At 54.9% G+C, this 40,392-nt stretch carries 37 protein-coding genes and 1 pseudogene; 20 read left to right on the top strand and 18 right to left on the bottom strand.

Going from position 1 to position 40,392, the window contains the following annotated elements; all coding sequences use genetic code 11:
- Positions 1-233 precede the first annotated feature (233 nt).
- The 6 genes from H096_RS11840 (at position 234) to H096_RS11815 (ending at position 6,128) form a co-directional block, all read left to right on the top strand.
- On the top strand, positions 234-890 hold the full coding sequence (locus H096_RS11840) for a DedA family protein (protein ID WP_033898377.1): 657 nt from the start codon (positions 234-236) through the stop codon (positions 888-890).
- A gap of 6 nt (positions 891-896) precedes the next feature.
- Positions 897-1,712: a M90 family metallopeptidase gene (locus H096_RS11835; RefSeq protein ID WP_033898376.1), complete on the top strand. Its 816-nt coding sequence runs from the start codon at positions 897-899 to the stop codon at positions 1,710-1,712.
- Between the two features lie 109 nt (positions 1,713-1,821).
- Positions 1,822-2,349, top strand: coding sequence for an inorganic diphosphatase (ppa, locus tag H096_RS11830; RefSeq protein WP_003219382.1), 528 nt, complete (start codon positions 1,822-1,824; stop codon positions 2,347-2,349).
- Positions 2,350-2,563: 214 nt separating this feature from the next.
- Positions 2,564-3,340 (top strand): S24 family peptidase, encoded by a 777-nt coding sequence (locus H096_RS11825; protein WP_033898375.1) that lies wholly within the window; start codon positions 2,564-2,566, stop codon positions 3,338-3,340.
- Positions 3,341-3,709: 369 nt separating this feature from the next.
- A complete protein-coding gene (locus tag H096_RS11820) occupies positions 3,710-4,951 on the top strand; it encodes an integrase arm-type DNA-binding domain-containing protein (protein ID WP_033898381.1) in 1,242 nt (413 codons plus the stop codon).
- A 229-nt stretch (positions 4,952-5,180) separates the two neighbouring features.
- Complete coding sequence (locus H096_RS11815; RefSeq protein WP_033898374.1) at positions 5,181-6,128, top strand: hypothetical protein; 948 nt, start codon at positions 5,181-5,183, stop codon at positions 6,126-6,128.
- Between the two features lie 186 nt (positions 6,129-6,314).
- Here H096_RS11815 and H096_RS11810 read toward each other — a convergent pair whose 3' ends face one another.
- From H096_RS11810 to H096_RS11805, 4 genes are all read right to left on the bottom strand, one after another.
- The gene (locus H096_RS11810; protein ID WP_033898373.1) at positions 6,315-7,793 is read right to left on the bottom strand and encodes a YfjI family protein; all 1,479 of its coding nucleotides are present in this window, start codon (positions 7,791-7,793) and stop codon (positions 6,315-6,317) included.
- A gap of 12 nt (positions 7,794-7,805) precedes the next feature.
- Complete coding sequence (locus H096_RS33100; protein ID WP_228389621.1) at positions 7,806-8,009, bottom strand: AlpA family phage regulatory protein; 204 nt, start codon at positions 8,007-8,009, stop codon at positions 7,806-7,808.
- Between the two features lie 311 nt (positions 8,010-8,320).
- Positions 8,321-8,530 (bottom strand): helix-turn-helix domain-containing protein, encoded by a 210-nt coding sequence (locus H096_RS33095; RefSeq protein ID WP_082461533.1) that lies wholly within the window; start codon positions 8,528-8,530, stop codon positions 8,321-8,323.
- Between the two features lie 284 nt (positions 8,531-8,814).
- Positions 8,815-9,507 (bottom strand): inovirus-type Gp2 protein, encoded by a 693-nt coding sequence (locus H096_RS11805; RefSeq protein ID WP_033898371.1) that lies wholly within the window; start codon positions 9,505-9,507, stop codon positions 8,815-8,817.
- A gap of 703 nt (positions 9,508-10,210) precedes the next feature.
- On the opposite strand from H096_RS11805, the gene H096_RS11800 reads away from it, so the two are divergent.
- From H096_RS11800 to radC, 5 genes are all read left to right on the top strand, one after another.
- A complete protein-coding gene (locus H096_RS11800; protein ID WP_033898370.1) occupies positions 10,211-10,540 on the top strand; it encodes a hypothetical protein in 330 nt (109 codons plus the stop codon).
- A 71-nt stretch (positions 10,541-10,611) separates the two neighbouring features.
- Entirely contained in the window at positions 10,612-11,580 is a 969-nt protein-coding gene (locus H096_RS11795; RefSeq protein ID WP_033898369.1) for a DUF932 domain-containing protein, read from the top strand.
- Between the two features lie 81 nt (positions 11,581-11,661).
- Positions 11,662-12,666 (top strand): lambda-exonuclease family protein, encoded by a 1,005-nt coding sequence (locus H096_RS11790; protein WP_033898368.1) that lies wholly within the window; start codon positions 11,662-11,664, stop codon positions 12,664-12,666.
- A gap of 106 nt (positions 12,667-12,772) precedes the next feature.
- A complete protein-coding gene (locus H096_RS11785) occupies positions 12,773-13,690 on the top strand; it encodes a hypothetical protein (protein ID WP_033898366.1) in 918 nt (305 codons plus the stop codon).
- Positions 13,691-13,732: 42 nt separating this feature from the next.
- Positions 13,733-14,230: a DNA repair protein RadC gene (gene radC / locus H096_RS11780; protein WP_033898365.1), complete on the top strand. Its 498-nt coding sequence runs from the start codon at positions 13,733-13,735 to the stop codon at positions 14,228-14,230.
- Between the two features lie 232 nt (positions 14,231-14,462).
- Here the strand turns inward: radC and brxL are convergent, their stop codons facing one another.
- Genes brxL through pglX (H096_RS33090) form a run of 5 tightly spaced genes read right to left on the bottom strand, consistent with a single transcriptional unit; the run spans position 14,463 to position 22,776 of the window.
- Entirely contained in the window at positions 14,463-16,565 is a 2,103-nt protein-coding gene (gene brxL / locus H096_RS11775; protein WP_033898363.1) for a BREX system Lon protease-like protein BrxL, read from the bottom strand.
- Between the two features lie 12 nt (positions 16,566-16,577).
- Entirely contained in the window at positions 16,578-19,085 is a 2,508-nt protein-coding gene (gene pglZ, locus H096_RS11770; RefSeq protein WP_033898361.1) for a BREX-1 system phosphatase PglZ type A, read from the bottom strand.
- A complete protein-coding gene (locus H096_RS11765; RefSeq protein WP_033898359.1) occupies positions 19,082-19,729 on the bottom strand; it encodes a retron system putative HNH endonuclease in 648 nt (215 codons plus the stop codon). Before H096_RS11765 ends, pglZ begins: the two co-directional genes overlap by 4 nt.
- Positions 19,726-21,000 carry an AAA family ATPase gene (locus tag H096_RS11760; protein WP_033898358.1) on the bottom strand — a complete coding sequence of 425 codons (1,275 nt, stop codon included), beginning with the start codon at positions 20,998-21,000 and terminating at the stop codon, positions 19,726-19,728. The genes H096_RS11765 and H096_RS11760 overlap by 4 nt, the downstream gene beginning before the upstream one ends.
- A gap of 3 nt (positions 21,001-21,003) precedes the next feature.
- Positions 21,004-22,776: a BREX-1 system adenine-specific DNA-methyltransferase PglX gene (gene pglX / locus H096_RS33090; protein WP_126644777.1), complete on the bottom strand. Its 1,773-nt coding sequence runs from the start codon at positions 22,774-22,776 to the stop codon at positions 21,004-21,006.
- A gap of 770 nt (positions 22,777-23,546) precedes the next feature.
- On the opposite strand from pglX (H096_RS33090), the gene suhB reads away from it, so the two are divergent.
- A complete protein-coding gene (gene suhB / locus H096_RS11745; protein ID WP_033898354.1) occupies positions 23,547-24,362 on the top strand; it encodes an inositol-phosphate phosphatase in 816 nt (271 codons plus the stop codon).
- Positions 24,363-24,481: 119 nt separating this feature from the next.
- Here suhB and H096_RS33880 read toward each other — a convergent pair whose 3' ends face one another.
- The 8 genes from H096_RS33880 to H096_RS11705 form a co-directional block, all read right to left on the bottom strand.
- A complete protein-coding gene (locus H096_RS33880) occupies positions 24,482-24,823 on the bottom strand; it encodes a hypothetical protein (RefSeq protein ID WP_126644778.1) in 342 nt (113 codons plus the stop codon).
- A 9-nt stretch (positions 24,824-24,832) separates the two neighbouring features.
- A complete protein-coding gene (pglX, locus tag H096_RS11735; RefSeq protein ID WP_033898351.1) occupies positions 24,833-26,629 on the bottom strand; it encodes a BREX-1 system adenine-specific DNA-methyltransferase PglX in 1,797 nt (598 codons plus the stop codon).
- Positions 26,630-26,700: 71 nt separating this feature from the next.
- Positions 26,701-30,258, bottom strand: coding sequence for a BREX system P-loop protein BrxC (gene brxC, locus H096_RS11730; protein ID WP_033898350.1), 3,558 nt, complete (start codon positions 30,256-30,258; stop codon positions 26,701-26,703).
- Positions 30,259-30,269: 11 nt separating this feature from the next.
- Positions 30,270-30,926, bottom strand: coding sequence for a DUF1788 domain-containing protein (locus H096_RS11725; protein WP_033898346.1), 657 nt, complete (start codon positions 30,924-30,926; stop codon positions 30,270-30,272).
- Positions 30,923-31,534 carry a DUF1819 family protein gene (locus H096_RS11720; protein WP_033898345.1) on the bottom strand — a complete coding sequence of 204 codons (612 nt, stop codon included), beginning with the start codon at positions 31,532-31,534 and terminating at the stop codon, positions 30,923-30,925. The genes H096_RS11725 and H096_RS11720 overlap by 4 nt, the downstream gene beginning before the upstream one ends.
- Positions 31,527-31,730 (bottom strand): helix-turn-helix domain-containing protein, encoded by a 204-nt coding sequence (locus H096_RS11715; protein WP_033898344.1) that lies wholly within the window; start codon positions 31,728-31,730, stop codon positions 31,527-31,529. The genes H096_RS11720 and H096_RS11715 overlap by 8 nt, the downstream gene beginning before the upstream one ends.
- 208 nt (positions 31,731-31,938) lie before the next feature.
- The gene (locus H096_RS11710) at positions 31,939-32,991 is read right to left on the bottom strand and encodes an ADP-ribosylglycohydrolase family protein (protein WP_033898343.1); all 1,053 of its coding nucleotides are present in this window, start codon (positions 32,989-32,991) and stop codon (positions 31,939-31,941) included.
- Between the two features lie 10 nt (positions 32,992-33,001).
- Positions 33,002-33,259 carry a hypothetical protein gene (locus H096_RS11705; protein ID WP_033898341.1) on the bottom strand — a complete coding sequence of 86 codons (258 nt, stop codon included), beginning with the start codon at positions 33,257-33,259 and terminating at the stop codon, positions 33,002-33,004.
- A 119-nt stretch (positions 33,260-33,378) separates the two neighbouring features.
- On the opposite strand from H096_RS11705, the gene H096_RS11700 reads away from it, so the two are divergent.
- The 7 genes from H096_RS11700 to chrA all read left to right on the top strand — a co-directional run bounded on the left by H096_RS11700 (position 33,379) and on the right by chrA (position 39,531).
- A complete protein-coding gene (locus tag H096_RS11700) occupies positions 33,379-34,251 on the top strand; it encodes a WYL domain-containing protein (protein ID WP_033898336.1) in 873 nt (290 codons plus the stop codon).
- 750 nt (positions 34,252-35,001) lie between these two features.
- Positions 35,002-35,343, top strand: coding sequence for a hypothetical protein (locus H096_RS11695; RefSeq protein ID WP_051422008.1), 342 nt, complete (start codon positions 35,002-35,004; stop codon positions 35,341-35,343).
- 205 nt (positions 35,344-35,548) lie between these two features.
- On the top strand, positions 35,549-36,229 hold the full coding sequence (locus H096_RS11690; protein ID WP_033898335.1) for a competence protein CoiA family protein: 681 nt from the start codon (positions 35,549-35,551) through the stop codon (positions 36,227-36,229).
- A gap of 191 nt (positions 36,230-36,420) precedes the next feature.
- Positions 36,421-36,630, top strand: coding sequence for a hypothetical protein (locus tag H096_RS11685; protein ID WP_033898334.1), 210 nt, complete (start codon positions 36,421-36,423; stop codon positions 36,628-36,630).
- Positions 36,627-37,103 (top strand): hypothetical protein, encoded by a 477-nt coding sequence (locus tag H096_RS11680; protein WP_032894812.1) that lies wholly within the window; start codon positions 36,627-36,629, stop codon positions 37,101-37,103. The genes H096_RS11685 and H096_RS11680 overlap by 4 nt, the downstream gene beginning before the upstream one ends.
- A gap of 132 nt (positions 37,104-37,235) precedes the next feature.
- Complete coding sequence (locus tag H096_RS11675; protein WP_033898333.1) at positions 37,236-38,180, top strand: chromate resistance protein ChrB domain-containing protein; 945 nt, start codon at positions 37,236-37,238, stop codon at positions 38,178-38,180.
- A complete protein-coding gene (gene chrA / locus H096_RS11670; protein ID WP_033898332.1) occupies positions 38,173-39,531 on the top strand; it encodes a chromate efflux transporter in 1,359 nt (452 codons plus the stop codon). The genes H096_RS11675 and chrA overlap by 8 nt, the downstream gene beginning before the upstream one ends.
- A gap of 104 nt (positions 39,532-39,635) precedes the next feature.
- Here chrA and H096_RS33875 read toward each other — a convergent pair whose 3' ends face one another.
- Positions 39,636-39,767 (bottom strand): YHYH domain-containing protein, encoded by a 132-nt coding sequence (locus H096_RS33875; protein ID WP_099169014.1) that lies wholly within the window; start codon positions 39,765-39,767, stop codon positions 39,636-39,638.
- A gap of 285 nt (positions 39,768-40,052) precedes the next feature.
- Here H096_RS33875 and H096_RS11665 point away from each other — a divergent pair.
- Positions 40,053-40,392, top strand: a pseudogene (locus H096_RS11665) (MFS transporter); the annotation flags it as partial.

The raw sequence follows: 40,392 nt of genomic DNA, 5'->3' as shown, positions 1-40,392 counted from the left end.
CCTCTATTGTGGCGAGCGGGCTTGCCACAACAAGCCCGCTCGCCACAGAAAGCTCGTTCCCCTATCCTGCTAGCCACGACATCCCCCGCTACAAAACCAACACGCTTTTCACCTCTCAATCCGTATAATGCGGACCTTTCAGGGTTGTAAGAAAAGCGGCATACACTTGTAGCCTTATTACCCGAGCTTCCGCACAGGCCTGCTGAGCCGGGCCATTCACACAGGTGCCATCCATGGATTTCAACCCGCTTGACCTTATCCTGCATCTCGACGTCTACCTCGACCTGCTGGTAACCAACTACGGTCCGTGGATCTACGCCATTCTGTTTCTGGTCATCTTTTGCGAAACCGGCCTGGTGGTCATGCCGTTCCTGCCGGGTGACTCGTTGCTGTTCATTGCCGGCGCCGTGGCCGCAGGCGGCGGCATGGACCCGGTGCTGCTCGGCGGCCTGTTGATGCTGGCGGCGATCCTGGGCGACAGCACCAACTACGTCATCGGGCGAACGGTCGGCGAACGCTTGTTCAACAACCCGAACTCGAAGATCTTCCGCCGCGACTACCTGCAAAAAACCCACGATTTCTACGACAAGCACGGCGGCAAAACCGTGACCCTGGCGCGTTTCCTGCCGATCCTGCGCACCTTCGCACCATTCGTAGCCGGTATCGCCAAGATGCCTTACCCACGCTTCTTCGGCTTCAGCGTATTCGGCACCATCCTATGGGTTGGCGGCCTGGTGACCCTGGGTTACTTCTTCGGCAACGTGCCCTTTATCAAGAAAAACCTGTCGCTGCTGGTGGTGTTCATCATCCTGCTGTCCCTGGTGCCGATGATCATTGGTGTGTTCCGCAGCCGCTTTGGCCGCGCATCCTCCGAAGCCAAGCCGCAGTAACCGGATATGTGGTCCCTCAGCGCCTGGCGTCGCCGGCGCTTGCTGGCCAAGCACCCGATTGCCGATGACACCTGGCAGCGGGTGCGCCATCACCTGACCTTCCTCGACGGCATCAGCGCCGAGCAGGACCAGTGGCTGCGCGAAGCCTGCGTGATGTTCCTCGCCGAAAAGCACCTGACCGCCCTGCCCGGCGTCGAGCTGCACCAGGAACAACGCCTGCTGCTCGCCGCGCAGGCGCAATTGCCGCTGATGAACCTGGGCGACCTCGACTGGTACCAGGGCTTCCATGAAATCGTGCTGTACCCCGACGACTTCGTCAGCCCTCAGCGCCATCGCGACAGCAGCGGCATCGAGCACGAATGGGACGGCGAACACAGCGGAGAAGCCTGGCAACAGGGCCCGGTGATCCTCGCCTGGCCCGGCGTGCTGGCCAGTGGCAACTGGGAAGGCTACAACCTGGTCATCCACGAACTGGCGCACAAACTCGACATGCTCAACGGCGACGCCAACGGCCTGCCGCCGCTGCACAACGACATGCGCGTGCAGGAATGGGCCAGCGTGATGCAGACCGCCTACGACGACCTCAATCGCCAACTCGACGCCAACCCGGACGCCGAGACCGAGATCGACCCCTACGCCGCCGAAAACCCGGCTGAATTCTTTGCCGTCACCAGCGAATATTTTTTCAGCGCCCCGGATTTGCTGGTCAGCCATTATCCACAGGTGTACGCCCAACTCAGCCGCTTTTATCGCCAGGATCCCTTGGCCCGCCTCACCCAACTGCAAGCCAGCGACCCGCGTTATCAGCCACAAGGCGAATGACCGTACGACGTCTGGCGCATGGCATCGGCGTCAGAATGTGCCTATAATCGCCGCCACTTTTAGGCCAATCCGGCCATGTTTAATGGCCAATTAACGGGGGCAACGCCCAATGAGCTACAGCAAGATTCCGGCTGGCAAAGACCTGCCGAACGACATCTACGTCGCCATCGAGATTCCGGCCAACCACGCGCCGATCAAATACGAAATCGACAAAGACAGCGACTGCCTGTTCGTTGACCGTTTCATGGCCACCCCGATGTTCTACCCGGCCAACTACGGTTTCATCCCTAACACCCTGGCCGACGACGGTGACCCCCTCGACGTGCTGGTCGTAACCCCTTACCCGGTTACCCCTGGCTCGGTGATCCGCGCACGTCCGGTCGGCATCCTGAACATGACCGACGACGGCGGCGGCGATGCCAAAGTCATCGCCGTGCCACACGACAAGCTGTCCCAGCTGTACGTGGACGTGAAGGAATACACCGACCTGCCGCCCCTGTTGCTGGAGCAGATCAAACACTTCTTCGAGAACTACAAAGACCTCGAAAAAGGCAAATGGGTGAAGATCGACGGTTGGGGCAACGCAGACGCCGCCCGTGCCGAGATCCTGAAGTCGGTCGCTGCCTACAAAGGCTGATACCCGCTCCTCATTGCCTCGGCAATTGAAAAAGCCCCGATCATTCGGGGCTTTTTTTGTGGGAAAAATTAAACGGCAAGTTCAATTACTTATAGAAAATGTTTAATTTCGACATTGATCCGAAGTATCAGGCTACAACTAAGCAAAGACCTACATGACCAACTCAACGCATGGTTTATTTGATCTGTTGTCCCGGTCAGTAAGCTTTGTGTTTATGAATACATCAGGTGATCGTTTAAAAGCGCTACTGCGGGAAGTCCATCTTTCCGCCTCCGACTTCGCCAAGAACCGCGGCGTCACGCCTCAACACGTGAACAACTGGTTCAAGCGCGGTGTACCCATGGGCCGACTCAACGAGATCGCAGAACTGCTGTGCATCTCCAGCCGTTGGCTGCGCACCGGCGAAGGCCCCAAACACCCACCGGCCAACTTCCTGCTGGAAGGCCCGACCACCCGTAAAGGACTGCCCACCATCCGCGAAGGAAGCGGCAAATACCTCACAGGCCCCGCCTGTCTCCCAGAAAAAATCGACGTGGAGATCGACCTCCACCCCTCATTCACCTCCACCGAACGCATCCGCGTCACCCTACATACCCTCCAAGCCCTCAACGTCAACCCCGAGCGCGCCCTGGGCGCCTACATGGTCGACAACAGCATGATCGACATCATCCAACAAGGCGCCACCCTCGCCATCGACCGAGGCCGCACCCAAATCATCGACGGCGAAATCTACGCCGTCGAACACGACGGCATGCTGCGCATCAAATACCTCTACAACCGACCCGGCGGCGGGTTGCGAATGCGCAGCCACAATGCCGGTGAACATCCCGACGAGTACCTTACGTACGAGCAACGGTTCGAGCAGAACTTCCAGATTGTGGGCTGGGTGTTCTGGTGGTCCACGTTGAATAACCGCCGCCCGCCCGTACCGCTGGATGAGCATCTATTGGGCTGGGAAGGCTCTAAATCGGATCCAGAGGTGGGCAACTGAGGTGAATGTGGGTATCATGCGCCGCACATTTGGCAGGGGGTGGCGAAGGCTATCCACCCTGCTCGGCGATGCGGAGGAGTTCCCGCAGATGCCCCTACTATTCAGCCCGACGCAATGTGGGCTGAGCGATTTGAAGGCTGGTGAGGTTTGTCAAAAACAAGCTGAAGCAGTCAGCGAGAAGCCGGCCACAAGCCGGCTTTTTAATTGTCCGAAATAAACCTATCCCATCCGAGAATCCACCTGATAGCCTAGCTATTACGGGAGTTTTAGGCATCCCCTTGTCCAATGGCGCTCAACGCCATTTGACCTCATCCGACGATGAAGTGGGGGGACAAGTGGGGGGACAAAAAGGACGACAGGGGAAATCCAATGGGTAAGCTGAATCCGAAACAAGTCGAAAACCTGACCGAACCTGGCACCTATGAGGATGGTGACGGATTACGGTTGGTCGTCAAATCTACCGGACGTAAATCCTGGCTACTTCGCTTCCAACTGGCAGGCCGTCGCAGAGAAATGGGCCTGGGTTCATTCCCAGAAGTAGGCCTCAAGAAAGCCAGGCAAGAAGCCAGTGCTAAACGCAGCCAATTGAGCGACGGTATAGATCCTCTAGCTGCTCGCGACATTGAGCGCGCTGCCCAACTCGAAGCACAACGAACCAGCGAGGCGAAGCAGCTGAAGTTCGAGGCGCTCGCGAAAGAGTACTGCGAAGCACATGGGGGCACCTGGTCAGAAAAGTGGCGTAAAGGCTGGCTACGGAAACTGGAGCTGTATGCTTTTGACCACATCGGCAAGTTGTCAGCCGAGGAGATCGGTACTCCCCAGGTCCTCAAGGTGTTGCAACCCATCTGGGCCACCAAAACAAGAACCGCCGACGAAGTACGTGGGCAGATTGAACAAGTTCTGGACGCTGCCAAGGCACGCAACCTGCGAGAGGGTGAGAACCCTGCTCGCTGGCGTGGGCACTTAGACAATCTGTTGAGTCGTGCTGAAAAGAAAAAGGCTCGAAAGCGTGAGCACTTTGATGCTTTGCGATGGCAGGACGTGCCAGCATTGATGGCCAAACTCAGCACAAACACAACGCTAGCGTCCTTGGCAGCCCAACTGCTGATCATGACCAGCGCACGCGCCCATATGGTGAGGTTCGCACGTTGGGATGAGTTTGACCTGGAAGCTGGCACTTGGTCTCTGCCAGATGAGCGCATGAAGATGCGAGTGGCCTTTGTAATCCCACTTGCCGATCAAGTCATGGTGCTGGTTCAAAGCATTCCAAGAACACCTGAAAGCCCCTTCCTCTTCCCTGGTCAAGGCAAGACAGGAGTGATGCACGCGAATGCTATACGCACCCTTCTGCATGGCATGAAATATGACCACATCACTCGGCACGGTTTTCGTTCTTCATTTCGAGATTGGTCAGGTGAGTGCACAAATTTTCCTCGCGAAGTCTGCGAGATGGCGCTCGCTCACGACGAGCGCGACCAAACCGAGGGAGCCTACTCTCGCACTGACTTTCTCGACAAGCGACGTGCCCTGATGACCGGATGGGCTAATTACTTGACCTCTAAGGAGCCGCCGCAAGCACTCACTCATGAGCTGCAGGTAGCCAAAGTGTAAGGATGGCGTTTACGGGCAACGCAGCTACCACAACTTTGGGAAGATCCATGATAAAAATAAATACCCGCCTGTACGAGAGCATCACATGCCCACGCCAGCTCGGAGATTCACCGCAATCTAAGCATCGCTGCTACCCTGTCGCTTCAATTTCCAGGATAGGAATGTGATTGTGTCGTTCCGGAATTACAGCGAGACAAGCCCAGAAAGGCCTAATTTAGGCACCTTGACGATGCTGCTCACCCAAGCTAAAAATGTCGTAGAGAGCGTGTTCAATCAGCTAGGAACCCCTCCACCTGCACAAAATCAACAATTGCAGACCCTGTATGAAAGGATGGGCAGTTTTGAGATCCAGCCTCACCAGGACAAAAAAGTCGATCTGATTATCCGACAGGGCCAGGTCGCGATTGAAGAACAGTTGATCGAGCATGCCGACACTGCCCTTCGTCAAGCAGTCTACGTGCAGTTTATCCACGACAAATACCTGCCACCACAGAGTACGTCGAGCCCAACCGCCGCCTATGAGCATTACTTGCAGGAAATGATCACGGCCTTGATGCTCGCCAATCGTCACTTGGCGATGCTAGAAGCACTGAAGAACCTAGAGGGCAAACACTATGGGGTACGCGCGGCCCGGGGAGGCCACGCTAAAAACCAACAACCCTCCAGCAAGATGACCTCCCAACTTATTCGCACCATGGTCAAAGGTATGCTCTACAACAAACCTGATCTCGCGAATAGTAATAAAACCGAAGTAGCCGATGAGATGGCCACGCGTATTTACAAAGCCAACCGCGAATTCGAAATGCTTGATATCACTAATATCAACGATTTAAAGCATGAGGTCCGTGATCTTCTGTTCGACTTTGCCAATATCGGTAACCGCGGCAACCGGCGGCAGACAGACCGCCTGCGTCTCGGGCATATCCTGCGTCATTCATTTCCTTCGCGAGATACGGAAGAATCGCGCCAGATGAGTCTCGATGCGGCAAGTACCTTGGGACGGATTGAGGGCGTGAGAACAGCGTTAGCTCTGCAACTTAAGCAGCGCTTTGGAGAATTGTCGAGACCACTAATTGAAGCACTGGAAGCGGCAGACGATCTAGACCAATTGCAAATCTACCTAGAGCGACTAACGGACGCTCGAACGCCGGATGATGTCATCCAGAACAGCCAATGAGCGATATTTATCTAAATGAAAACGCCACCGTGACGGTGGCGCTCTCAACTCACAAGTAGTAACAAGCATACGATCGCCCAGTAATGACTGACGATTGCGGATTACTAGCTCATGGCCAAACGCGCCAACACATATCCATCAGCTTTCTCCTTAGGCTATACGACACCATTCAGCCCTATGCACCCGCTAAATTGAAGGTTTAAAAGGAGCAAGAACACTTCTAGTATTCATGTTGCTCATCGAGCGCTCAGGAAATATATCAAGATATGCGACCTTTCCATTCTTTGACAACAACACCTTCCCCTGCGCCACGAGCACTTCTATAGCAGGATCTAGACGCTTCACGCCACGTATCGGACTGGGCCCAAATCTCTCAATTGAGGTTTTTGGCACAAATCTCTCACCAGACTCTCGCCTTACCTGCAGCCAAGCATCCAATTTCTGAGCATCAGCTTCTTCTTGAGGTTGTGGCGTAAACATCCGTAAAAACTCGTCAGAGTACCAAAAGCAAACCTCGATAGCTGCCTCCAAGGTTTCCACAGCTATTTCGCCATCTTTTTTTTCGAAGAAATGAAATATAGCAGCAACCCTGGCGATATTATCTGCCAACTTGGACGCATGATCCCCCATACCAAAATATCGCCCCTCCGGCCTAATCTGCGCCTCCACCCCATTAAAAATACTGACCCACCGGTGAATCGCCGACTGAGAAAACCTAACCACAAACTTCGGCTTCTTGGGGTCAGCTAGAAACTCAACACTGTTTTTAAGGATCTCGCCGACGCGCTCAGAAAACCTGTCACAACAATCCCAAGGCGCGGCGCCTTCCGTTATAAACCGAGTCCCCTGAGTAGACTCTGGACTGCAAACCAAAAACCTAGCCCACAAGCCAGACCCACGTGATTTTTCACCGTTTTTCTCCATATAGCTAAAAAATGAACTTTCTTGAACCATTAACGATACCGTCAACCGCCCTCTGACCTCATAACTTTCAGCCGACACACGATCAACCGTTATGGCATCCCCGCTCCATAGCGCATTCTGTTTTGAGAGGTCATTGAATGCCTTACCCGTCAGCACGCCACCGCCCTCACTGGAGATAAGTCCAGCTACTGGAATGTTCTGGTGCAACCCAAGAAACAAAGCTTCCGACGTAGCATCTTCGTACAGCAACTTGAAGCGCCTAGGTTTGATCGGTGCACAGGCTTGATGTTCCATGAGTTGTTTATTCGGATCACCCCCCTCATGCTGATCCAATAGTAGAGTTTCTTTCAAGATAGCCTTTCGACGAGCGTCCCAGATCGACTGTTTCGCACGCCAATCAGAGAGCTCTGATTGATAAATCACATCCATCTCATCCTGAAAGCGCCGAACTCCTCCCATAAATACATTCTCTGCGGTCGACTTTCGCTCCCCAGAGTTGGCCACCGTGAGCACCATTATTGATACCGGACCGATTTGGCCATTTGGTTTACAGACATCAATTGAACCTTGAGCCGCAGTCGCCATGGCTGTTAACGCAGCTGAATAAATAAGTGCTCGCGGGGCCATTATATTGCGCTCAGCTTCATCTACTGCGCCCCCGATAATCGGCAAAGCCATAGACCTTGGAAATGCTCCACCTGGAACAGGAAGCCAACTTGATACACCATTAGAAAAATTCATAAACCACCCCTCTCAAGAATTCACGCTGTAAACATTTCGGCTTTCTGCAATTCGGGACTCAATCCACCGACAAACATCTTCCTCAATCCAACCTACAGCTGACGCCCCCAACTTAATCGGCCTGGGAAAACTGCAGTCGTACCTGGGCGACATTGGATTTAAGCGATCGTAGATGGTCGACGTACTCAGCCCGAGACGCTCTCGTAACTGCCGCATACGCAAAATTCTTAACATCAGTTTATTACTGTTTTCTTTGATCATTTCTACACCCTCTTCGGCTACGGATTCGATGAAAAGGACTTTAAAGCCCCTGCCACCCCAAGTCGTCGAAGGTGCTAAACGCCACATCCACCCTAAGCAGATCTATAGACATCGCCGTGCATTTTGTGCTTGGCGATTCCACCCCGTCGAATCTGCCTGGGTCCACTGCAGCTGCTATTTCTGCTATTAGTAGCAGAAATAGCAGCTGCACTCCCCCCTAACTCCGCCCAAGACTCCTTTTCGGCTGCACCCTTCGCTTGAATAATTCAGCAGCCATGAGCCGCCTGCTGGTCAACCCATTGCAGTAGTAAGGCCCTACCAGGTCCGCTTGGCTGTCGGCGCCCCTGCTCCCAGTCCTGCAGCGTGCGAGAGCTGATCCCCAACTGTTTGGCTAGGTCCTGCTGGGTTAGCTTCAGTCGTTGACGTAAAAAACATACTTGCCTGAGGATATCTGAAGATGTCGAGCGGTCCTGCATGGGATTATGTTGCCTCTTTGACCCTTGCCGAGGAAGTTGCGTCGATAATTCAGAGTTGGCCGTTATAAAAGTAGATAAGGGAAGTACGAAACTTACAGGCGCAGGCAGCTGCACTGCCTCTTGCGAACGTACCTGTGACTGACTTTCATACTCAGGGTGCCGAGTGAGAAACTCACGGCGCCAATGCTCGCTGTAGCTCATGCGAAAGACTCCTTTTCTAATGAGAAACAGTGCGGCAATGCCGCACCATAGAATAGGCATATTGAACACCTCTCAGCCCGGCCTCAGACCCGACTGGTGGTGAACACGGCAAAGCCCTGCCCCAGTTCCTGTGACTTGCTGTACTCCTTGCACAAGTAGCTCATGGCGTAGACCACTTGTTTGAGTGAATCAGGAAAACGCTGCTCCAGACGTTGGTAAACCTGGCCACTGAGTTTGTCCTGGCAGGCATGCACCAACCCGGACATGTCGTGTGCAGCACAACCAATTGCCCAGGCCCAAGCGCGCACGATGCGATGAAACAAGTTTTCTCTGCTGTAGGTGCCGTCTGTACTAGGCCCGTAGTTACCTAAGCCCCCAATGGCGTCGTAGTTGAGCAATAGCATGAGGTGATAATGGGGCGCCTCGCTGCTGTTGCGCTCCCGGCACCAGATGTAGCGAATTTCGGTCGAGTATTTGGTATTTGCCCAGACCAACTCTTTACTTAGTTGGTAGAAGAAACGAGTCATTACTTCATTGCTGATGAGCGCATCCGACGGCATCCGGCCGACGGGGTAACGCAAGTCGACCCGACAGACTAAGGTTCGAGCCTGTACCGAGAGACAGTGCTGTAGAGTCTCAATCCCACGCTCCAGGTAGTTTTCGATCAACGGGCCATGTGCCAGTTGCTGCTGCACGGCGAAGCCACGGTATTCGTTACTGTAGTGCAGCTTGAGCTTAGTGTTGAAGGGATGACGTTTAGGTTGATGATGGAACATGATCAGTTTCCTGTCGGCTGTATATGGAGAGTTCACCGGCAGGCACACGGAGCCAGGTGCATTCAGGCACCTTGCTTCGACTTATACGCTTCTTTCAAACTCTCAACGCTTTGACTTGCAGCCAAGGCTTTACGTTACGACCGTTGTTTATGGCAGATCTGTTTCGTAGATTTCTATAAGTACGATACCCCTCTATTGGAGAGGGCTATCGATTACTCAGCAATCAATAATAACCATGACCTTTATCAGTTACTATTAGAGCCTCTTTTAGATGCATACTACTTTAACCGTAACAACAGCAATGCCGCACCTGCAAAAAACCACTAGAAATAGGCTCAGTGAAAAATTTAACCCCCAGAACTACAATAAGAAAATTCACTTATTCAACTCTAAAAAGATTCCATTTTTCATTCAGAATAAAACGTATGAGTCGACTGATGTGTGCCGTCAGCGCTTTTAGTCATATAGACATCCCATACCGCTGACCTGTAAAAACTTACTGCACTGCCGTATTCATGTCGTTGAGGGCTCCAAAAGGCTGGTTTTTCACGGCTTTGCCGTAGCGTAGTGAGCCGATACGAGTTCAATCAAAAAAATCTCAGACCTATATCACCTCTGTGAACGCCCACCGTTTTAACTGCGGTAGGGATTTGGCGTGCCAGCTATATGGCTCATCACGCTCATCACTTGAGAGGATCTGTGTATGTATACCCCTTGCCCAAGCTGTAACTCTGGACGCGTCGTCACGAAAAATATTGGCAAACAAGCAGGTGGATTGGTTGGCGCTGCGGGCGGTGCGGCCAGTGGTGCTGCCGGAGCCCTGTCGGGAGCAGAAGCCGGCGCAGTGCTGGGTGTAATCGGCGGTCCGGTCGGGATCGCCATTGGCAGTATTGCTGGTGCACTTCTCGGGGGACTGTTTGGCGGCGTGGCTGGCGGGATAGCCGGGGCCACGCTGGGCGAGCAGATCGATGACAAGGTGCTGGATAACTATCAATGCCTGGCGTGCGGTTACAACTTCAGCGTCAACCGTTAAGTCGTTGTGAACAGGTGTCGTTTGTTGATGAAGCGACGCGCTTTTCCCTTCATTCGCAAGGAATTATTCCCATGGCTCATCTCGTTGAACAAATGGCTTACGTTGGCACCACGCCTTGGCATGGTCTGGGCAGTCGCCTCTCCCCCAAACAAGCGCTCGAAGTCTGGCAGCGTGAAGCGGGCATGGACTGGAAGATCCAGGACAGCCCAGTCCACTTCAAGTCCGAGAGCATCGGTACTCTGGGCTCAATTCACACCTTCCCTGAACAGAAGGTGCTGTATCGCTCCGACACCAAGGCACCGCTCTCCGTCGTGTCCAACCGCTACCAAATCGTACAACCGCGTGAAGTCCTGGAGTTCTATCGCGACCTGACCGAAGTTTCCGGCTACGAGCTGGAAACCGCTGGCGTGCTGAAGGGTGGCCGCAAGTTTTGGGCCTTGGCACGCACAGGTCAAACGACCGAGTTGAAGGGCAACGATCAGGTCAACGGCTATCTGTTATTGGCGACGTCCTGTGACGGGACGCTGGCCACCACCGCCACCCCGACCACGGTAAGGGTGGTCTGCAATAACACGCTGACCATCGCTCTGGATGGCACCACCCGCGCGATCAAGGTGCCGCACAGCACACGCTTCGATCCACAGGCAGTGAAAAAGCAGCTCGGTATCGCTGTCTCCCAGTGGGACGAGTTCATGTACCGCATGCGAGCACTGGCTGAACGCAAGGTGCAGTGGCATGAAGCGATGGGCTTTTTCATGAACGTGCTGTGTGATGTAACCCCCAATAGCAAACTGCCCGAAGTCCTGCCGAACGAGCGCGCACTGCGCAAGGTTCAAAGCCTGTACGAAGGCGAAGGTCGCGGCGCCACGCTGGAATCATCTCGCGGAACGGCCTGGGGGCTGCTCAACGCGGTGACCGAGTATGTCGATCACGAGCGACGGGCTCGCAGTACTGAATACCGAATGGACTCGGCCTGGTTTGGCCAAGGTGCTGTCATCAAACAACGTGCCCTGCAGGCCGCACTGGAACTCGCCGCCTAGCTCCACTTACTTACTCAACTATTAAAGCGCCTGGTTAGCATCTGCTGGCCGGGCGTTTTTTATGCCGTACAGGAAAACATCATGGGCACACAACCTCTGCAACAACCCAGCAGCAAACCCCGTCCTGCCTTACGTCTGGTGGGGACTAAACAGATGCCGCGCGAGGACTGGTTGGCCGTGCGTAAACAAGGTATCGGCAGCTCGGATGCCGCCGCTGCCGTGGGCCTGAACCCTTACAAATCCCAGTTGGAGTTGTGGCTGGAGAAAACCGGACGTGACACCTCACTTCCCAAGCTCGATCCACAGGATGAAGAAAGCCCAGCTTACTGGGGCAACATCCTGGAGCCAATTGTCGCAACACATTACACCCGGCGCAGTGGTCACCGGGTACGGCGGGTCAATGCGGTGCTGCAGCATCCTGATCCCAAACTGCCCTGGATGCTGGCCAACATCGACCGTGAGGTGATCGGCGCCGACGATGTACAGATTCTCGAATGTAAAACCGCCGGCATAAACGGCGCACGCCTCTGGAAGGAGGGTGTGCCCGAGTATGTGCAGTTGCAAGTCATGCACCAGCTCGCCGTCACCGGCAAGCAGGCCGCTGATGTGGCGGTACTGCTCGGTGGTCAGCACCTGGAAATCCATCGCATCGAACGCGACGAGTCACTGATTGCTCGGCTGATCGACTTGGAGTGGCTGTTCTGGGATTACGTCGTCAGTGATACCCCGCCGCCGGCCGATGGTTCGGCCTCGGCGGAGCAGGCGTTGCGCTGTCTGTATCCACAGGACAGTGGGCAAAGCCTGGACTTCAGCCAGGACACGCTGCTCTGTACGACCTTTACCGAACTGCAGAACGTGCGCGAATCGATTGCTCTGCAGGAGAAGCAGGAAGCTCAACTCAAGCAAACGTTGCAACAGGCCATGGGCGATGCCAGTCGGGCGACCTTCGCAACCGGCAGCATCACTTGGAAGAAAGCCAAAGACAGCGTGGCCCTGGATATCCCCCGTTTGCTTAAAGAAAAGCCCTATCTGCAAGTGCGCTACTCGACCACCAAAACCGGCAGTCGACGTTTTCTGCTGGCCTGAACGTTCGTTCGCTCCTCCCTTATCCCCATGCCCTTTCTCTCCAGCGCCACCCTGGCCGTTTGCGCGGTCTCGGTGGCGTTTTTATTTCAGATACAGGAGAACTCCCATGCTCAAAGGTTTAGCCATCACTCCCCCGATTTTGGGGCGCATTTCCATCGGCAAGGTCGTCGAGAAAAACGGCAAGCGTCTGCCGGAGAAAGACGATCAGTTCACCCTAACCTCTCAGGTACAGAGCCGGGACGGTTGGTTGTTGCACCCGCTCAATGAGGAACTGCGTAATGGCCAGGATGGCAAACTGCGCAGTATTCCGATCCGCTTACTGTTCAACGAGCCTGACCTCAACTTTCGGGCGGATTACAGCCTGTTCGACCGTGCTACCGGACGACCACTGTGCGTCGGCAACGGTGAGACCTGCAAGCGATCGACCAAGGACGGCATCCAGTCGCTGCCATGCCCTTCACCCGATGGCTGTTCACTGGCCCAGGGCAACGCCTGCAAGCCTTACGGCCGGCTGAACGTGGTGATTGGCGATGACGATCCGCTGGGCAGTTTTGTCTTTCGCACCACGGGCTACAACAGCATCCGCACCCTGACAGCGCGTGTGCATTACCTGCAAGCCATCTCCGGCAATCGCCTGGCCTGTCTGCCGCTGGAGCTGCGTCTGCGGGGCAAGTCCACCCGACAGAGTCACGGTACACCGATCTTCTACGTCGATATCACGGTGCGCAGCGGCCTGAGCCTAGAAGACGCCTTGCTGGAAGCCAAGCAGCTGGACGAAACCCGGCAAGCCTCCGGCTTTGACCAGAGCGCCTTGGATCACGCGGCCCGGCAGGGCTTTAACAATGGTGCCTTTGAAGACAGCGAGGAGGACACCGGTGCCATCGTCGAGGAATTCTTCCCCGCCATTGACGATCAGCCCAGCCCTGTAGAGCCCCAAGCTCAACTGTCAGCGCCTGCCAAACCCTCACTCTCCCAAAAGCTGGAGTCGCAAGCCAGCCGGCACGCTAGACCCAGCGTCCAGTAACCGCGCGCCTCAATCCTCACGCATTCGCACAGGAATACCGTCATGAAATATCACAAACTCCGGGCTGGAGAGGCATCCGGCACCTACGTCATGGAATCCCCTGTCACCGAGGCCGATATCCTGCAGATGGCTCAACAACTGGCAATGAGTCGCCTGTCTAAAGGCCGGGCACTGACTGAGCCTAAGCAGGTCTTCAGCCACCTGCAAACACTGCTGCAGTACCACGAGCACGAAGTCTTTGCTTTGCTACTGCTCGACACCAAGCACCGGGTAATAGGCTTCAGGGAGCTCTTCCGAGGCACGCTGGATGGTGCCAGCGTGTACCCACGGGAAGTGGTCAAGATCGCCCTAGAGCACAACGCCGCAGCCGTAATTTTGGTTCACAATCATCCCTCCGGCGACCCGGAGCCCAGCCAAGCCGATCGCACGCTGACCACCACCCTCAAGAACGCTCTGAACATGGTCGGCACCCGAATATTGGATCATGTGGTGGTGGGCCATGAAGGTTGCGTGTCGTTGGCCGAACGAGGTTACCTGTAACTCCTAGGCTCACACCGCCCGATAGACTGCCCTTGGCTGATGCCAGGGCGGTCATCGGCAGGGTAACTCCCCTCACTTATTTTTTGTCGTGATCCAGCGGTTGTACTCAGCTCCTGCTGCAGCCGAAACTATGGATTCCCCACGCCTAAGGGCGCCCGCAGTCGGCCTAGCTTTTTTTCTTTAGTCGTGCCGCGAACACCAATCAGAGTGCCTCTGCCTAATCGTCGTAAACCTACGAACAAGCTGCCGGGCCAACCCGCACAAAGGTCACACTGAATTCTTTGCACTGACGATGCTGCTGGAGCCGATTCGCAAAGCTGAAGGCATCATTCAGCTCAAAGCGCTGAAAAACATCCAAGCCACGACCAAGCACTATCTTCCAACCCGTGTCGGTTGTGATGTCTCGGTCATGCTTGGTGCCGCTAGTGTCGTAGGCCCAACTGAACTGGATGCCAACACCGGTACAAGCATCAGCGATCTTCTGCAGGCTTTCGGTCTGACGATCACCATTGGAATCATCCTCAACGGTCACCACATGAACAACCACCTCATCTTCCGGGCCTTGCAGCTTGCTAATGGTCTCCATCAGTTCCATCAAGTTGCGCAACTGGTGGAACATACGAAGATAGGGGTCTGTGATGATGATGCGCTTGGCACCTACCAGATAGGGACTGAACAACTTGTCAAAACTCAGTCCTCGCTGATTTTCGTGGAAGACCAAATGCTGCTCTTTCAGCACTGGTTCCATCGGCACAGGATTGCTTGGGCGTGAAGCTGGCCCTTGCATGGCTGGCGCTGCCTCGATTAGCGGCAAAGGGTCAGTGCCGACTTGGGGTAAGTCTGCAGTAGAAACTTCAGTCGCTCCCCTACGATGGTATTGATCAGGATACTCATCCTCTTCCAGAGTGCGCACCAAACGCTCCTGAGCATCAGCCCCCTGGTAGGCAAAACGAACGGCCGGATAGGTCGCGTCAATGCGTAGCAACTGATCCTTCACCCGCTTGCGCCCTTCAATTGCAGTGCGCAATACGTCTTCCACTTCGGCGTCTGTCGTCTCGCCATGCGGGTACAGGATCTTCATCAAACCAGAAAAGGTTTTGTTGATGCCATCGCGGTCGCGTGTCGAAATATCGTCGGATAGCGTGAACTGTCCCTTATAGCGATCTGAGTAGTCATGACTGCGAAGCGAGCGCAGGATCTCGGCCAGGTAGTCCACCACGAAGCCGTAACCACTGGAGAACATCTCGCCACGGATGACATCCACTTCCCAACCGGGGATGTAGCTGTGAATGCGATCGAGAAAGGCTGAATCGTGGAACTTTTCCGGCAGCGGGTCGAACAGGTCCGTATGCTTAAGCATGTACGGCACGGTGTGATCGGTATTACCCACAAACACCATACTGGCCTCTGCTCCCAGGGTTTCCACCCCCCGTGAGAACGACTTGTTAGCCATGTAGTTCTTCATGATGTCCACCAGCGCCTTGTCCACTCGCTTTTGCTTGCCGGCGAACTCATCGAAAGCCACTACATCCCAGTAACCCACCAGGCCGAGCTTACCCGTGCCGTTATGGACGAACAGCTTGGGAACCGTAACTTCGCCACCGGAGATAAGAATGCCGTGAGGCGAGAACTCAGAGTATACGTGGGACTTGCCGGTCCCCTTGGGGCCCAGCTCGATCAGGTTGTAGTTGCGCTCGCAGAACGGGATAAGGCGGATAAGCTGAGCAAGCTTATTGCGCTTGCCGAACATCTGCGGATTGAAACCTACGCTCTGGATCAGCAGGTCAATCCACTCATCAGTGGTGAACTGCTTACGTGCCTCCAGATAGCCGTCGAAATCAAAGCGGGAAATCTGAATTGGCTTTAGCGAGGCCAGAAGCCAAGGTGAGGCAGACTTGTCCTCGGTGTATTCATACTCCACATCCGCAATGCACCAAACACCACCTACCAGCAGCTTCTGGTGGGTCTTGACGGTGTTGGAGTCGATCAGCACCTTCTTGATGCCCAGGTTGGCGAACTCAGCCTCGTACACGTCATCCTTGTCGTTTAATGAGACGCTAATACGGTCAATAACCTTGTGCCGACCCTTCTCCTTGATGGTCGAGCGCACCAGCCCTGCTTCGTTGCGGTGGACATAGTGCTTACGCAGGATCTCCTTGACGGTCTCGATACCGGTCTGGATAGTCGCTTCGTCATTGGTCGCGCAGTACTGGCCCAGCAAGTACTCCAGCACATACGACGGCACAATGGCGTTGCCCTTCACCGCTTTGACCAGGTCTTTGCGCACCACTAGGCCGGCAAAGTGCTGGTTGATCTTGTCGTCGAGCTGACTCATTGGAGCTCCTGCTTAAAAATCAAATTCGCTGCTGAACGAGCGGCGAATGGTGTAGCGCGCGGCTTTGTACCGTGTGAAGTGTGAAGTGCCGTCCACGGTCTCTTCAAGGAGCAGTTCCACCTGCTGATTATTCGCCTCATCGGCCTTGCGGCTGAGAATGAAGCGCACCGGCAGCTCCCGTTCACGCGGGTTAGAAGAACTGAAGTCGAACAACAGCTCATGCTGATCGGATACCAGCTCACCGTCCAGCGTGAACAAACCTGCACGCAACCGGCGCGACTGCAGTTTCTCGGTCACTGCCTCGGTTTGATAGAGCACCACGGCCAACTGCCCGGTGGTGATGGTCTTGCCACCGCCACCGATGAACTCCACCTCCACCCGACCCACATCGCTCTGGCGCTTCTTGTTAATGCGGATGACCGGGATCACAACCTCTTGCAGGGTGGCGCCGCCATGCACAAAGCGGCTGCCAGAGCCTTTCAGCCGCAGACGGTTGATCGATTTGGGAATCTGCACCATAAGCGTACCCGTCAGGCCTAGCTGCACCGGGTTGAAGGTTTTAAAGCTGGCTCCTTCGCGCAAGCTACGACCCAGTACAAAACGCCGGTCGCGGTAGAGGACCTCATCGCCCTCCGGCTCACCGCTGAGGAAATCGCTCTCCTGCAGCGGATGATTCTGATAGATGAAGCCATGATCAGCAGTGATCAGCAGGTTACTGGCATTGGCGTTGGTCAGCTTCTTCACCAGACGGATCAGCTCACTGAGCGTTTCCTCGGCCGCCGCAAACACTCGCTCTTCGGTATCACGGGTGTCGCCGGTCTTGTCGATCAGGTTGTGATAAACGTAAACCACCTCATTGTCGCGCAGCAAGGCACGAGAGTCGGCCTGGTTCATCGCCAGTAGATCCTTGGCTCGTACCACCTGGGATGCTGGCACCCTGGTCGCCAGAATCTTGCCCCGGTTGACCGAGCCTTGAGCGCTCTGACCATCCACTATGGCATCGCCACTGTCGTTGTCGGCCAGTTGCAGGCTGCTGTTGGGTAGCAGCGCCGCCATGCCCAGCTGGGTATAACTCGGTAGCATCGACAGCATCGGTTCCAGATCAGCCTCAAAACGATCTTCCTGACGAATCAGGCTTTGCAGCTCCTCGCCTACCTCATAGCGGAACGCATCGGAAATCAGCACGCACACCTTAGTTTTGCGCTCAACAAACGGCTGCACATAGCGGCTGAAAAAATTGCGCTGCAGCACTACGGGCGCGGCCTCCCACTGCTGCGCCGCATCCACGTGCTGCTGCCAGCGGTCATTAAGACGGCTCAGGTAGTTGTTGCCGTAGAGATTCTCGACCTGCATAGCCAACTCACCCAGCAGCGAAGCCTGGCCAGATTCACGCAGATGATAGACGAACTTGCGGTAACGCTGATCCAGCCTGAACCACTGGCTGGCGTACTTTTGCACGCCATCAGTCAGCGATTCCATTTGCAGCTGCGTTATGTCCAGCACCTGGATGAACTGCGCCGCATGCTCCAGCGCCAGGTACACATCCTTGAAGCGCTCAAACCAGTGACTCTGACGGCGCTGGCGTACCCACTGCTCCACCTCCTGAGCGGTCACTGTACGGGCCACCACGGCACGTACCAGCTCACTGAGGATCTTGCGGTCGATCAGCTCGAAATAATCCAGCTCCAGCAGGCTACGCCAGTCCAGAGTTTGCAGCTTGTCGTCGATCTGCAGCACCGCCGCGCACTGCTCAGACAGTGCCTCGAAACTCTGCTCATGCGAACGACTGTCCTTCCATCGTTTGAGGAACACCAGCGCCTCAGCGGACAGTCGCGCCTTGTAAGCCGGGTCGATCCCAAGCATGAAACAAGCCTTAAACAGCTCGATAACGAAATCGTGCAACCCTGGTTGCTCGGAGCTATAGCCATAGGCGCGCTTCACCTGCTCCCACAGATAAGCATTCAAGCCGCTGCTTTCGATTAACTTGATCCGCACATCTTTACCAGCGGCCAGATCACTCAGCAGGTTTTCCAGAATCACATCCAGACGCGGCTCGTTGCCGGAACACACGGCGAGCATCTTGCGTTGCAGCAAGTTCTGCGAATCACCCGGCTCAAGTAACTTGCTCAGTGCCTCGCGGCGCTTGGCGGATTCGAAAAACGCAACATGGGCTTCCAGCAGCGGATAGCAGTCCGGTCCCAACTCCAGCTCAGCCAGCCACAAGGCAACCTGATCGGTACGGAAGCAATTGCCACTGGCGAGCTGCACATCCAACAGCCAATTCTGCAAATGCGGAGGCTCGGCACCTTCACGGTAGAGCAGAAACTTCTGTTCCGGCTGCTCGCGCAGCAGGCGGTATTTCACGCCAAACTCATTGTTAGCCAGCTCGATTTTCTCGACATCCGGCAGCTCCAGCGTCTCGAAATCAGCGCGAAACTCCAGGCGCGTGTCATACCAGAACACTATGCGCTGCTTGTCGAACAGGTTGCTCAGGGCCTGGGTTATTTTTGCATTGCTCACGCGCCATTCACTCCTTGCTCGACATGCCCGAACAGATGCGCAACCGTGCTACAAAACTCTCCCAGCCTGTTGTCTGCGTCTCGCGCCAGGTAGGCTTGGGTAAATAGCTGAAGGTCAGCATCACTGAGCTCGGGATCAAGAAATGGCTCGATGGCGGCCTTACGCAAATCCTGCAACTTGCGAATATTCAGCCCAAGCTTCTCGATGGTAATGGCAGCAGACTGATCATCGGGATTCGCGGGTCTGATTGAACCATCCCCAGCAAAAGCAAACTGCCTTTCACACCCCTCTAACAAAGGGGAAACCAGCAACTGCTCGTCGAACCAATCCTCTTTGAGATTACCGCAGTGGCGCGGTGCGCCTCGCTCAATACGGTTCTGGCAAGAACACAGCAGATTGGCATAATCGAGCGCATCGCAGGCTGGATCGCTCTGAGGCCTGAAGTGTTCGATATGCGCATCATCATCGTGTAAGCGTCGCTCGCAGTAGCAGCAGATAAATCCCTGTTCAACCATCAAGGCCAGCTTCAGGGCCAGCTTAGGCGCGCCACTCAACAGCTCATAAGCCGGCTGCCAGTCCGCATTCGCCTGCGCTTTCCAATCGAATAAAGCCTGGGGTTCTGGCTGCTTAGAAATATGCCTCATCGTCCGATGACTTCCTTGCGACGAATCAACACATCTGCGCGAGCCAGATCCGGGTCATCACCAATGTCGTTACGCAAAGCGTCGATCTTTTTCTTGGCCTCACTCAGTTCATTCTTATCGATTGCCAAGAACAGCGCGTGTAAATCTGTTTCAACCGATTCTGGCCGAGTAGTCGGCAAGCCCATCAAATCCTCCAGCACACGCTCAGCACTCATGCCGAACGATTCACGCGGATGTTCAGTCTGCAAGCCTTGCTCGGTCTGACCTAGCAGATACAGGCAGTCTGGTTGCACATGGGTGATCACATGCGCCGAATGGGTTGAAAGAATGAACTGGCACTGCCCAAATACCTCTATCAGCTTCGGCACCATCAAGCGCTGCCACTTGGGGTGCAGGTGTAAATCCACCTCATCGATCAGCACCACGCCTTGCCCTTGCAGAGGGTCATCCAATGTCGGATTGGCAATAGCCAAACGCCTGGCCAAATCACCAATCAGGGCGATCATGCATTTTTCGCCATCGGACAACTGGCTGACCGAGAGGCGCTTGCCCAGCTTTTCAACTTCCATGCGCAGTGGGTTACGCCGCACCGTCAGATTAGTGAAATCCGGCATAAAGCACGCCAACGCCCTGCGTACTGCCTCCAGCTCTCTGTCTGGAAAGCAGTAGTCATCGGGTTTAACCAGATCATCGCGGTATTTGCGGTGCTCATTCTCAAGGTCCTCGCGCTCGCGAAACCACTCGAAGAATGTACGAAAATTCGCCCCACTGGTCAGCGCATCGTCATAGGCCGAGAGCGGCGAAAACCGATGCCTTTCCTTGATACGCAGCGGAATATCCAGCACCGCACGATTGACGGGGTAATACACAAACAACGGCAGGTTACAGCGCTCCTGGGTCTGGGAGATCTGCTCCTGCAGGTCGTGAATAAACTCCTTGAGCTCATGAAAACTGCTCTTGTCTTCAGACGCATGCCCCGCTCGGCTTTTAGACAGCTTCCAGGCCACGCTGCCACGAGCGCTATGGCAGCTCAGCTCTATCGTGGCTGTCGACTTACCATTGGTGATGTCCGGCTCTGCAATCGGCCGCCCGGAAGCAGTCGTATGACGAATACGGCTAACCGCCCACGAGAGTGCCAGTGCCAGTGCATCGAGCACCGACGATTTGCCCGCTCCATTGACGCCGGCAAACACGTTGATACGTTCATTCAGCGTCAGGCGCAGGTCGAGCGCTCCGCGAAAGTTCGTCAACTTGATTGAATCAATGCGCATGACTTAATCCTCACCTTTGGCATCGAGCCCAACGATTTTTTTCAACGCTGGGCCAAGTTTGAGGTAGTTAACCTTGACGCCATCGTCGAGATCCAGTGGCACTTGCTCGGTGGCCAGCGGGTAGAGGGTGTCTCGCTCATAGTCGTCCAGCTCCAACAATTGCTTCTTCAGCGTCTCTATTTCCTTGAGGGCGCGGGCTTTATCGCCCTGGCTGGCGGAGGTGCTGATGCTGACCTGCTGCAGGTAACCCAGCCTCGCAGCAAGCTTTTTGCGGAAGTCGCGCAGGTACTGCAACACCACACTGACTGTGTCCGCGCGGTAGCGGTGCACATAGATCAGCGCGTTGAAGGTACCTTTGGGGCTGGCGAACAGCCAATAGATCGGGCGCTTTCTGTAGCGTTTGACGTGGTCAACGTAAAAGTCCTTGAGGAAGTACTTCCGTATGTCCTTGCCCAGCGCTGCCTCGATAAAAGTCAAATTTTCTTCGTAATGCTGCTCGCCGAAGGTCATGCGTAGGAACTGGCGGAAGCGCTCGGTCACATCATCGGCAAACCACTCGCCGTCCAGCAGCGGGATCACATTGTCCTCGTCCGGCATAAAGCGTGGCTCGGGCACCTGGCGTAAGTAATCGACCAGCGTCTCACCCAGGTTGGCCAGTAAAAGCCCCGGCTTGTCCAGGCTGTAGCGGCCGAACATGCAGCCTACGGCGTAGGACAAAAACTCGCGCATCGTGTCAGCCTGCAGTAGAGCTTCCAACTCTTCGTCTGCCTTGTCGCCGCCGTAGCGATTATACGGGTTACAGGTGAGGGTGATTTCCTTAAGTGGCACCTCGGGATTCAGCTCGTCCTGCAAGCAGTAGGCTTCGATAAAAATGTCGTTGTTTTCTTCTTCGAATCGCTGCATTTCCAGCGTCGTATCACTCCAAAAGGCGCGAAGATTTTGATACGTGCTCTGAAGAGTTTTCTGCTGATAGTCGGAGTGCAGCAGCGGCAGGCTGGTAAAGTCCCAAGAGGTTTCGTAAGAGTTCCAATCAACTTTAAAAGCAGATATAAGGCCATCGACCAAATTCCTTGTTCTATCAGTATCCACCGAAACAAGGAAAGGGAGATTCGCAATATTCCCAGCTTGAAAATTCAAAGTTGGATTAAGCGCTCTCAACATCACTCGAGAGACCTTTGCATTCAAAAAACCCAAAACTGTCTTAGGGTTAACTTTTACTGGGAAACACGCAGATCCACCAGCATCAAAAAGTTCCCCACCCTCACTAATGCGAGCTGAAAAATCTAAAGAGCTTACCGCCCCCCAATTAATGTTTTCATTAAAAACAAATTCCAGATTGAAATTTGTTGCCCAAACCCGATCTTCTGAAGGGTGCTTTTTCGTCTGCAGCAAAAAACCATCATCCTCCCAATTAACAACATCGAACTTATTTCCATACCACTTTCGATAACCACCACCTTTAAGATACGAGAACCACTTCTTCCCTGACTCTTGAGCTGAGTGCCTATCCTTAAATATATCAAGCCCAGACTTATCAAGCGAAACCTCATGCCAATCTCGAACATAAATTTCGTTTCGAGCGGTAACCATACCCTTCCTGGTTGGAGCCACCTCATCAAAACGAGGAAAGTCTCTGAATGCATTGCTCACAGCATCACTAACCCAATACGCAACTGGACTTCCCGGAATTTTTCGAAAGTCCGCCGCAGAAGCCCGGAAGAAATAGCTCTCCATACCCGCCTCGGCATTGTCAGCTTGCTTGTTTTGGTCGTCCATCGTTAATTCTCTCCAATGCGTTAGCCGCATCCGGCCCGGACTGATCTTGACCAGCAGCCATGGACACAGGTTTAAGCAATCATCCGAGCCTCAAAGGCCTCTGGACTGATCTATCTAAGGTGCTATGACACCGCTGGCATATTGTGGTTGGTTTCGATTTATTCAAACACGGGTTGACGCATCTGGACGCGCGATATGACACGCTCGCCGTGGATGCACTCGCCTCTCAGGCTGTGGAAGAAGCTCTACGCGCAGACGTTGTCGTAGCATTCACCCTCACCCTCACCCTCACCCTCACCCTCACACCGCATCGAAGGTGATGGACCCAGATCAGCTGCTGGTAAACCGAGGAGTAATATTGAACTGGTGCCTCAACGCCCCCAAGCAACTTGCATCGCCAAAACACCATACGTAGAGCATCGCAGGTCGATGCCGTCAGTTCCACCGGCTCCCGGCACTCCCTATCCACGACTTCCGGTAAGTCGCCCCATCTTTGTATAGCTGTTGATAGTTTCGGCCAAGACATTGTCTTTTGGCCGCCCACTACGCATCGATGTCTCGATGCCGACCTAGGTCAAGCGCCCGGCATAGCTGATCTCCACGCACTGAGATGCTGCGTTTGGTGTGGAGGATCGAGCGACCCAGGGTTATTGGGCGCGTGCATACAGAACTGCCTCCAGAGCATCCAGTGCGAACTCTGTAATACTACCATCGCACAGGTTCTCTGCTAGAATTCGCACCTTTCTTTAACGACTTAGGTGAAACACGCCATGCAGCCCATGCTGAATATCGCGCTGCGCGCAGCCCGCAGCGCCAGTGAATTGATTTTCCGCTCCATTGAGCGCCTGGATACCATCAAGGTCGACGAAAAGGACGCCAAGGACTACGTGTCCGAAGTGGACCGTGCCGCCGAACAGAAAATCATCGACGCCCTGCGCAAGGCTTACCCGACTCACGCCATCATGGGCGAAGAGACTGGCATGCACGCCGGCAGCGGCGAAGGCGAAGACTACCTGTGGATCATCGACCCACTGGACGGCACCACCAACTTCCTGCGCGGCGTTCCACACTTCGCCGTCAGCATCGCCTGCAAATACCGTGGTCGCCTGGAACACGCAGTGGTTCTGGACCCGGTTCGCCAGGAAGAATTCACCGCCAGCCGTGGTCGCGGCGCCCAGCTCAACGGTCGTCGCCTGCGTGTCAGCGGTCGCACCAGCCTTGAAGGCGCCCTGCTGGGTACCGGCTTCCCGTTCCGCGACAACCAGATGGACAACCTCGACAACTACCTGGGCATGTTCCGCAGCCTGGTAGGCCAGACCGCCGGCATCCGCCGCGCTGGCGCAGCGAGCCTGGACCTGGCTTACGTTGCCGCTGGTCGTTATGACGCGTTCTGGGAGTCCGGCCTGTCCGAATGGGACATGGCTGCAGGCGCCCTGCTGATCCAGGAAGCGGGCGGCCTGGTGAGCGACTTCACCGGCGGCCACGACTTCCTTGAAAAAGGCCACATCGTTGCCGGCAACACCAAGTGCTTCAAGGCAGTTCTGACGGCCATCCAGCCGCACCTGCCGGCTTCGCTGAAGCGCTAAACTGTACTTGCTAGCACCAGATCGCGCTCTGACGCAAAGCCATGAATAAATAATGTCAACTTAAACGTCAGACCACTGACAAAGACTTGGCTTTCTGGCCGGGACTTATGTTTAATCAGTTATCGCTTTCGCTGGGGGAGCGGACGCTCAAGCCTCTCCCCCACACCCAAAACGGTCACGTTTGCAAAGCTAGAGCGCCCAGAGCCGAGGAAAACTCTAGGTGCTCGACAAAGACCAGCAAACCGCCAATTTCGGTCGTCGTGCGCAACCGTATGCTCTTGCAAGCAAACTTCCAATCGACCATAAAATTCAGTCTCTTCGATCCACTTCTCATCGTCGACTTTGATTTTTTCCTGCAGGGCCTGAAGATTTTCCTCGAGCGCCTCCCATACTTTTCGATATCCAGCGAGGAGCCGCGAGACGAAAAATACAAACCCTCCCTCGCCTACCAAAATCTTCAAGGGTGAATCTCATTGAATAGCCCTCTCAAGCATTGTCGCTTTCTCTGCTTCTGAGTTGCCATCCACCAACCGTACATAGGCGCCCTTGTATTCAGGCTTGTGCTGGTTCTCCAGCACAAAGGCCGTGGTGGAGACCACCTCACCGCCAATGCTGTCAAATGCTCGGGCGCCCATGTGGGCCATGGAGAGAATGGTGTGCTGACCCAGAATGCGTGCACGCAATGACTCGAACGACGACAGGAACATCCAGCTCTGCATGGTAATCATCGCCACCGTGCCAGCAGGCATGACCAGATCAAGGTTGCGCTCGATAAACATGGCAAACAGATCGGACTTGCTGCGGGGGTAGTTTTCCCTGGCCCACGCGCCCAGTCGCGCATTCATGCCTTTGCCTCCCATATACGGCGGATTTGCCACTACCACCGGATATTTCGGACTCAGGTAGTCCGTCTGGTGCAGCACCTTCAGCACCTTGTCATGGGTGCCCTTGAGGAACAGGTTACCGGCCATATCCTTGGCTTCAAGCAACGGCAGCATGTCTCGCACGCTGGTGATATTGGGGCGAATCAGCGAACCAAAATTGTCGGCCTCTTCAAACTGTTTGAGAGTTTCGCGCAGGTCAAGGGTCAACAGGTCGCGCCCTACGGCCGTGATGTACTCATCCATCTCGTCAGAGCTGAACACAACCTTTTCCAACACGCAAATGTTGGGTTTGATGGCCTTGTTGAAGAAGCGGCGCTGTTTAGCACGAGCCTTCATGGTCAAGGCAAAAGCGGCCAACTCCCCTGCTCGCTCGTCCAGCTCGATGCCGTAGAGATTGTAGGTAAGGATTTTCTCGGGGATCTCGCTTGGGTCCGTACCCACTTCTTCGTAGATGGCATAGAGCAGGTCGAAAGCATAGGTGAGCATATGGCCAGAGCCGCAGGCCGGGTCGCAAACCTTGATTTCTTCGGGGTGGGTGATCTTGAGGAAGTCGACTTCATCAGCATCGGGCTTGATGTAGTAGTCCATCTGTCCAGCTAGACCTGAGCCGGGGTGGTTGAGCATCCACAGGCGACCCAGGGAGTTTTCCACCAAGTAGCGCACGATCCAGTGCGGGGTAAACAACTGGGTGGCGGCTGGAATATTGTCAGGATTGATTTTTTGGTTCTTTTTCAGCCCTTCAAATACCGCGTCTTTTTTCTCGGAGATATAAAACTGGTAGAGCCAGCCAATCACCTCAACATCCGTGCAAGCCTCGGGTGTCATGGCTTCACGGGTGTAGGCCAGAACAGAATTGCCCGAGAGCAGGTCATCAGGCATCAGCAGCTCGGTGTAATCGGCAATGCGTTCGAACAGGTAAGGCATGGCGCTGTGGAAACTGTTGCACTCGGCCACCACCAACAGGCGATAAGCTTCCTGCTGCGGGTCGTGGCTAGGTGCGGTGCCACTGAGCAGGGCTTGGATCTGCCGGCTGATTTTTTCGGGCACTCGATCTTCATCGATATGGCCAGCTTTGGCTTCAGCTAATATTTCCGGCTGGAACTGGCCTTCGTCAGCGGGCGATACCACGCGGATGCGCGTATAGGCATTCACGTCCATAAAGCGCAGGGCGCAGAAGCGGTTGAACCAGGTGTAGGCCACCTTGTCGATGAGCTGCTCACGGTTGGATGCAGCAATCTGCTTTTCCAACTGGGCCACGGCCTGCGGATTCTCGCGGCGGGCGGCGCTGCTGGCATCGAGTACCAGGGCGAGCTTGGCGCCGACTTGCTCCAGCAACAGACGACGGGCGTGCTGGGCGAACTTCTTGAGTCTGGTAGTTTCCATCATTATTCTCTTTATGGGCCTGCTCGATCATTTGTGTGGTCTCACGAAAATGATCGGGGCACTTGTCCGTTTCAAATCTGTACGCGGTTACCTGCTTGGATTTCCTTCAGCCAGGCTTCGCGCTGCTGCCGTAGGTAATCATCCAGCTCGGATTCACTGGCCAGCCAAGGTTTGCTGTAACCCACCTTAATAGTACGTGCGGACACCAGGCGCGGTTCGGCCACTTTGGGTGGTTCTGCGCCTTGCGGCGTCGGATAGTCGATGCCCTTATTTCCCGCTGGCGGCGGAGAAACGGGCGGGATTGGATCTGGTACCGGTTGCGGACGAGCCAGTCGCTCCAATTTCAGCAGTAACTGTGCGTATTGGTTGTCCTCGAAGGCACGCAGCTGATCGCGGATCATAGCGATACGCTTCTGCCCTTGCATTGACTGCCGAGCTTCAACAAACGGCGCAGCGAGCTGCGCCTGCTGCTCAGGCTTAAGACTGCCGTACTCGTTGCTCCCCTGCAGACGCAGCTCCAACTCGGCAAGCCGGCTGACTGCAGTAGCCTTTTCGCTGGTTAGCTGGTTAGCAATGGCTTGCTGCAGGGCCTCCAGTTGCGGTTTGGCCTGCTGCAGGCGGTTGCCTTGCCAGGGTTTATTCTCGGTGAGTAATGCCTTGATGGCTTCAACCTCACCTGTGGCGACATAGGCGAAATTGTCTTCCTGCTCCTGCACCAGTTGGCGAGCCTGATCGTAAATAGCTTTTTGCGGACTACCCATGAAACGACGTAGCGGCTCAATGATCTGCTCTTTGGTGTCGAGCATGGCATCGGAGGCGCGGGACAGGTCGGTAAGGAACCAGCTGGCGTTTTTGCCGGCGATTTCCTTGAGGGTAGCCATCACGCCATCTAGCACGCAGAGGAATCCATACAAGGCTTTTTGCCCATGTAGGTCGGCTAAATCAATCTCCAGCTCTTTGATGGCGTCGATGGTTTCACGCGCCAGAGCGCGGGCTTCGTTGCAGCTGGCGGGACGGTCGAAAAAGTCGGCAAAGAATTCTTTGAGATGGCGAACCTGGGAGGCGCTGAACTCGATTTGCGGCTCCAGCACCAAGGTAGTGTGAGCGTTGGTGTTGCGCAAGCTACGCTCTAGGTTGTCGCCTTCCAGCGGGTTGCTGTCCTGCCGCACCTCCACCTTGCCACGTGCGCAAAGCAGCGCGAGGTTGCAGAGAATGGCCGCGTAGTACCAACCGTAGCTCTTGCGCTCGAAGCGCTCCAACAGGGTTTTGACCGTGGTGCGCACACCGCTGCGAGCATTGCTCTGGATATAGGCCAGTAGTTCCTGCTCGGGCTCGGTCAGGCTAGTAGCGTCGTTGCCAAGTAGACCGTCCTGGGCCTGGCGCAGGTATTTGCCGATGTCGTTCTCGTTGAACGGCACATCGCGCAGCATGCGCAGGTTCGGATAAGTAGTTTCGATCAGCTGGTAGAAACCTTTGAGAATACGGGCCTGACCGTCGCTGCTGGTGGCCTCCACGTCGGCGGCGTTAATTATCAAGTGCGCTTTGCCGAGCAGCTCCTTGGCACGATCCTGCAACTCGGCCAGACGTTCGGTGTTCTGGAAGCCCTTGGCGTCGATGATGCGTTTGACCGCTTCCTGTTGGGTGCTGCTGTTCTGTCGGATGTATTTCTCAGTGCGCTTGTGCAGGGTGAGATCCTGCATGAACCGGGCATCAGCCGGCAGCACCACGCGCAGCTCATCACGTCCCATGCTCTGCATGCGCTGCACGGTGAGGTTATCGAAGTTGTCACTAAGCGGAGTGACAATGTGGATGGCCAACTCAAACTCGCGACTGAGCGAACGGTCGTCCATTTTGCGCGTATAGGCGTAGTCCTGGCCGTTTTCATAGCGGACCTTGCGCTGCTTGATCACACCATCAAACAGCAGGGTTTCCAGCTCCTTGATGACATCGGCAGTTTCGATCTCCGTGTTTTTGATCTCTTCTTCGATGTCCTTCTCTTCGTCGGTCAGGTACTCGTAGAGCTCGCCATTGCGTTGGATGTAGGTTTGCTGCTCCAGCAAGTTAAGTGCCGCTTCCAGCTTCTTGCGTTGGGCTGGAATGTCTTCGCCAAAACGCTCCAGCATCAACACATTGAGATTGCGCAGAGTGGCCTTGAACTCCTTGACGTACTTGACCAAGAACAATGCTTTGAGCACGCGCACCGCGTATGGGTCGCCAAGGTGCCGCTCGGCATTGTTGATGGCGCTTTGAATAGCGCTTTTCAGCGCGCCGCGAATGCCTTCGAACATGCGATCGAAGGTGGCCAGCTGGCCGACTGGCTCGTTGTCGATAGCCATGGCCACTTCGCGGAATACGCCGAGCATGGAGCGTTCGCCCACCGAGTTGGCCTTGCCCTCAAAGCCGTTGTGCATGGATATGCCACGGATGGCCGACTGGAACAGCGGGAACTGGTACGGCACGAAGGGGTAGCAGTAGGTGAAGTGCTCCAGATCACGGAAGTTCTGGTAGTGCTGTCCGCCGTCGGCAAAGTCGAACAGGGTTTTGAAGTTGTTGAGCTGCTGGTTGTAGATGGTTTTCAGCAGCTCGGCACCGGAATCGTTCTTGGTCAGCAAGCGTTTCTGGATCACCTCGGCCACGTCGGCACTGGTGAGCTTGAGACGGTTGGCAAAGCGCGCCTGGATCTTGGTGAAGTCGTTGCTTTGTTGCTTGCTCATGTCGCCCATCACGGAGTCCATATCCTCCTGTGCGGTGACAATGACCCATGCCCGGCCCTGGCACTTGGTCGCCAAGCTTTCAGCCACGGTTTGCAGGTTAGTCATGAGCTTAGTGTTGTCGGCAATGTACTGACCGACCTCATCGACAAAGAAGTTCAGGCGAAAATTGGCCGGCTGCTTGTCAAGCCATTCCTTGACTTGATTGCCGAAGTCTTCAATGGAGACGCTGTGCTGGGCGCGGTATTTGTCGAGGATGCCTTTGGCCTGTGCCAGGTCTTCACCAGTGATCTGGGCGTAGGCCTTGGCGATGTTGCCGGACTCAAGCAGCGCCTGTTCGCGACCACGCTCCCAGGTCTTGTTGGCGACGCTCTGGTAGGCGTCCCTGAACGGGCGGAACAGTTCGCGGCTGTCAAGATCGCGCTCAAACTGGGCGATATAACCCTGTTTTCCGTAGTAACCGCACATCTCGTTAAAGACTTTGACGAACACCGAGAGCAAGGCGTCGATCTGGGTCTTACTGATGATGTCGGCCTTTTGGTCGATGTTGAACAGGATGCTTTTCGAGGAGATGGCGGCGGCTTTCTTGAGCTGAGCGCGCAGCAGCTCGTCGTCGGCCTTGATCTTGGGCAAGAAAATGTCCAGTGCGGTGCTACCATCGACCTGACGGTTTTCCAGCAACAAGGCGAGCATTTTCAACAGGTGCGACTTACCCGAGCCGAAGAAACCGGACACCCAGACGCCATTGGCATGGTGGTAGTCGGTGTAGGCATCGAGGAAGCTTTCAAGACGCTTGGCAACTTCATCAGTGAGAACGTATTCGCTCAGCTCGTTGTACAGGCTGGTCTCGTCGTCAGCTTTGATCACTCCTTCAATTGGGCGGCCGACGGAGTTTTTGAAAATGCCGTTGAGTTCCATTGACTGCTTCCTTACACCTGAGACTCGAAAATATTGAATGCACGGTAATACTTGTCGTCGTGCAGAAGACCGAACAGCTCCAGTGACGCGCCTTGTTCCAGCGAATGCCTATACTCACCAGGGAAGAACATCACCGTGGGCTTGTCCTTGGCCGTGCTTTGTAAGTTGTTGAGTACGTTGTGCGAGCGAATATAGGGGAACACTTCACCAATGCCGGAAAGGAAAAGCACGTCGTAATCCGCTTGGGCAATACGTTCGCCAATTGCCGGGATCAGGTGTTCTTTGATGTCCAATACACCCTGCAAAAGCTCTAGCAGACCTTCTTTTTCCACATCTGACTCAACCTCCCGGATCTGCTCCCACAAGCTGACACCTTCGTCACTGCCCTCACGAGCCTTTAGCAGGTCGATGGTCAGGTCGTACAGGCTGATTTCCAATACCTTTACACCACGTCCCTGCAAACAATTGATACGCAGACCGGCCAACGTGTTGACCAGTTGCCGCTGCATGCGTTGTATCTCAAAGGCTTCAGCCGCCTTGAATTCGCAGATGTAGAACGGCAGATCATTATTCAGCCCCTTCATTTCCAGAAAGCGCTGACCGCTCATGACGTTCAACAGGTGTTCAAAGCGGGCTGCCAGCGGCTGCTGACTGATTTTTTGGCTCATTGCAGCCACCTTTTAAGTTCATGGTCAGTTGCCGGGAATATCAGCAATTGCTCGTTATCGTGGCGAGCCAGTAAATGGGCCAGCGCTGGAGTTATCAACACAGGCTGAATCTGGTGCTGTTCGCTGATCAAGTCGGCATCCCGCAACATGCGGAACAGGTTTTGCCGCAATTTGCTTTGCGTGGACGCAGCCAATTCATCCAGCTCGGCATGCCACAAAGCTTTGGCATTGCAGAAGGCATCGTAATCGCTTGTCGTGAGTTTGCGGCGCATAAGCAGGTAATGCTCGCGCAGAACTTCGCGGGCGAAGTCGCGGATGAAAGCATAGCGCCGGCAAGTTGCAGCCCACAGGAGGTAGCCTTGCTCGCGCAGGCTGCCATCCACCAAGAACTCCAGCTCCTCTGGATCCAACAGCTCCAGACGCGCGATCAACTCCTTACTGATACGTGTAGCAGCAGCTGATGTACGAACTTGCAACAGGTTCTCACCACGCACCTGCTCCCGTGTTTGCTTCCAATCACGCAGCACTAGATAGCGCTCCACAACCAGCGGTGCTTCCTGCAAAAACAGGCCACCCGTGGTGAAAGAAAGACGATAACGCTCAGCCATCGCTTTGCGCCTGTTGCGATTCGTCACTGGCTCCGCCAGCTTTGACCCAGGTATCCACCTCAACCTTCTGGAACTTCCACAACCGACCGACCTTGTGGGCTGGCATGCTGCGTTTGGCGATCCATGCATAAACAGTGTCCTTGCTGACGCCGAGGTGTTCGGCAATTTCATCAACACTGTGCCAACGATCAGTCATAGCTAAATCTGCCGATAAAAAAACGTGCCGATATTAGCCGTTTTTGTCGGTTTTAATAAGGTTAAAGCTGCTTTTCAGGATTTAATGCCTGACAAATGCCTGTGCCACTTCAAGATGGCTTCAAAGGGCAGCCTAGCGAGTTTGCTTTGGTAAGCCTACGCAGCGAATAGCTCAGTGGCGAAATGAAAATGCGTCGCCATCAGTTCCCTCACCCGCCGGGATACATCTGCTCGATCAGATGATCGAACTCTCCGCCATACCCACAGTAATCACGCGGAACGCGCTCAATATCCTCGGCAATCTGCGCAATCACCTCGCGCAACTCCAATTGTTTGAACCAACGTGCAGGTATCGCCGCAGCACCATACTGAACCCCCAACAGGTGCCCGGCGATCAGCCCGGTGCTGTCGCTATCGCCACCGTGATTCACCGCAATGATCACCCCCTCCTCGAACGAGCGCGCCGTCAGGGCGCACCACAGTCCAATAGCCAACGCTTCTTCGGCGACCCAACCGCCACCGAGTTCGCCGATGCGTTGCGGGGTGGGCTGGTAGCCTTCGTAAAAGAAGAACAGCACGCGCTCGATGAGGATACGTGTTTCTTCCATACCGGGCTTTTGCCCGTAATTGGCCAAGCTTTGAGTGACTGCGTGCTCTAGGCTATCTTGCCGATCGACAATGCGCTGGAGAATATCGGCGAACAACCCAGCCGCCAGGTAGCCCGTAGGGTGTCCGTGGGTCAACCGCCCGGACTGGCTAGCATAGTCAAAGGCGTTGGCAAAGAACGCACAGGGAGCGACACGCATCACGGCGCCGCAGCCTTTACTGTTGTTCTCCGCGACAGCCCCCAGCCGCGAACTGGCCTTAAGTGCACCTAGGCAGGTAGTGCCAGGGGCGCGGCGAGACCAGAGTTCCGGTTGCTCGATCAGCCACCCATCCCTGCTGACAGGCATCGCCGTAGGGTAATCCTGGGTCATCAACCAGCGCAGCAATGCATCATGGATAATGCTGGGAACGTGGCAAATCCCTCGCGAACTGCCGCGCACATAAGCCCGCAGTAAGCCTTCGGCCGTGAAGAGCATCATCTGCGTGTCGTCGGTGATGGCGCCGGTGATACCGAAAGCAGGGGCAAAATCAACAATACCTTGTGGACCGAATTTAGCTTCGATTGCAGGCCATTCGAGGAACTCCACCGGGGCGCCCAACGCATCGCCGACGGCACCGCCCAGCAGACAGCCTTTGATCCGTTCAAGTCTGTTCATGTCCTTTCCCTTATCCCTCTGCCGGGATCAATTCCTGCAAAATCACCAGCTTTCTTTGCAACTGCTCGATGTGCTCTTTCTCAGCTCGCAGCGCCGAACGCAGTTCCCGGTTTTCCATTTCCCAAATCCGCGACCAGCGCACGTCCTTTTGGAAGCCAAGAGCCATTTGCCAGAGTTCACGTAACCTCAGACACTGCAGCAGAAGCACCAGCAGGATTGCCCCCATCATCACCAATGCACCCGTCGAAACTGCTTCCGACATACTCATGCCCACTTCCTTCCGTGAATTCGATTCATCTAAAAGACAAACACACGATATGTAGTGTTTAGTGACAGGTCTAGAATGTAGACTTGTACAGGTAAAGTATTCGCGCACATGGAGAGGTTATGAAACGCAAGCAGTCCATCGAACAAGTCCGCTGGGACCTGGCACTTCGCTACCGTTTGATTGAGACCGTTGCCTGGTGGGAGGGCCGATTGACCACGGGGCACTTGATCCAGAGCTTTGGCATCAGCCGCCAGCAGGCGTCCAAAGACATCAATACCTACATCACCGAACATGCGCCCCGAAACTTGACATATGACAAGCAGCTCAAGGGCTATGTGCCGAGCAAACTGTTCAAACCACTGTTCATTGACGACAGCGCCAGCGCCTATCTACACCTGCTGAACCAGACCCATTCCCGCGCACCTCATGTCGAAGGGTTGGCCCTGGCGTATGCCCACACCATGGTCCTGGAAGTGCCGGACCGGACGATCAGACCCGAAGTGTTGCGCCCATTGCTCAAGGCTTGCCGCGACAGCGAGGTTATTGAAATCGAATACGTTTCACTCGCCAATCCGTCTCCGGAAACACGCCTGATTGCGCCACACACCCTGGTCTACACCGGCATGCGCTGGCATGTGCGGGCGTATTGCGAGAAGAATCGTGAATATCGGGATTTTGTGCTGAGTCGTTTGCGCGGCCAACCGGAGTTCGAACGCAAGACTGAGAACCTCATCGGCGGGGACGAAGACTGGAACACCGAAGTGGCCGTGATCATCGAACCCGACTCACGCCTCAAGCCGGAACAGAAGGCGATCATCGAAGCCGACTTCGGGATGCTAGATGGCTTGCTGGTCATTCCGACACGCCGAGCCCTGGTCAAGTACGTGTTGCAACGCTTTCAGATCGATCCGAAAAAGCTCGATCCCAAAGCGGCGGCGCAGCAGATCGTGGTGAAGAATCTGGATGAGTTGAAGCCTTGGTTGTACGAGTGAACCAGCAGGGCCTTGCTCAATATGAGTGTTTTCAATTGGGCAGTCCCGACTCAATTGCACACGGGTTACCGGCGTGATGACCGTGAATGCGCAGATACTCCAATGCGGCTTCAAAGGCAGCTCTGCAAATCACGAGCCCGTCTTCCCGGCTGAAAACCTAACTCGCTTGGGGGTTCCACTTTCAATGACAAACGAAGAGTCTTGTGAGTGCGCTAGAAACGGTCCTAACTCAGCCATCATTGACAACTACACCTTGGCTCGTGCGATGCAGGCGATGAACTACTCTTCTCTGTCCATGCCTGCATCAATGCCAAAGATGCCCTGACCCACGCCTCTCTGCATTTGAAGTGTACCTGCGACACGACCAATGCCGCCTGTGACAGTACGTTGATGTGCAGCAAGGATTGTTGTGGTCGGTCTTACATTCGGCCGAGATGGCCAGGCGTTGGTGGATACGGTGTTGTTGGATGGCGCTGAAACCAGAACGCTGAAAACAGGGCACGATTCGGCGTTGTAATGACCGACAAGGACGACCGCTTTGCAGTCTTTCGCGATCAGGCCCGTCTTCACTGATAAGTGGGGACGGACCGGGCTTACCAGATATTGCAGTTTACCTAAAAGAAGCCAAGTGCCACTATTAGCGTCCGGCGGAGAGTCCTTGTCATTCCTGTCCTTGAGAAAAGGGCGAAATTGAACACATCTCTATCTGCGCCCCAGAATTTTTAGTCAGCACACGGACAGAGGTTTCACATGACGGAAGAAAAGGAAGACAACGGCTCCTCTCTGATGAAACTTGTCGAGGCCATTGCCATCACGCCCAAGGACGCCCGGGAACTGGTCTCTCAGTATGAAGGCCAGGTCCGCAAGGCAGAGCCGGATGCCAGCGGCGAGCGCATCCAGGTGCTGGTTACTGACAAGATCATCGAGCGCTACTCCAAAATGGCAGCGGCCACCGGCGGTGCAACGTCCTTGGCAGGCGTCATTCCTGGTATCGGTACGGCGGTGGCCATGGTTGGGGGCGGCGTAGCGGACGTTTCGTTATGCATGCAGAGCCTACCAAACGGTTCGCGATCCCGAGCGTCTGCTCATTGAAGAGCGCGCCGAAGCTCTATCTGCTGCAGGCTACCCGCTGCCAGATGATGATCCGGCTATGTACGCTGAGCAATTGTTGAAAGAGGCCAGAGCGACACGACGACTACCGTGTTCAGATATTTGTCTTTCGTCCTGTGGGTCACAAGGTACTGACAACTAGGAAGTTAAGAGCTACCGCCCCTCATTTTTATCATCAAGGAAGAAAATGAAATACTCATTGCTTGAAGGCGCTCGTGTAGAGGCCACTCCAAAAGCACGTGGTGTTTGCAGTTTTTGTGGTTCCCAGACTGTCGCTAAATGCGGGAACCATGTCGTCTGGCATTGGGCTCATAAACGTTTGGACAATTGCGATCCGTGGTGGGAAACGGAAACGGCATGGCATCGCGATTGGAAGAATATGTTCCCAACCGAGTGGCAGGAAGTTGTGTTGCAAGCGTCCTCAGGGGAGAGACATATAGCAGATGTCCGAACGCCTTCAGGGATGGTTATTGAGTTTCAGAGATCGACGATACATCCTGAAGAGGTAATCGCGAGGCAAAACTACTATCAAAATATGATCTGGGTGATCGATGGCACGCGGACTGAGTTCGACAGGTACAACTTCAGAATGGGTTTGTCGAAAGTGTCGGAGAATGGACTGGCTTCATTTAGCTGGCATTCCCGCAGCAAGCTTTTTGCTCGCTGGTGGGTTTCCAAACCCGTGTTCATCGACTTCGGCCCCGATTTCGGTATATGGCGCGTCTTAAGATTCGATCCGACTCAAAAACGTGGAGTGGTGGCTTACACTCACAAGGAAAAGCTGGTCGAATGGATCACCAACGGCACCACCGATTTTAGCTTCAATGGAGGCCCGGCCTCTGATAAATCCGGTACGGCGGGTCAATAAAAACCGACCAAGTGTCTAGCGGGCATCTCTGTCCTTCGGGCTTCTTGCTGTTCTAGCTTGCAAATCAAACACCTTGAGACTACTTAGGGACGGGACGCTCATAAGGTGCTCTCAGGGTATGCCTATACCCGCAAGACACTTGCTGACTCATCATCGAGCTATGCTGGGTCGACATCAAGGAGTCCATGTAGATGCCCAGTGAATACTCGCTATCAGATGTGCTGGAAAGGATGTACCAAAACCAGCTGGCCCTTGAGGCTGCGCTCATGGAGCTGACCCTCCAGGTGGAAGCCCAGGGACATGCGGAAGTCGGCGACAACGTCCGTGGTGCGCTTTACACAATTGGTGAGAACGCTGGTCATATCAAACAGGGGCTGGCCCGGCTCAAAACACTCCCATGAACCAGCCGCTTTTCGATTTTGATCTCAAACGCGTTTCCCGCACGCACTACATCACTGGCAAAGCTGCGATCAATTTTCCAGATCCAGGTAGTACAACGGGAGGATGGCATTTCCTGTCTTACTTCGACCGAAAATCCGGCGTGGCCAAGGTGTCCTTGGCAGGTATTCATTATCCAGATACGACCGATTTCTTTGGAGACGCTGGACTCATCGACGTAACCGACGAGCTTGCGATGAGAGGCTGGTCAGAAGACGGCAAAAGGCTGTTCATGGCGGATCACTACCGTGCCGCAGCAGACATGATTATTAAGTGGGCGGTAGGTGACGCCAAACGCTGCAACGTCGAAATCGCTGATTGGTTCCCTTCAACATGCGAAAGGCAGGGATTGTTGGTGATGTTGGATTTAGGGAAACCGGTGCTTTTACGTAGAGGAAGGTTGCAAAAAATGGAAGCTTGGCTTCGCTCGCAATGACCACCGCAAGTCTGCGTGTCTGTTCCTTCTTCCGAATGCCCTCTGAACAACTGCTTTTGTTGAGCACCGCTTCCCAAGCCTTGCAGCAAGGAGTAGCGTAGCGATTACTACATATCGAGTAGATATTCCTACATGAAAAATTGGCTCGCATTGATCCTTGGCTTACCCACCGCCAACGCCACCGAGCGCATGCGAGCCTGGCGTGCCTTGAAAGCTTCAGGTGCCGCTGTACTCCGTGACGGTGTTTACCTGCTCCCTGATACCAGCGCTTGCCGCGAAGCTCTGACTTCTGTCGAACGAGACATATTGGCCATCAATGGCACCGCCTACCTCCTGCCTGTAGTTGATCCCAACGGTGAGCGCTTTATCGAGTTTTTCGACCGCAAGGATGACTACACCAAACTTGGTGGAGAGATCGAAGGCTGCCGTGAGCAGTTGAATGCTGAAAATGCGCTGGCGACGACCAAACAAATCCGCAAGCTGCGCAAAGCCTACGATCAGATAGCGAGCATCGATTACTTCCCAGGTGAACCAAAGCACCAGATTGATGCGGCTCTACAGGAGTTAGAGACGGCAGTCAGTAGAGCCCTGTCGCCGGATGAGCCGCACAGCAGTAATCAACCGATATCGGTACTCAATCTCAGCGATTATCAGGGCCGTATCTGGGCAACGCGTAAACGTCCCTGGGTCGACCGGCTCGCCTGTGCCTGGTTGATCCGCCGCTTCATCGACCCGCAAGCTCAGATCGTCTGGCTGAACACTCCACAGGACTGCCCAGTCAACGCCTTGGGGTTTGATTTTGATGACGCAACCTTCAGCCATGTTGGTAACCGCGTCACCTTTGAAACCCTACAGGCCAGTTTTCAAATCCAGATACAAGGTCTAGGTCGCATTGCTGCCCTTGTGCATTACCTCGATGTTGGCGATATTCAGCCGGTGGAGGCTGCCGGGATTCAGCGGGTGCTTGCTGGGCTGCGAGAGACCATTTCCGACGACGACCAACTTCTGGCTGCCGCGAGCGCCATCTTCGACGGCCTGCTCGCCGGGTTTGTGAAAGAGGAGCAACCCAATGAGTAAAGTTATGGCACCAGAGGTTGAAGCGAATCCGTTGAGGCCTGAACAGATTAGTCTGCGTGAGGCGTTCTGGTTCTGGTTGAAGCTCGGTTTCATTAGCTTCGGCGGGCCTGCGGGCCAGATCTCGATCATGCATCAGGAGTTGGTGGAGCGGCGACGCTGGATTTCAGAACGCAGATTTCTACATGCCCTCAATTACTGCATGTTGTTGCCAGGGCCCGAGGCTCAGCAACTGGCGACTTACATTGGTTGGCTGATGCATCGAACGTGGGGAGGCGTGGTCGCCGGCGCGCTGTTTGTGCTGCCCTCACTATTCATCCTGATCGCGCTGTCGTGGATGTACATCGCGTTCGGCGAAGTACCCGTGGTAGCCGGACTTTTCTACGGCATCAAGCCCGCCGTGACGGCCATCGTGGTGCAGGCGGCGCATAGAATCGGCTCTCGGGCACTGAAGAATAATTGGCTGTGGGCGATAGCAGCGGCTTCATTTGCCGCCATCTTTGCATTCAATGTTCCGTTCCCGCTGATCGTCTTAGGGGCAGCGTTGATTGGCTATTTCGGGGGGCGAATGGCACCCGAAAAATTCAGAGCCGGTGGCCATAGCGCCGCCAAAAAATCCTTCGGCCCGGCCTTAATCGATGACGACACGCCGTCCCCCGAACATGCTCGGTTCAGCTGGTTGAAATTGGCCTCACTCGCACTGATTAGTGCCGTGCTATGGGCTTTGCCGATGGGTGTTTTGACCGCGCTCTTTGGGTGGGAAGGAACCCTGACCCAGATGAGCTGGTTCTTTACCAAAGCTGCATTGCTGACCTTCGGCGGGGCTTATGCCGTACTGCCGTATGTCTATCAAGGCGCAGTCGGTCACTATGGCTGGCTAACCCCGACACAGATGATCGACGGCCTTGCGCTGGGGGAAACCACGCCAGGGCCGCTGATCATGGTGGTGGCTTTCGTCGGCTTCGTCGGGGCCTATGTCTCGCAAGTGTTCGGGGCTGATCAGGTGTTTCTGGCCGGAGCTGTCGCAGCTGCCCTGGTGACCTGGTTCACCTTCTTACCTTCGTTCCTGTTCATCCTTGCGGGTGGCCCTCTGGTTGAGTCGACCCACAACGAACTCAAGTTCACTGCACCGCTTACCGCCATCACCGCCGCCGTAGTTGGGGTGATCCTCAATCTGGCGTGCTTCTTCGGGTATCACGTGCTTTGGCCGAAAGGCTTCAGCGGCAACCTCGACTGGCCTTCAGCAGTAATCGCCATCGCAGCGGCAATAGCATTGTTCCGCTTCAAGCGCGGCGTCATTCAGGTACTGATGGCCTGTGCGCTCGCTGGTCTAGCAGTACATCTGTTGCGCTAGCTATCACGAGCGGATTAAACAGCGTCCGTCAGACACCCAGGCCCCTTCAGATCTGAAGTGACCAGCTCACACCAAAGCCCAGCCTGACGCTGGGCTTTTGCCATTTAATGGCAGTGGTAGTCGTTGGTTTTATGGTTTCGATGGCAACCTTTTGAATCAGTACCGCCGCTGTGCGAGAAGGCAGCAACGGACGTAATCGAAAGTAAAGCGGCGATCAAAATGGCGGACAGCTTCATCAGGGTCTGCTCCTTGCTCATATTTTTATATCCGTGAGAGGTCTCACGCCCGGCAGCGTATGGCTAAGTGCCTTCACCGAGCAAGCGCATCCTGCTTGATTTCGCAAATATTCGATGAGCGACTGATCGGCTGCTTCTTGAGCTAATGCCGGCTCTAGTTTAGGATGACTTCATATCCCCCCCAGGGGGATACGAATCCTCGATAAGCGAACAACTCGTCGCTTTGTTAATTCGAGAAAAGCTCGGCAACCAACTGGGCGCGTGTGTCCTTATGTGAGATTTCTCATGCTGAAAATCTTAGCCAATCGAACCTACCGCCACCTCTTTCTCGCACAAGTGATTGCGCTTGTGGGGACTGGTCTTGCCACTGTCGCATTAGGACTACTGGCGTTCGACCTCGCAGGAGCCCAAGCCGGCGCCGTCCTAGGTACGGCGTTAGCAATCAAGATGACGGCATACATCGGCGTTGCACCGATTGCAGCGGCTTTTGCAGAACGTCTACCGCGTCGGGCAATGCTGGTTTCACTGGATCTTGTGCGAGCACTGGTCGCACTTGCACTGCCGTTTGTAACGGAAATCTGGCAAATCTACGTGCTGATTTTCGTCCTTCAGTCCGCTTCGGCAG

The sequence above is a fragment of the Pseudomonas sp. FH1 genome (assembly GCF_000510895.2).
Lineage (GTDB): Bacteria > Pseudomonadota > Gammaproteobacteria > Pseudomonadales > Pseudomonadaceae > Aquipseudomonas > Aquipseudomonas azotoformans_A.
This window is presented reverse-complemented; position numbering and strand designations above follow the sequence as displayed.

Excerpts from the sequence above, each read along its gene's own strand:
- H096_RS11720 (WP_033898345.1), bottom strand. The coding sequence starts at position 31,534 with ATGGCTGAGCGTTATCGTCTTTCTTTCACCACGGGTGGCCTGTTTTTG.
- H096_RS11825 (WP_033898375.1), top strand. The coding sequence starts at position 2,564 with ATGAATACATCAGGTGATCGTTTAAAAGCGCTACTGCGGGAAGTCCAT.
- H096_RS33875 (WP_099169014.1), bottom strand. The coding sequence starts at position 39,767 with ATGAAGCTGTCCGCCATTTTGATCGCCGCTTTACTTTCGATTACGTCC.
- H096_RS11715 (WP_033898344.1), bottom strand. The coding sequence starts at position 31,730 with ATGACTGATCGTTGGCACAGTGTTGATGAAATTGCCGAACACCTCGGC.
- H096_RS11765 (WP_033898359.1), bottom strand. The coding sequence starts at position 19,729 with ATGAGGCATATTTCTAAGCAGCCAGAACCCCAGGCTTTATTCGATTGG.
- H096_RS11695 (WP_051422008.1), top strand. The coding sequence starts at position 35,002 with ATGACGGAAGAAAAGGAAGACAACGGCTCCTCTCTGATGAAACTTGTC.
- H096_RS11690 (WP_033898335.1), top strand. The coding sequence starts at position 35,549 with ATGAAATACTCATTGCTTGAAGGCGCTCGTGTAGAGGCCACTCCAAAA.
- H096_RS11705 (WP_033898341.1), bottom strand. The coding sequence starts at position 33,259 with ATGAGTATGTCGGAAGCAGTTTCGACGGGTGCATTGGTGATGATGGGG.
- suhB (WP_033898354.1), top strand. The coding sequence starts at position 23,547 with ATGCAGCCCATGCTGAATATCGCGCTGCGCGCAGCCCGCAGCGCCAGT.
- H096_RS11710 (WP_033898343.1), bottom strand. The coding sequence starts at position 32,991 with ATGAACAGACTTGAACGGATCAAAGGCTGTCTGCTGGGCGGTGCCGTC.
- H096_RS11800 (WP_033898370.1), top strand. The coding sequence starts at position 10,211 with ATGTATACCCCTTGCCCAAGCTGTAACTCTGGACGCGTCGTCACGAAA.
- chrA (WP_033898332.1), top strand. The coding sequence starts at position 38,173 with ATGAGTAAAGTTATGGCACCAGAGGTTGAAGCGAATCCGTTGAGGCCT.
- radC (WP_033898365.1), top strand. The coding sequence starts at position 13,733 with ATGAAATATCACAAACTCCGGGCTGGAGAGGCATCCGGCACCTACGTC.
- H096_RS11680 (WP_032894812.1), top strand. The coding sequence starts at position 36,627 with ATGAACCAGCCGCTTTTCGATTTTGATCTCAAACGCGTTTCCCGCACG.
- brxL (WP_033898363.1), bottom strand. The coding sequence starts at position 16,565 with ATGAGTCAGCTCGACGACAAGATCAACCAGCACTTTGCCGGCCTAGTG.
- H096_RS33095 (WP_082461533.1), bottom strand. The coding sequence starts at position 8,530 with ATGCAGGACCGCTCGACATCTTCAGATATCCTCAGGCAAGTATGTTTT.
- H096_RS11820 (WP_033898381.1), top strand. The coding sequence starts at position 3,710 with ATGGGTAAGCTGAATCCGAAACAAGTCGAAAACCTGACCGAACCTGGC.
- H096_RS11790 (WP_033898368.1), top strand. The coding sequence starts at position 11,662 with ATGGGCACACAACCTCTGCAACAACCCAGCAGCAAACCCCGTCCTGCC.
- brxC (WP_033898350.1), bottom strand. The coding sequence starts at position 30,258 with ATGGAACTCAACGGCATTTTCAAAAACTCCGTCGGCCGCCCAATTGAA.
- pglX (WP_126644777.1), bottom strand. The coding sequence starts at position 22,776 with ATGGACGACCAAAACAAGCAAGCTGACAATGCCGAGGCGGGTATGGAG.
- H096_RS11760 (WP_033898358.1), bottom strand. The coding sequence starts at position 21,000 with ATGCGCATTGATTCAATCAAGTTGACGAACTTTCGCGGAGCGCTCGAC.
- ppa (WP_003219382.1), top strand. The coding sequence starts at position 1,822 with ATGAGCTACAGCAAGATTCCGGCTGGCAAAGACCTGCCGAACGACATC.
- H096_RS11700 (WP_033898336.1), top strand. The coding sequence starts at position 33,379 with ATGAAACGCAAGCAGTCCATCGAACAAGTCCGCTGGGACCTGGCACTT.
- H096_RS11725 (WP_033898346.1), bottom strand. The coding sequence starts at position 30,926 with ATGAGCCAAAAAATCAGTCAGCAGCCGCTGGCAGCCCGCTTTGAACAC.
- H096_RS11805 (WP_033898371.1), bottom strand. The coding sequence starts at position 9,507 with ATGTTCCATCATCAACCTAAACGTCATCCCTTCAACACTAAGCTCAAG.
- H096_RS33100 (WP_228389621.1), bottom strand. The coding sequence starts at position 8,009 with ATGCGGCAGTTACGAGAGCGTCTCGGGCTGAGTACGTCGACCATCTAC.
- pglX (WP_033898351.1), bottom strand. The coding sequence starts at position 26,629 with ATGGAAACTACCAGACTCAAGAAGTTCGCCCAGCACGCCCGTCGTCTG.
- H096_RS11675 (WP_033898333.1), top strand. The coding sequence starts at position 37,236 with ATGAAAAATTGGCTCGCATTGATCCTTGGCTTACCCACCGCCAACGCC.
- H096_RS11785 (WP_033898366.1), top strand. The coding sequence starts at position 12,773 with ATGCTCAAAGGTTTAGCCATCACTCCCCCGATTTTGGGGCGCATTTCC.
- H096_RS11840 (WP_033898377.1), top strand. The coding sequence starts at position 234 with ATGGATTTCAACCCGCTTGACCTTATCCTGCATCTCGACGTCTACCTC.
- H096_RS11810 (WP_033898373.1), bottom strand. The coding sequence starts at position 7,793 with ATGAATTTTTCTAATGGTGTATCAAGTTGGCTTCCTGTTCCAGGTGGA.
- H096_RS11685 (WP_033898334.1), top strand. The coding sequence starts at position 36,421 with ATGCCCAGTGAATACTCGCTATCAGATGTGCTGGAAAGGATGTACCAA.
- H096_RS11795 (WP_033898369.1), top strand. The coding sequence starts at position 10,612 with ATGGCTCATCTCGTTGAACAAATGGCTTACGTTGGCACCACGCCTTGG.
- H096_RS11815 (WP_033898374.1), top strand. The coding sequence starts at position 5,181 with ATGCTGCTCACCCAAGCTAAAAATGTCGTAGAGAGCGTGTTCAATCAG.
- H096_RS11835 (WP_033898376.1), top strand. The coding sequence starts at position 897 with ATGTGGTCCCTCAGCGCCTGGCGTCGCCGGCGCTTGCTGGCCAAGCAC.